The sequence below is a fragment of the Acinetobacter sp. HA genome (assembly GCF_000264725.1).
GTDB classification, from domain to species: domain Bacteria; phylum Pseudomonadota; class Gammaproteobacteria; order Pseudomonadales; family Moraxellaceae; genus Acinetobacter; species Acinetobacter schindleri.
On sequence record NZ_AJXD01000098.1, the window covers coordinates 115,343 to 173,013 of the forward strand.

The following is a 57,671-nucleotide window of genomic DNA, read 5'->3' on the forward strand; positions in this document are numbered from 1 at the left end:
GAAACTCCATGATAAAAAGCAATAAAAAAGCCCACCGAAGTGAGCTTTTTCAATAAGATCGAAAACCGAGACTTACTGCTGATTTGCCTGTTTACGTTCAGCTGTAGATGGCGGGTATTGAATCGTATCTGAGGTATTGGTTTTTAAACCACCACCCAGAGATTTGTACAACTCTACCTGGTTGTTCAGGTTCGCCTGTTCCAGCAATAACAAGCCTTGTTCGGCTGCATACGAAGTACGCTGTGCATCTAAGACAGTTAAATAGCTGTCAATCCCAGCACGGAAGCGGGCATTGGACAGACGATACGTCGTATTGGTCGCATCAACCAAGCGTTTTTGTGCCGCTAAACGATCACCAATATTTTGACGAACTGCCAAAGCATCATTTACTTCGCGGAACGCAGACTGAATTGATTTTTCATAATCAGCCAACGCAATTTCCTGATCCGTTTCTGAAATTTTGATGTTGGCTTGACGTGTGCCCCAGTCAAAGATTGGAATATCCAAGCTTGGGCCAAGTGACCATACAAAGGCACCTGATTTAAATAAATCGCTTAAATCTGTCGATGCATAACCTGCCGTACCCGTTAAGCTGATAGTTGGGTACAACTGTGCTTTTGCCGCACCAATGTTGGCACCCGCAGCAGACAATTGATATTCCGCAGCACGGACATCAGGACGGTTATTTAACAAGTCGCTTGGCAAGCCCGCTGTCAACGCCGTACTTTGGGTAATGCGTTTCACAGGTTGAGGAGACAATAAGTTTGCAGGAACAGGCTGACCCACCAACAGGTTGAGTAAGTTCTGTGCTTGTGCAAGTTGAGTCTTGTAGTTCGCAACGTCATTACGTGCGGTTTCAACCGAAATTTGCGCTTGACGTACAGGGACTTCGCTGTCGATGCCCACATCAAAACGTTTTTTGTTCAGATTGTATGATTCAAGCTGTGCTTTTAAGGTTTGGTCTGCCAGTTTTAAGTTAGCATTGGCAAACGAATAGCTCAGCCATGCTTGCGCAACCTGACCAATCAACGAAATTTGTGTTGCATCACGTGCACTTTGAGTCGCCAAATAGCTGTCTAAAGCATTGTCTTTTAAGCTACGAACACGACCCCAAAAGTCTAACTCATACGCAGTTACGCCAAGGCCAACATTATAGGTTGTCATAGGTTTGCTGCTGCTGAGAGTATCTTGGCGAAGCACACTACCACTTGCACCAATGGTTGGCAGTTGGTTGTTTTCGCTAATTTGATACGCTTGCTGAGCACGTTGAATATTCAAAGTCGCCGTACGGAGGTCACGGTTATTGGCTAGCGCTAACTCGATGACTTGGACTAAACGCTGATCAGCAAAAAAGTCTTTATAGCCTTGTTCTGCAACAGATGGACCTGTCGTTGAACCAATATATCCTGTTGGGATATCCGCTTGAGCGATGGGTTCTGGACCACGCATGCTTTGACATGCAGTCAAAGCAAGCGCAAGTGCAGATACCGCAATGCTACGACCTGAAATAGACCATACTTTTTGCATCACGATGTTTGCTCCTGATTATTTTGTTTCTTAGGTTTGTATTTGAAAATACTACGAATCCAAACAAAGAATACTGGAATGAAGAAAATACCCAACAGTGTAGAACTAATTACACCACCAAGGACACCAAAGCCTACCGAGTGTTGGCTACCTGCACCAGCACCTGTTGAAAGGGCAAGCGGAAGTACACCAAAACCGAATGCAAGGGTGGTCATGATAATTGGGCGTAAACGCATTTTTGCAGCATGAAGGGTTGCATCAAACAAGTCTTCGCCTTGTTCTTGCAACTCTTTTGCAAACTCTACGATCAAGATCGCATTTTTCGCAGAAAGACCAATCACGGCAACAATCGCAACTTGGAAGTAGATGTTAAACGATAAGTTTGGATCGCCCTTAATGATCATACCTAACCATGTCAATGCAAATGCACCAAGAATACCGAGTGGTACAACCAGCAAGACTGAAACAGGGATAGACCAGCTTTCATACAATGCGGCAAGACATAAGAAGACGATGAGCATCGAAAGAACAAGGAGCGGACCTGTTTGATTGCCCGAATCACGTTCTTCTAAAGATAAACCTGTCCATTCATAGTCGAAACCTTGTAAGCCCATAGACGGTAACTTGCCAATAATTTCTTCCATCGCGAGCATCGCATCACCCGAACTTACGCCTGGTGCTGGAGTACCTTGGATGTTTACAGAAGATACACCGTTATAACGCTCTAGACGTGGTGAACCATACGTCCATTCGCCTGTTGCAAACGCTGAGAAAGGAACCATCGTGCCAGCGCTATTACGCACATACCACTTGTTCAAGTCTTCAGGCATCATACGCGTATTCGCTTCACCTTGGACATATACCTTTTTCACACGACCACGGTCAACGAAGTCATTGATATAAGTACCACCCCAAGCCATGCTCATGGTTGTATTGATATCCGCAATACTCACACCCATTGCACCCGCTTGCGCTTGATCAATGTTGATTTGGTATTGAGGCGTATCTTCTTGACCATTAGGACGGACGCCTGCAAGACGTTTGTCTTGTGCTGCCATACCTAAAATCGCATTACGTGCAGCAATCAGTTTTTCATGACCTTGACCACTCGCATCTTTTAATTGGATGTCAAAACCAGCAGATACACCTAATTCAGGCATTGCAGGTAACTGTAATGGCATGATGTAAGATGCGTCTTTCACAATCATATTCAATGCCATACCACGTTGGATGATGGCACCAATTTGTGATTCTGGTGTCGTACGCTCACTCCAGTCTTTTAATTTAATAAAGGCAAGACCCGCGTTTTGACCCACCCCTGTGAATGAGAAACCAGCAACTGTAAAGATTGACTCTACATTTTCTTTTTCCTTATTCAAGAAATAGCCTGTCATGGTATCGATGACTTTGTCGGTTCGTTCCAAGCTCGCGCTCGGTGGTAACTGAACCAGTGTCATCACCACACCTTGGTCTTCTTCTGGTAAGAATGAAGATGGCAAAACTTTATAAATGCCAACCAAAGCGGCAATCACAACAATATAAAGTACCCCAGAGAATAACTTGTGGTGGGTCATACGATTGACACCGCCTTGGTATTTCTCCGAAAGTCTTTCAAAGCTACGGTTAAACCAACGGAAGAAACGCGCGAAAATATTGTTGCTTTCCTGCTTGTTTGGATCGTGCTGTTTTAACAAGGTTGCACATAGGGCAGGGGTAAAGGTAAGTGCTACGATCAATGACAAGATCATTGCGGTAACAAGCGTAATCGAGAACTGACGGTAAATAACACCTGTTGTCCCCGCAAAGAATGCCATCGGTACGAATACTGCGGTTAACACGCTCGTAATACCGACCAAGGCACCAGAAATCTGTTTCATGGACTTTTCAGTTGCCGCTACAGGGTCAAGATGTTCTTCGACCATGACACGTTCTACGTTTTCCACCACGACAATTGCGTCATCGACCAATAAACCAATCGCTAAGACCATCGCAAACATGGTGAGCGTGTTGATTGAGAAACCGAAGATGTTAATGACAGCAAATGTGCCCAATACAACCACTGGAACAGCCAATGTTGGAATAATTGTGGCACGCCAATTCTGTAAGAACAGGAACATCACAATAAAGACCAAAATGATCGCTTCAATTAAGGTTTTAACAACACTCTTAATCGAAAGTTCAATAAACGGTGTGGTGTCATAAGCCAGTTGATCTTTTAAACCATTTGGGTAGTTTTTACGAAGTTCACTGAGGCGCTTTTCTACAGCCGCTGCTGTATCTAGTGCATTTGCACCAGTTGCCAGTTTAATCGCAACACCGCCAGCAGCCTTACCATTAAATTTAGAGTCGAACTGATAGTTATCTGACCCGAGTTCAACACGCGCAACATCACTCAAACGGACTTGAGCACCAGAAGATGTATTTTTTAGAAATATATTCTTAAATTGTTCAGGTGTTTGCAACATACTTTGCGCATTGACAGTCGCATTCAGCACTTGACCTTGTACAGAAGGTGCACCGCCTAACTGACCTACAGCCACTTGAGCGTTTTGAGCACGAATTGCAGCAGCAATGTCACTTGGTGTCACTTGCAAACTGTTCATTTTCGCTGGATCTAGCCAAATACGCATCGCATATTGACCACCAAAGACTTGAAGTTCACCAACACCTGCAACACGGCTAAGTGGTTCAGAGATGTTTGAGTTTACATAGTCATTAATGTCTGACGCCGATAGGCTTCCATCTGGAGAGTAAAATGCAAGAACCTGCATAAAGCTCGCACCAGACTTGGTGACTTTTACACCTTGACGTTGTACATCTTCAGGTAAAAGCGCCGTTGCCGATTGCAGTTTGTTCTGTACTTGAACTTGAGCAATATCAGGATCGATGCCTTGTTCAAAGTTCAAGTTAATAGACGCTTGACCATTACCCGCACTGTTTGAAGAGATATAACGTAGACCATCCAGACCATTCATTTGTTGTTCAATGATTTGTGTTACCGTGTTTTCCACAGTTTCAGCAGATGCACCCGGATAGGTTGCAGCAATGGTGACCGTTGGCGGTGCAATGGTCGGATATTGGGCAATTGGCATGTTGGTGAGGGTAATAACCCCCGCCAGCATGATCACCAATGAAATCACCCACGCAAAGATAGGACGATGAATAAAAAATTGAGCCATAAACCTTACTCCTTATGCTTTGGCAGCAGGTTTTTGTTCAGATTGTTCTTTTGCATCATCCGCTTTTTGCGCTGCACCAGGTTGTTGGGCAGCAGGTTGTGCAGCACCCTGTGGTGTAGCAGCTTGAGGCTGGTAAGGTTTAGCCACGACCTGTTGTTCCGGTTTTACTTTCGCAATACCATCTACAATCACTTTATCACCCGGCTTCAAACCTTCAGTCACGATCCAGTTGCTGCCTTGAGTACCGACTGTCGTTACTGGACGTGGAGTCACTTTATTATCAGCACCCACCAGCATCGCCATAGCTTGACCGGTAGGCGTACGTGTTAATGCTGCCTGAGGAATCAGGTAAGCATTTGGTACTTCACCCTGAACGATTTGCGCAGTAGCAAACATACCTGGTAGCAACAGGTGATTCTTGTTCGGGAATACTGCACGCAGTGTCACTGTACCAGTTTCTGGATTCACGCTGGCATCAGAGAATGCTAAACGGCCTTCAACCGGATAGATGCTGCCATCTTCCAGTTTTAACTTCACACGTGTGTTATTAGAGCTGTTCAGGTCACCTTTACTCAACTGCTGACGCAGACGCAGCAATTCCGCGCTTGACTGATTAATATCTACATAGATTGGATCCAGACGCTGAATGGTTACCAGCGGCTCTGGCTGGTTTGCAGTTACCAGCGCACCTGCAGTGATTGAAGAACGGTTAGTCTGACCAGAAATTGGCGCACGTACAGTTGAATAGCCTAAGTTAATTTGAGCATTACGCAATGTTGCACGGTTCGCATTCAAATCAGCTTCAGCCAGTTTAACCTGCGCTACAATGTCATCATATTCCTGCTTGGAAATCGCGTTAGTACCAACCAGTTGACGGTAACGACCTTCTTTAACACGTAACACGCCCAGATTTGCCTCAGCACGTGCAATTGCTGCACGAGCATTGTCCACTGTGGCACGGTTAGTACTAGAGTCGATTTCATACAGCGCCTGACCTTCACGGACATAGCTGCCTTCGCTGAATAAGCGTTTTAGCACGACACCAGTCGCCTGTGGACGTACTTCTGAAATCTCAAATGCTGTTGTGCGACCTGAGAGTTCAACAGACTGCTCAACGCTTTGTGGCTGTGCAACCAGCACACCAACTTCAGTCGGTGGCATTTGCTGTTGAGCACCAGCTTGCTGGCCCTCTTTAGGATCTTTGCTACAGCCAACAAGCGCGATACTTGTTGCTAATGCGCAAGCAGTCAGGGCAGGTGCCCAAAGCTTTGCAGACATCATTGTTCCACCTCGATTAGATTTTTATCTAAATTTTTTATTTGTAACTTATTGTATTTAAAAAATTAAATACAATGACAAGATCCAAATAAAACTTATACTCCGGTCGGCGATTACTTCTGGAGGAAACTATATTCACCAAAGGTTTTTTAAAATTCTTATGCCCATCACACCATCAGTTTATGAGGAAGATATTGCTGGCTGATGTAAATCACCAAGCGACATAACTGGAATGGGCAATCTGTATTGTTCAATTTATGAAATATCCAGAAGGCCATACTGAGGCAATGAGAATTTTAAGTCGCCATTTGAGAATAAATCCTCCAAGAATTCCGATACATATAAAATTAAGTTTGCATACTTTTTATACCAAACTGGGGCAATACACCAGCAGATGGTTAAAAGTAATACAAATGGCATGCCATACAGACACCTTATGGCTGCGGTTATTTAATACAGACAGATCTCTGTGTAGTACTTTATTTATTCAGCAATCAGCAAATCAAACTTGCTATAAACTGAATCAAGAAGAACGAACACACTGAAAATTAAATAAAAAAACCGACAAAAAGCAACAAGTAGGGCATGCCAGATATCCTTGTTCTTTCTAACCGACATGATAGCGGTTAACCGTCTGTCCTGAAGTGTACTTGTCAGTACACTTTTTTTCAAGTGTGCGTAATTTATACAAAATCCATATTTTTATTAGGTAATTCTGTTGATAAATCAACAAGAATTGTCTCAGTTTCAACCTTTGCTGATTGTATGATTTTCGTCAATATCAACATCTTGCTTTGGTGGCCAGAAGAAATCGCTCGGTCGAGTCAGGAAGTGGGTCATGACCAGTTTCGCCAGTGGTTTCCATTGTTCGAAACGCACCCGACGTGCACGTAATGCCACAATAATGGTCAGACTAAAACTGACAAACAGGTTAGTCAGACCAATCAGTAGAACACCTAGAAACGACACCACCACCAGGCCAATATCAGGCCCATTAATATTTATCAGTCCTTGAATAAAGTTGGCCGAAGCAAAGGCAATATGACGAATATCCAGCGGCATACCGAGAATAAAACCAATAGTGCCCATACTGCCGAGCATGATCCCGAAAATAAAGTTACCCCCCAAGGCTCCCAAATTACGTTCCATATATTCGGAAAATTTGTTTAAACGCTCTTGTCCCATCAGGTTAGCCAGACGGGCATGGGCTTTCAGACGTGGTCCGACCTTACGATATACCGCCATATTGTCAAAATAACCTGCGAGCAGGCCAGACAGGAAAAGACAAACCCCGGCAATCGCAGCATGTGGAATCGCAAGTGAAGTAAACGGGTTCAGGTCATGTAAGGTCTTGGCCGCTTTGGCATGATTCATTAAAGGTTCATGAAGGGCTGCATCCCACATAAAGGTCAGCAAGGCAGCAACGGGTATGGCAATCGAAATATTCCCGAGGATTGCTACAAACTGGGTCCGGATAATATTTACGATCAACGCGGCCAGTTCAGCAATTTGCGCGGTTTTAGAGCCTTTACGCTGTTGTACGGTAGAAGCCAGTGCAGCTGCGGTCATCGCGGGCTGTTTGGTTGCTACAGTAAAATGCAGCACATGGATGAGCATAAAGCCCAGTGAGTAATTCATGCTGTAGCTAAAAGCTTGCATGAGCGGTGCCATGGTGACACGTGCCATAAGTATCTTCAGGGTAGCCATAGTGGCAATAATGACCCCGGCACCCGCTGCGGCCTTATACATGGCCAGGAAGCCCTGCTTGTCGGTACTTACATAATGTTCACCGGTTTTACTGGCATTTTCAGTCACCTGTAAAGCCAGGAGTTCACTATTGGTAGTCAGTAAGGCACGCACACTGCGTTCACTATAAATTGCTTCGGTAATATCGGCGATAAACAGGCCAATGGATTGATAACGCAGGTTATCATCATCCAGCACCATATTCAGCAGGATTTCAATCCGTTCCAGACACTGTTCCAGTAAGGCCAGCATGTAGGTCAGGCTGACACTGACCCCAATCCGTTTGGTAGAGCGGCGAATTTTGGCGACAACATCGTGACACTGCTCCAGCATGACCAGAGCTTGGGAAGCATCTGGCGGCGTAATCGCATCCACCAGTTCTACCGTGTTATAGCGTTTTTTATATTCCTGGATAAATTCAATGATCTCACGGTTTTGCACCAGAAAAGGTGATTCATATTCCATGAGCTCAGGCTGAGCATTAATAAATTCAGGATGCAGGGCAATACCACTGACGCGATATGACAGGATAGTCAGTGCCTTGATCAGTTCATCTTTAATCCGGGTTTTTTCAGGCTGATTAGAATGACCCTGATTCATCACACTAAACAGTCGCAGCCAGTCTTCATCGGCCAGATAGTCGAGCCAGTAGCGGTCACTGCGCTCATGAAATACCCGACGCATCAGTTCCTGCAGGCTTTTATCATCCGGAATCATGGGCAGAATATGTGCACCAATACGCTGATTGAGCTGATTCCAGAAACCGTCCAGGGATAAGATACCTGTATCAGAAAACAGGCTGGTCTGTTTGTAGCGGTTAATCACGCGCAGCACAAAGGTCTGCAGGGTAGAAACCGCATTAGGAGTGATCAGTAAGGACTGTAAAAATGCCTGAAATTTTTCTTCGATTTCTTCGGTATTCTTGCTGTCTATTGGTCGTATACGATTCACGAGTTCAATTAACAGGTTTTCATCCAGCTTTGCCTGAGGCTGCTCAAGCTGTTGCTGCATGCCGTGGAAAATATCGAGAAACTTAATATGCATAGGCGAGGTGGGTATCTATTGGATGCGATGAAGCGCAAGTTTAGCCAGGTTAATCAGCGCCTGACGGTATTCAGAATCCGGCAATAGATCCAGTGCAGCGATCGCAGCTTCGGTTTCTTCAGTCGCACGCTGACGGCAGTAATCCAGAGCACCGGATGCATTGACAATATGAATCACCTGTTCAAGGTGGTCAGTACCGCCCGTTGCAATGCTCTTACGCACAATCTCGAAGTCATCCCCAGAGGTATTCTTCAGTGCCGCAATCAATGGCAAGGTCGGTTTACCTTCCATCAGGTCATCCCCGATATTCTTGCCCAGTGTTTCTGCATCTGAAGTGTAATCCAGAATATCGTCAATGATCTGAAATGCATTTCCAAAGTGACCGGCAAAAGTTCGTAGCGGTGCTCGGAACTCTTCTTTACCAGTCAGGATGGCAGCACCTTCAGTGGCCAGTTCAAACAGGCGAGAAGTTTTACCATGAATAATATTTAAATACGTTTCTTCAGTTGTTTCAGGCTGATGTTGCGATTGCAACTGCAATACTTCACCCTCGGCAATTTCACAGGTACCAGTTGAGAAGTCCTTGAGTAAGACCATATTGTTCAGATCAACCAGCAGGTCAAAGGCACGTGAGATCAGGAAGTCACCGACCAATACGGCAGTCTGGTTATTCCAGGTCGCATTCGCAGTTGGACGGCCACGGCGCAGGCCAGACTCATCTACGACGTCATCATGTACCAGTGTTGCAGTATGTAGCATTTCAATGATCGCCGCGAGTTTACGATGCTGATCCAGATCATCTGCGCCACAGGCTTTGGCTGCCAGTAAACACATAATCGGGCGCATACGCTTGCCACCTGCTTCAACCACATGTTTGCTCACTGCCATGACTAAGGCAACTTTTGAAGTAATCCCCTCATTAATAAATGTGTCCATCGCAGCAAAGTCATGTGCCACAGGAGCGAGAATATCTTGCTTAAAGTCGATGGTCATGTGAAAGGAAACCTCTAGTTTGGTAAATCTCAAGTCGGTAGTTTAACAATTTATAACATCCATGAAACATAAGAAACGTACAAACTCCACTAAAAATCAGTTTTTTATGATGAATATAATCCATCTAGCCTGATTCTGGTGGCTGACTGTACTCTATCGATTTACCTTTACGGATCATGTACTCTGAAATTTGTGGCTCAGTATACTACTCAAAAATAACCGTCCGGCTCTGTTGATTTTTGTAGCAAAAAATTGCATGAGTGTCTGATTTTACTAAAATTAGTATAATCTCAAAGAGATGGATAAATGCGTTCATCAATATTTCTATAAAATGGCTTGTTGTTTATACGAATATCCCTTAAAATCTTTGCCCTTGTATAACCCCCAGTGGCGTACGTTTTAAGACCGGTATATCCCTTTATCGGCACGACGACACGGGCATATTTGGAGTACATTATGTACGCAGTAATCCAAAGCGGTGGTAAACAGCACCGTGTAGTTGAGGGCGAAACCCTTAAAGTTGAATTATTGAAAGCTGAAACTGGCGCAACTGTTACTTTTGATGACGTGTTGATGCTTGTAAACGGTGAAAGCATTCAAATCGGTGCTCCAGTGGTAGCTGGCGCTAAAGTAACTGCAGAAGTAGTTAGCCATGGTCGTCACGACAAAATCCGCATCATCAAAATGCGTCGTCGTAAGCACTACCGTAAACAACAAGGTCACCGTCAATGGTTTACCGAGTTGAAAATTACTAGCATTTCAGGCTAATTACTAGGAGTAATGAGACATGGCAACTAAAAAAGCCGGTGGTTCGACTAAGAACGGTCGTGATTCGAATCCTAAGATGTTAGGTGTTAAAGTTTACGGTGGTCAAACTGTAACTGCAGGTAACATCATCGTTCGTCAACGTGGTACTGAATTCCACGCTGGTGTTAACGTAGGTATGGGCCGTGACCATACTTTATTTGCTACTGCTGATGGCGTAGTAAAATTCGAAGTGAAAGGCCAGTTCGGTCGTCGCTACGTATCTGTTGAAGCATAATCTGCGACAATAGAAAAAACCCACAGATTCTGTGGGTTTTTTTATGCTTGAAGATTGACGAGTCAGTCTGAAACATATGGCTGAAGAATAAACGGTGATCTTCATCATGATGAACAAAAGCAGGGATTTTGCATTAATAACAATACAAAACTTCTTATTTTCTATCATCTTAGTTTTTGAAATTCGTTTAAGATGAGCCATTAGATAAATAGCGATATGCAAATACAAAAAGGTGAGATTATGAATATGCTTCGTAAAACTGTATGTGCCATAACAATCGGTGCGGCAACACTGGCTCCTGTCATGAGCACGACTGTATTTGCCGCAACTGCAGCGACGGAGCAGCAAGCCACTGCCAATCTGGTGAAGCAGCTCAGTAATATACGTAGCTTAACGGCAAACTTTGAGCAAACCACCAAGATTACCAATCCGAAAGCAACTCAGAAAAAAGGTTTGAGCGCCCAGCACATGAACCAGACCTTTCGTGGTGTAATGAAAGTGCAGCGTCCGGGTAAATTCTATTGGGAAACCACGGCACCTTCGAAACAGACAATTGCTACCACAGGAAAAACTGTCTGGATCTATGACCCAGACTTGCAGCAAGCCGTTCGTCAGAGCCTGGATGAACAAGTCTCCAATACACCAGCATTATTGCTCTCTGGAAATACCAACCAGATCATGCAGTCTTATCGTGTGACGCAGCCAAATAAAGGCAAGACCTATTACAAGCTATATCCAAAGGCAAGTGATGGTGTGTTTGAAAGCCTGACGATTAGCTTTGGCGCTAACAAGGCACCGAGTCTGATGATTCTGGAAGATTCATTGGGTCAAACTACCTATATCAACTTTAGCAATGTGAAAGTGAATGCCAGCATTCCGGCATCTACCTTTAATTTCACACCGCCTAAAGGAACGGACATTATTGATCAATAAGCATCAATATCAGCAAAATAAAAAAGCAACCTTCGGGTTGCTTTTTATTTGCCAATAATAGAAATGGATTTGGAGACATTACAAGGTTTGCCTATATCTGGAGATTCAGGCGTTTTAGAATAAACAAAATTCAAGTCAATTAAATTATTAAATTTCAGGTGCTTAGGATGAAAATGACTTCATTTAAAACCGGCTGGATCAGCTGTATTTTATGTTTAAATGTGGGGTTGTTTGCCTGTCAGCCTCAAACGTCTTCAGTCAATGCATCTGCGCAAACAGAAGAAGCAGGGCAAATACAATCCAAAACCATTCCAGTGAAAGGTGTTAATCAGGTCGTGTGCGAAGTAGAGAGTTGTGTGCGCTTTGATCTGCAAACTGTAGATACCAATATAGCTTGGATTGACCAGTATTTTATAGAGCGTATCCAGCGTACCGAGCCAGTTGCCTTTAACAAAGTAAGCAGTGATAAAATCAAAGCAAAGGATCAGTCAAAATCTTTTGAGCAGCGTTCCATTCAGATCAGTTACCTGAATCAGCATGGTCATCTGGTGACTTTTATATTCAAAACTGCTCATCAGCCTAGACGTGCAGCACAGCCACAATCTCATACTGAATACGTCAATCTGGACCTTAAGCAAAAGAAACGTCTGGCTCTTTATCAAATTATGCTGGGCAATACTGAAGAAAAGTTAAAACAAAGCTTGTATCAAGAAAACAAAGACTGGTTGGATCGTGCCCAAGTAACATCAAAGCAATTGGAATTAAGTGATAATTATTATTTTGACAGTCAAGGCTTGGTACTGATTTATCCAGCAGGTGAGTTGAGCAAGTCCACAAGTGTGATGGTAGAATTAAAAGTACCTTATACGGCATTAAACGGGATCATCCGACCTGAATATTTATCCATTTTGCCAAAAACAACCCCTTAAATATTGTGCTAATAAGGCGCAGCCATTCACCAGGTCACTGTATTTTTTGCCGTTAAGAGCTTACACTATAGCCAGTTTTTTTCTTATCTAAAGATTGGCTATGATCGACCCGAAATTACTCAGAAATAATATTGAGGCTGTAAATTTAGCCTTGGCAAAACGTGGTGTTCAACTGAATGTCGAGGAGTGGGCATCACTTGAAGCTCGCCGTAAAGAAATTCAGTCCAAAACTGAATCGCTACAAGCTGAGCGTAATGCGGGTGCGAAACAAGTTGGCCAAATCAAAAAAGCCGGTGGCGATGCGTCTGAAATCATGGCACGCATGTCTGCAATTGGCGATGAAATTAAAGCAGCAGAAGCAGCACTGGCTGAATTGCAAGCTGAACTGGAAGAAAAATCCCTGTCTATTCCAAACTTGCCAGATGAATCTGTTCCTGAAGGTAAAGATGAAAATGACAATGTGGAAGTCCTGAAATGGGGTACACCACGCGAATTTGATTTTGAAATCAAAGACCATACTGACCTGGGCGAAATGATGGGCGGTCTGGAATTTGAAACTGCGACCAAACTGACTGGTTCACGGTTTAGCGTTCTGAAAGGTCCTTTAGCGCGTCTGCAACGTGCGATTACCCAGTTCATGCTGGATACCCATACTCTGAAAAATGGCTATACCGAAGCCTATGTTCCTTATTTGGTGAATGCAGACTCTTTACGTGGGACTGGTCAATTACCAAAATTTGAAGAAGATCTGTTTAAGCTGCAAGGCGAGAAAGAATTCTACTTGATTCCAACAGCTGAAGTACCTGTAACCAACTTCGTGCGTGATGAAATCATCGATGCTGACCGTCTACCACTGAAATATGCAGCACATACCCCATGTTTTCGTAGTGAAGCTGGCTCTTATGGCCGTGATACCCGTGGTTTGATCCGTCAGCACCAGTTCGATAAAGTTGAGATGGTTCAGATTGTAAAACCTGAAGACTCTATGCAGGCACTGGAAGAGTTAACTGGTCATGCAGAAGGTATTTTGCAGGCATTAGGTCTGCCATACCGTAAAATCATTCTGTGTGGCGGTGATATGGGCTTTGGTGCATGCAAAACTTATGACCTTGAAGTCTGGGTGCCAAGTCAAAATACGTATCGTGAGATTTCATCTTGCTCAAATATGTGGGATTTCCAGGCACGCCGTATGAAAGCGCGTTACCGTGCTGACCAGAAAAAAACTGAATTCGTACATACGCTGAATGGTTCAGGTCTGGCTGTAGGTCGTACTTTACTGGCAGTCATGGAAAACTATCAACGTGCTGATGGTTCAATTGAGATCCCTGAAGTACTGCGTCCGTATATGGGTGGTACAACTTACATCGACTAAATGTCGGTGTATGCACCAAAATGTGCATGAAAATTGCTTAGACAGTCAGATTTAAAACTTTTTGAGGCATTTTGTGGATATCTTTCCAATCTCGTTAAAGTTGCAACAGCAACCTTGTCTGATTGTCGGTGGTGGACATATTGCATACCGTAAAGCGGTATTGCTACAGAAAGCAGGGGCAGTCATTTCGGTGATTGCACCTGAGATCGAAGCGAGTCTGCTTGAGATTGTTCAAGCGACCGCCGGTCAATATGTTCAGGCACCTTTCAATTCTGAAATTCCTCTACGTTCCTACCGTCTGGTGATTGCAGCGACCAATGATGCTGGAGTCAACCGTCAGGTGTTTGAAGACTGTGAAGCTGAAAATGTGCTGGTCAACAGTGTTGATGATCCGCCGCATTGCCGTTTTATGGTACCGGCGATTATCGACCGCTCACCACTGATTATTTCAGTAGCCAGCAACGGTACTTCACCAGTATTGTCTCGTCAGATCCGCACCCAGCTTGAAGCTACCATTCCGCATGGTATGGGTAAACTGGCTGAGTTCTCTGGTAAGTGGCGTAGTGCAGTTAAAGCCAAGATCACTAATCCCGATGAACGCCGTATCTTCTGGGAAGACTTGTACGCTAGTCCTTTGAAAGAACAGGTGTTTAATGACAATCTGGCTGAAGCTGACCGTCTGATTGAACAAGCCTTGAATGAATGGCAAAAGCCAAAAGGTGAAGTTTATCTGGTCGGTGCCGGACCGGGTGATCCAGAGTTATTGACGCTAAAAGCCTTACGCTTGATGCAACAAGCCGATGTGGTGATCTATGACCGTCTGGTTTCTGCACCGATTATGGATCTCTGTCGCCGTGATGCAGAGAAGATCTATGTCGGTAAGGCGAGGTCTAATCATGCGGTGCCACAAGAAGGAATTAATGCCTTACTGGTAAAATATGCCAGTGAAGGTAAGCGTGTCTGTCGTCTGAAAGGCGGTGATCCGTTTATCTTTGGTCGTGGCGGTGAAGAGATTGAAGAGCTGTTTGCTGCGGGCGTAGCTTTCCAGGTTGTTCCAGGTATTACTGCTGCGTCTGGCTGCTCAGCCTATGCTGGTATTCCATTAACTCACCGTGATTATGCGCAAAGCGTGCGTTTCCTGACAGGCCATTTAAAAGAGGGTTCACCAGAGCTGCCTTGGAATGAACTGGTCTATGAAAACCAGACACTGGTACTGTATATGGGACTGGTTGGACTGGAAAAAATCTGTGCACAATTGATTGAGCATGGTCAGCGTCCAGATATGCCAGTAGCCCTAGTCTCAAAAGGCACCACACCAGAGCAAAAAGTCGTGGTGGGAACGCTCCAAGATATTGCATCGAAAGTGAATGAGCACCATATTCAGGCACCAACTTTGACTATTATTGGTGAAGTGGTGCGTTTACGTGAAAAATTGAAGTGGTCCTAAATGGCCACTGAACTCCCAAAAGTAGAGAAAAGCTGTGATCCATGTTGTTTTATATGAACCTGAAATTCCTGCCAATACAGGTAATATTATTCGCCTATGCGCAAATACGGGAGCACAGTTGCATTTAGTCAAGCCGCTGGGCTTTGAACTGGATGACAAAAAGCTAAAACGTGCTGGTCTGGATTATCACGAATATGCCAATATGCAAATCTGGGAAAATATTGAAGAATGTTTGGCAGACTTAGCTTCTCAAGGCATTGGTGCAGATGCGGTCTATCCATTGACGACTAAAGGTTCTGAAACCCCACATACTTCAGACTTAAATCGTCCTGTGGCTTTGTTGATGGGGCCGGAAACACGTGGTCTGCCAGAAAATGTGCGTATGATGTTCCCGAAAGAACACTGGATCCGTCTGCCAATGGCTGAAAATTCGCGTAGTCTGAACCTGTCTAATGCGACAGCAGTGATTGTGTACGAAGCCTGGCGTCAGCAGGGGTTTAAAACGCTTTAATTAGTATTCTTTCTTTTAAGAAGCTGCCAATTGGCGGCTTTTTTTGATTTGTGTAACAAGGCTTGTGCAGTGGTTGGTCATTGGGCTTATCTTCGGTATAAATAATTTGAGAACACAAAAAAGGAAAAAAACTTGAATAAGGGGTGGATCACAGCGAGTTGTGCGGTTTTATTAATGTTTAGTGGAGCAAGCCAGGCACAGCCAGAACCACAACAGCCAGTAGAAGAGGTAAAACCGCTTACTCAGGAGGAAATCAGGCAGGGTATGGCAGAGATGCAGCAGCAACTGAATGAGCGTATTGAAGCTTGGGGTAAAACCCTTAGCAAAGATGATTTTGAATGGAGTTGGCGCGGACGGATTCTGAATCAACTAAAACGTCAGGAAGTGTGTAATATCTTCCAGGGTGTGGTGAATGAAACCTATCATCTGGCTGTACAGAACAAGGCGCGTTTGAGTCCTGAAAGTCAGGAGGTTTTAAAAAATCGTAATCTATTTATCGAACGGCTTGGTTATAAAGACAATATTGTTGATACCCGCATGGGCTTTAACTGTCGTCTAAAATGATTTTGAACTGAACTAAAAAATAAACACGTCAGAACTAAAAAAGGCGCATCAAGCGCCTTTTTTATTTGAATAAGAAGGATATTATTTATCATCAAATTCATTGTGCTGAGGAGCAGGGTGCTTGAAGCCTTTGGTCTTATAACCCAGGTACAAGATACCGCCAAATGCCCAGATCAGACCGTATTTAAGCGAAGCTTCGTCGACTTCTAGCCATAATGCAAACACTGAAATGAAGCCAAGTAAGGGAACGACGACAAAATTCATGATCTCTTTGGCACTCTTCGTGCGGCCATCACGCAGTGCATAACGTGAAATCACCGACAAGTTGACGAAACTGAATGCAGTTAACGCACCAAAGCTGATCAGTGACACGACAAAGTCAAGATCCATGAAACCAGCAGTTAAAGCAACTGCACCAGCGATCAGGATATTGTATGACGGTGTGTAGTTTTTCGGACTAATGTGACCAAAGATTTTTTTGTTAATTACGCCATCACGACCCATTACGTACATCAGACGAGACACACCCGCATGCGCTGAAATACCGGAAGCCATAACTGTCACAATCGCAAAGTAAAGTACCACTGTCTTAAATGCCACACCACCTACTGCTTGTAAAATATCAGGCTGTGTTGCAGCGATATCTTCAAAGTAGGTTTTTGGATCATTCGGGAAGAAGATCTGCATGAAGTAAGTACTGATGATGAAAATGATACCCGCTATTAATGCAGTCAAGAAAATCGCTTTAGGCAAAGTTTTTCAGTATCTTTGGTTTCTTCAGCCAGTGAACTTAAAGAGTCAAAACCTGTAAAAGAAAAGCACAGTAAGGTTGCACCGGTAATCAAGGCAGCAACAGAGGTAAACTCATTCCAGAATGGCTCTAAACTCCACAGTTGATACTTTGCATCGACTAATGTGCCGTCTGCATTTACGCCACCTTCCAGAAGTTGGTAAACCATCCAGGTGAAGTATGCAATGACGCCCAATTGTACGAATACAATCATACTGTTGAAGTTGGCAACAAATCTCGCACCGCGAAGGTTAATCGCAGTCATAAACGCGGTTAAACCAATGACCCAAACCCAATGGTTCATGTCTGGAAAAAGTGCTTCCAGATAAATCACCGCCAGAATGATATTGACCATTGGCGATAACAGGTAATCCAGCAAGGATGACCAACCCACCATGAAACCTACGTTCGGGTGGATGGATTTTTGCGCATAGGTATAGGCCGAACCCGAAGAAGGGTAGCGACGAATCATATGACCATAGCTCAAGGAGGTTAACAAAATTGCAATCAGTGCAAAAATGTAAGAGGTAGGAACGTGGAAGTTACTTTCTTCAGATACCAGACCAAATGTATCAAACAAGGTCATGGGTTGAATATAAGCTAAACCAATAATAATGATGTGCCAGAGTCCTAGCGTTTTTTGCAGTTTAGCTGCCGATTGAGTCCCAGAGATATTAGTCAACGGCGTTATCCTCTTAATCGTTGATCAAGGATCAGTCATATTGAATAAGGATCGTTTGAGACGAACGATCCCCCCTACAGTTTTCTATAAAAGTCCGCCAATCTACTTGAAAAGAACGGCTTTTGCTAGCTATTTTTTTGACTTTTGTCCTGCATAAAATGTGCCATTCAAAAAAAGAAATCGAATTTTTTCTTATGCAAGATAAAAGCCTGATGCTTAAAAAAACATCAGGCTAGAATTTCGGCTATATTGGCTTATTTTTCAGTAATTACCAAGCCTTTTTTAAGATGGTTTTCAAATCTTCCAGGGTGGCTTCTTTCGGGTTATAAATGATGGAACCATCATTCAGGGCTTTCTCTGCCACTTCATCGAGCTGGGCTTCAGAAACCTTACCTGTTTCACTTAATGTACGTGGTAATTTAGTCAGAGCATAAATACGGTCACGCATCGCTAGAATGGTTGCAATCGCTTTATCGGCACGCAGATGCCCCGGGGTCTGTGCATAAATATCAGGGCCAGCCAGTGGCAGAAGCAGCTCTGCAATCTTGCCACCACTCACTTCCTTGTTGTATTCCAGTACATAAGGCAGGAACAGATTCATACATAGTCCATGCGGCAAGTGAGCTACCGCACCGAGCGCATGACCGAGTGAGTGCACCAGACCAACCATTGAGTTCGAAAAAGCGATCCCAGCCATGGTAGAAGCTTGTGCCAATTCCAGACGACCTTGAGCATCAGACGGATTATCCAGCACCTTAAACAGATTCTCACTGACTTTCTTCACTGCTGCTGTAGCATAAGCATCTGAAATCGGATTGGATGCCATACAGGTATAGGCTTCAACCGCATGTGTCATCGCGTCCATTGCAGTCATTGCGGTTAAATGTGGTGGCAAAGTCTGGGTCATACGTGGATCAAGAATCGCAGCATGCGGCATCAGATAATAAGATGCGAACGGCATTTTCAGGTTCTTTTCAGTATCCGATACCACTGCAACCATGGTTACTTCAGAACCTGTTCCAGACGTGGTTGGAATTACGAAAAATGGTTTTAAGGGCTTTGGCAGGTTATGTGCGCCAGAATATTTAAGCAAGTCATCACCACCTTCAGAGACCAGAATGTTGGTCGCTTTTGAGGTATCGATAACTGAACCGCCCCCAATGGCAATAATCGCATCACAGTTATTGTCACGATATAGCTGTGCAGCACGACGTACTGTACCTAAGCTCGAATCGGGTGGGACATCATCAAAAATTGCTGCAATCTCTGCATCCGTCGATTCAAAAGCAGCTTCAATCGGTGCAAGCAGATTATTGGCACGTACGCCTTTATCGGTAATGATGAGTGGACGTTTGGCACCTAAAGTCGAGAGTTCAAACGGAATATGTTCGAGCGCAGCATGACCGGCAATCACCTTGACTGGACAGAAAAATTCATAATAAGGCTTGGTCATATCAGGCACTCCGTTTCAAATAAGATTGAGCAATTTTTAAATAGATGCTGCTTGCTTCAGTTAATTTTTCTTTCAGGCTGAGATTACTTGGATATTCTTTGACAGCCAGTTGTGCCACCATTTTCGGCAAAATCAAGGCTTCCATTTTATTCAGACAACGCACCAGACGAATAGCATAAGAGATATCACCATCGGCAATCATGCGGTCATGGGCAAAGGCCTGTGAGGTACTTTCCTGGAATGAAAAGACCAAAAAGGCATGATGCAAATGCTTAAAGGTGATCGTAAGGTCAGGCACAGTGTCCATAGATTTCACGAGTTCAAGTTGCTTCTCTTCAGTAACCCGGGCAATAAATGCCGGGCCGTGGGGGAAGACTTTCATGGAAAGACTGAAATTCGCCGGAAACTGGGCAACTTCCTTTTTGATTTCTTCATCGACCTGGCTTGCCATGACTAAGCCTCTGCCAATCACATCCATCATGAGTTTGACATAGGCCTGTTGCAAAGCAGGTTTAACGGATTTAGTTGCAATCACGTGATGATCCCTACCTGGAATATTATTTGTTTAGAGTAATTACTCTAATTTATTTATTGTTGAAATGCAAAGGCTTTATCTTTGCTCGACGCTAACGTCCTTAAAGTAACCGCTGCTGGTTAAAGTTTCAATAATTTCGACACACAAGTCAGCAAATTTTGGCGGGTTGTTGACCAAGTCGTTAATGCGGACCATTTCCAGTCCTGCATAGCCACATGGATTGATGGTATGGAAACCTGTCAGGTCACAGTCAATATTCAAGGAAAGACCATGATAGCTGCGACCTTTACGGATTTTAAAGCCGAGAGAACCAATCTTCCGTTCATTGACATAGACACCGGGTGCATCCGGTTTGGCATAGGCTTCAATATCATACTTTTTGAGTAGCTCAATCATCAGGTTTTCGACATAGGAGACCAGCGTACGGACGTTCCAGCCAAGACGGTTCAGATCAAACATAAAATACGCCACCAGCTGGCCCGGACCATGCCAGGTCACTTGACCACCACGATCGGTCTGAATTACCGGAATATTGGATGACATCAGAATATGTTCCGGCTTACCCGCTTGCCCTTGAGTCAGGACATCATAGTGCTGCAAAATCCACAACTCATCCGGGGTGTTTTCATCACGGTTTTCAGTCAGGGCTTTCATTTCCAGAAAGCGGTCTTCGTAGGGAGTCAGGTCATTATATTGACGAATAATCAGGCAGGGTTTTTGAACCGCATCAGTCACAGTGTGCGTCCTTGGAAAGATAAAAAATACTGCCAATAATTATAATGATTTCAAGCCGTGATAGGGGAGTGATTCACAGTAATTCTCAATTACCAATTTACAGATATAAAAAAACACGCCCTGAAGCGTGTTTCTTATCATGGCCTGAGCTGTCTTAAAGCGCAGTTTTGATCAAGGGGCAAGCAGCCAGATCAGCATAAACAGCATGAACCTGTTCCAGTTCTAGAAAACGGAGCTGTGCAGTGATCGAATGATATTTACCTGTACGTGAGGGCGTAACGGTCATTTTACTGCCATCAAATTCAGGAAAATGCTTTACAAAGATCTCATTTACGGCCTGATGCAACTCAATACCAGCAAGGCCAATCAGTTTGATCGGATAGTTCATCGGGAACACCCAGAGATGTTCCTGTAATTCGCGAGAAGGTGTACGGTCTAACATGGTAGTCCCCTTATTTGAAACGCCTGCAATCATGCAGGCGTTTGGGTCTGTCTTGGCTAGTTAAAATGGAGACCCTGAAGCAAATTTCAAGTCTCCAGAACAAGCATCAAATCTTAATCATTCTCAAGGAATGAACGCAGGTGTTCAGAACGGGAAGGATGACGCAGCTTACGTAAGGCTTTCGCTTCAATCTGACGGATACGTTCACGGGTTACGTCGAACTGCTTACCTACTTCTTCCAAAGTATGGTCAGTTGGCATGTCGATACCAAAACGCATTTTCAGGACTTTCGCTTCACGTTCAGTCAAGTTTTCCAGTACTTCACGTGTCGCTTCTTTCAGACCTTCTGACGTTGCAGCATCCACAGGAGAGGTGATGTTGCTGTCTTCAATGAAGTCACCCAAATGCGAATCTTCATCATCACCGATCGGTGTTTCCATCGAAATCGGTTCTTTGGCGATTTTAAGTACTTTGCGAACCTTCACTTCATCCATTTCCAGACGTTCGCCCAGTTCTTCCGGAGTCGGTTCACGGCCCATTTCCTGAAGCAATTGACGAGATACACGGTTGATCTTGTTAATGGTTTCGATCATGTGAACTGGAATACGGATAGTACGTGCCTGATCCGCGATTGAACGGGTAATCGCCTGACGAATCCACCAAGTTGCATAAGTCGAGAACTTGTAACCGCGACGGTATTCAAACTTGTCCACGGCTTTCATTAGACCGATGTTACCTTCCTGAATCAGATCCAGGAACTGCAAGCCACGGTTGGTGTATTTCTTCGCAATCGAAATGACCAGACGTAAGTTCGCTTCAACCATTTCTTTCTTGGCACGGCGCGCTTTCGCTTCACCCACCGCCATACGCTTGGCGATGTCTTTGATGTCACGAACTTTCAGGTCAAGTTCTTTTTCAATGTCCGCAATCTTTTGCTGGAATGCTAGCACGTCAGGACGTACTTTTTCCAGATAAGCTTTTTGATCAGCAGGCGCTTTTGCAATTTGCTCATCTAACCAGGCTGGATTAGATTCCTGACCCGGAAAAGAAGTACGGAACTGGGTACGGTCCATGCGGCCACGACGGACTGCATAACGCATTACTTCACGTTCTGCACTACGGATCTGGTCGTGGGTACCACGAATCATTTCTGAAATGATATCGAACAGGCGCGGTGTGAACTTGAACATCATGAACACAGTAGCTAAAGCTTGCAGTGCGTCTTCTGCTTCTTTGCTGTTGCGGCCATGCTTTTCAATAACAGCCTTGGTATTTTTCCAGGCATCTGAAAGTTCAGCAAAACGAACTTTAGCGATTTCTGGATCTGGACCTGAGTCACCTTCAGAATCGTCATCACTGTCAGACTCTTCTTCATCTTCCTCATCATCCAGTTTTACATCTTTGGTTGACTTGGTAGTTGCTTCTTCATCTTCTTCGATGTCAGCGACTTCTTCCAGCACTTCTGGAATATCATCATCAGTTTCAGGGTCTAAATAACCTGAAAGCAGGTCGGCCAGGCGGCGTTCGCCAGCTTCATAATCTTTGTATTCTTGTAGTACAACTTCTACGGCATTTGGCCAGTAAGCAATGGAGTGAAGAACGTCACGGATCCCTTCTTCAATACGTTTTGCAATGCTGATTTCGCCTTCACGCGTTAAAAGTTCAACAGTACCCATTTCACGCATATACATACGTACTGGGTCAGTTGTACGACCTGGCTCATTTTCTACAGATGCAAGTACTGCTGCAGCTTCTTCTTCTGCAACTTCATCGGCAGCTTCTGCAGTATCCTCAAACATCGCATCATCAGATTCAGGCGCGCGATCATGTACCGGAATGCCGACGTCATTCAACATCTGAATGATATCTTCAATCTGTTCACTTTCTGTGATTGAGTCCGGGAGATGATCGTTAACCTCAGCGAAGGTTAAATAACCTTGTTCTTTGCCTCGGCTAATCAGAGCCGCTACTTGCGAAGTAGGGGAAGTCATATCGCTCATCTTTGCTTACTCTTCGTTGAATCTGTGACAGTAAAAAATCGTACAACTCTGCACGACTTAAGCTCATTAAATTTAGTGAATAGCCTACATATTTCATCAGATTATTCAGCATCGAGGCTGTCTGACAAAATATTTAAAATGAAATTCAGTAATTTAAGATGGGGATGAATTTGTTATTTTCAAGTCCAGCCCCGGCGTATCTGTATCTGACCAAAAATATAATAGTCAAAAAATATAAGGACGCAGGGTGGATTATATCATGCCATACAATTTACTTGGAAAAAAAGCCCTAATTACAATTTTAAGATACTAAAATTTAAATAAAACTTGACAAGTATTTTTAGGCAAGATAAATAGCGCCTAGGACCCTTTACATTTTTCACAATGAGGTAGTTTTAGTGTCTTCTACAGATTTTGAACTAGATGATAACTACGGTGATGATGATGTTAGCTTCGATGAGGCTTCCAGCAAGCTCAGCGCAAAAGAGTCGTTGGAAAAACGTCGTTTGATTGATGACCTGTTGACTCAACGCCGCCTCGAGCGCGAACTCAAAGATTTTGACTATGACTTCGACGATGACGATGACTTCGACGACGAAGATTAAGCAATTCGGATTTAGCATGGCCTGAATAAATGCTATGCTAGGCCTTTCGGAATTTCTAAGTTTGGATATTAGATGAGTGCTTTAGATTTAGACCTGTTGAGTGACTATCTGGATGGCGACCAAAATGAGTATGGTCTGGATTTCGCGGCAACTCACGGTTTCCTGTGTGCAATTGCAGTAGGTCCGCAGTTTGACAGATGGCTGGATGAGCTTTTTGATAACAATCAGAAAAAAGTTCCAGCAGCAATCATCGAACAGGTTAAAGTATGGCTGGAATCTATCCGTCAAAGCTTGGCCAATGAAGAAGGCATCACTTTCCCGTTTGAAATCGAGGAAGCAGATACCGAATCAAGTCTTGGTGACTGGAGTGTAGGCTTTGTTGATGCCATGTTCCTGAACGAAGAAGCATGGTTTGCAGAAGAATTTGAAGAACAACTGGTGGATTTAACTCTGCCAATCATGGTCTTCAGTGGAATTGACGAAGAAGATCCACAAATGGAAACTTTCCGTCGTAATGGCCAATTAATGGACGAGCTTGCGGAAGAAATTCCAGAAAACCTGAATGAATTGTACCTGATGTATCATACACCAGATTAATTCTCCCAAATGAAAAAAGCACCTTCGGGTGCTTTTTTCATATTTGCTTTTTTTATATCTGTAATTTTAAGCTAAGCAGTTATTCCTTGGCCTGTTTTTTTGCTTCCAAACCCTTAAGAGCGCTTTTACTCATCCAGCCGAAACATAAGGCAAGGACAACATATTGAATCGCCAAGCCTAGCAGCAATACGCTTATCCAGATGCCAAAAGATAAAGATTCCAGCATACCGAGGATAATTTCCCGTTGTTCTGCAATACCCAATATTGACAAGGATAAGATCAAGCCAATGAGTACGCTAATGCCTAGACACCCCCAAATTAACTGTTTTTTCTCTATAGCACTTGGTAGACGCTGTTGATCCTGAACAAATTTGATCGCTGCCGCTGCCCCTGCACCGAATAATGCCGGGATGGCAGTGCTGCTGCCAGGCAAATCGATAAACATATTTAAACCAGCGACAATCAGAATCGCGACCAGATAAACTATAGTGAAATAGCCAAAATATTTTTTAATCATCATTTTTATCTCGAATATTGTGTTTTTATTGTTGTTGCTTGTGTGGTTGAAAATGGGAAAAGCTATACCAACAAGTTTGTTTATTTTAATAATTTGCTCGAATATTCGGCAAGATAAATTAAAAGAATACGACGAATGTCACGTGAAGCATAGAAGGATCACGTGACATGATTTGAACTCGATTGAAATTAAGCATGTTTCTTTGGCTGTTTAGCCAAGCTATAGTGGGTATAGCCATGATAGGCGACATGAAACAGGGCAGCATGCAAGGCAATCAAGGCAGCGACAATAAATGAATTTGGGCCTCGGCCTGTATAATTCATTCGGCGCAGAATTTCCTCGGTATAAGGGTGCAGCCAGATCATCACCAAGATAAAAATAAAGCCAAGGCTCATGGCAATAATGGTAGAGCCCCAGACCAAGGTATTTTTTTCCTTGGCGTCAGGGACACGCAGTTCCTTATGCACAAAATGCCGGGCACTCAAGAATGCTGCTGCAATTAATGCAGGAATGAAAATAATGGCACCCAAGTTTAACCAATACACAATCATGCCAACCAAAACCAGTAAGGCAAGATAAACGGCTGCAAAATATTTAAGATAATGCGACATCGTTCTGGCCTCCTTAACAGGACTTACTATTCAGGATGGACGATTTTTGCGTTGATGTCTACGGTACAGAACCCAGCCGATAATAATCGCTACAATTGCAATAATGATATAACTGACCTTGCTAAAAATCTGATGCATCAAGTTCTGATTTTCGCCGAAATAAAATCCAATACAGGCCAGAAAAGTCGTCCAGATGATTGTTCCCAAGCTGCTATAAAACATGAATTTCCAGAAGGGCATACGACTCATTCCAGCAGGAATACTGATCAGGGAGCGCACTGCGGGAATCATACGTCCAACAAAAACAATGCGATGACCATACTGCTCGAACCATGCTAAAGATTTTTTTACATCATCAGATTTAATAAACAGATATTTACCATAGCGGTCGACAAATCTGAAAATCGATTCATGACTGAATTTATAACCAATCCAGTAAAGTAAGGCAGCAGCCAGCAGGGAGCCGAGGCAACCCGCAATGATCACGCCGACCAGTACTAATTGACCTTGGGACGCGGAATAGCCCGCAGATGGCATAATGATTTCAGAGGGAATAGGCGGGAAGACATTGTCGAGGAACATGAGCAGGGCAATACCCCAATAGCCCAGCTGTTCCATAATAGAAATAATCCAGTCAGTTAGATTCATAAGCAGCAGTTAATTGAAAATACTGCTTTTATCCTACGGAGTATTCCAGAATGGGTAAAGTAGATAAATTGTAGATCGCACAAATCAGCTATGCGTGAGGGTATAGATATAAACTCGACGCAGCAGATAGGCACTGAATACTGGCAATATACTTAATAGCAAAAATTGCACGATGCCAGTGTTGATGTGATAGCCAATAAATAGCGCTAAGATCGCACCAATAACAGTTCCTAGCACAACAATAAAAAGATGTGATTCATGTTCCAGCTGGTCCATGACTTCAACAGTCCGCTGTACTTTTACTTGATCCTTGCGTTGAAACTGAACAATATTATCTTCATATTTTGCGTAGGATTTTGCCATTTTGTGTTCCTTTTCATATAAAAAATATATTTAGTAATTAAACACTTAGGTGGAAAATGATTACTGTATATAGATTATCAAGACTTTTTCTTTTTAAAGGGGAATCTTGGTAAAAGCGTGTTGAGATTTTTATTTAGATTGTGAAGTTTGTGTAAAAAAAAAAAGCCCTCAAATGAGGGCTTGTATACATCTAGTTACATTCTACACATTATAAACGTTTACGTTTTGCAGCGAGGATTTGTGACTGGCGCATACGGAAGCCTTCTTTTTGCTTCTCAGTTGTTTTGTCAATACAGTACACACAAGATACACCGTGTTCATAGCTTGGTAAGGCTGCTTCCTCGGGAGTGAGTGGCCAGCCACATGCATGACATTTAGTATTTTGACCTTCTTCCATACCGTGAGTCACGGCAGTACGGCCATCAAATACGAAACATTCACCTTCCCATAGACTCTCTTCTGGTGGGGTTTCTTCCAGATATTTCAAAATACCACCTTTCAGGTGATAAACCTCAGTAAAGCCTTCTTGAAGAAGTAAAGAGGTTGATTTTTCACAGCGGATCCCGCCTGTACAGAACATGGCAATTTTCTTGTCTTTGTGCTGTTCCAGATTCTGTTTTACGTATTCCGGGAATTCGCGGAAAGTTTCAGTTTTCGGGTCAATCGCACCCTTAAATGTACCGGCCTTGTATTCGTAGTCATTACGGGTATCGACCAGAATCACGTCATCACGCGCAATCAGCTCGTTCCATTCTTTAGGATCAAGGTAATGACCGACAAGATCACGTGGCTTAACAGGTACCCCTAACGTCACGATTTCTTTCTTCAGTTTGATCTTCATTTTACGGAATGGCTTGTCAGAGCTATGAGACTCCTTGTATTCCATTTCGTTGAAGCCTTCGTTTAGAAGGAACTGATGTACTTTGTCGATGGCTTCACGGTTACCTGCAACGGTACCGTTAATGCCTTCGCCTGCCACAATTAGAGTACCGCAAAGGTCGATGGTTTTTACCAGGTCAAGGAGGCGTTGCTGAAGACCTGCGGGGTCTTGAACTTCCTTAAATTGATAAAGTGCGGCAACAACCCAACCAGTCGTCGCTTGCTGTTCTACAGGTGCAAGCTGTTCTACAGTAGCGTTCATGGAATACTCCAACGTAGCATGATATTTGAAAGGCGCACATTTTAACGTGATTTGCATGATTATGCGAGTAAAACCCATAGCATTTATAGGGACTTCAATTCATGCAGGAGAGCGTGTATAGTCTTGCCCGACCCGGTATTATTACAGACCTGCCTGTGCTGAAATGATCAGCAATGTTGGAGTAAGTTTTGAGTTCAGATCGTCGTATTGCATCTTTAACCCCATGTGCAGGGCGTTGCTCGACCGTATTTGGTGATGCGGTATGTCGCGGTTGTCGCCGTTTTAATCATGAAGTGATTCAGTGGAATACCTATACGGCTGAACAGCATAACGCAGTATGGCAACGTCTGGATGCTCAACTTGATCAGATTCTAGTCCCGATGCTGCCTCTGGCAGATATGGCCCATGTCGAGAAATTTGTATTGTCCAAGCGGGTGCGGTTGCGTGATGATGCCAGTAAAGGGCGTAAGCTCTATCATGCATTAAAATTGTGTGAAAAAAACCGGCATTTGACTGATGAGAGTGGCCTAGGCATTCATTACAAACAGGTACGTCCGATTTGGGATGAATTTGAACGTCGAGTATTGGCATTGGCAAAAGCCAGTTATGATCTGGCATTCTTGCGTGCTGATGGGATGAGTCAGCATCTGATCCAGATGGAAGAAGAGGACGAGTAGGTCCTCTTTTTTTATACTGACTATATTAGACAAGGAGGAATGGGGTGAATATTACCGAATATCTGCTGTATTGTCTGGCCGTAGTAATCATGATCGCGACACCCGGGCCAGTAATGTTACTGGTCGCTAGTGCCGGGCTCAAAGGCGGCTATAAGCATGCCTTGCAGACTATTTTCGGGACTAACTTTGCCTCACTGGTTCTGATTGGTTTATCCATTCTCAGTCTAAAAGGTCTTCTGGTTGTTAACGAAAATTGGCTGAATGGCATTAAGCTACTTGGCTGTTTGTATATTGCCTGGCTGGGAATTCAGATTTTCAGGGAAGTCTGGCAAGGGCAGGGATCAACTGGACCACAAAGCCTGCAGCCTGTACAGGGCGGCTTTCGTACCGGTTTTCTGGTAGGTATTTCTAATCCCAAGGATATTATTTTCTTTGCCGCCTTTTTTCCGCAATTTATAGGCATTAGCCCAAACCTCGATTTAAGCTTGGTGATTCTGACAATCAGCTGGATTGTTCTGGATTTCCTCACCCTGTCACTGGTGTATCTGGGGTTTCAGCGATTATCTCGGTCTCAGCTTTATCCGCATTTACTGGGGCTATGCGGCTTGATCTTGTTAATGGTTGCACTGTATGGAATTTATTCCATCTTCAGTTAATTCAATCAATATACATGACACAAAAAATCCCGAACCAAATGCCGGGATTTTCTTTTTAAATAGACTTATATATTGTGTTGCTGGCGATACTTTACCAGTTCGTCAATAGTAATTACGATTAGTTGATGCGTCTGTGCATATGACAGAACCTGAATACCAGAAGCCATGCTGCCATCCGGATTAGTCAGTTCACACAACACGCCGGCAGGTTTTAAACCAGCCAGACGCGCAAGGTCAATAGTACCTTCAGTATGACCACGCCGGGTTAAGACACCACCTTCACGGGCGCGTAATGGGAATACATGACCAGGACGATTCAGATCACTGGCAACTGCCCCGTCTTTAATCGCTGTTTTAATTGTAGTCGTGCGGTCTTTGGCAGAAACACCGGTTGTTACACCCTCTGCTGCTTCGATACTTACAGTAAAGGCAGTTTTAAACTGACTAGAGTTATCTTGTACCATTGGTGGCAACTCTAAATGATTTGCCAGCTCATCAGTCAGACATAAGCAAACGATGCCTGAACCATCACGAATCATACGCGCCATGGTTTCTACAGTTAAAGTTTCAGCTGCCACAATCAGATCGGCTTCATTTTCACGGTCAAAATCATCCATGACCAGGACAGGTTTGCCTTGGCGGAGATCTTCGAGTGCCTGAAGGATACGTTGTTCAGCAGGGGCTAAAGCAGAAAAGAAAATTTCGGGTTGAATCAAACTTGACATTGAAATGCTCACCTAAACTAAAAATATGATTGAACATTTCAGGACTGAGTGAAAATAGGCTTATAGCAAAAACAGGTGTATGCACGGCATACAGCCTTGGTGCTGCTTTCGTCTTCTTTCATCCGGACTATACCGTCGGCTCTGGATTTGCACCAGATCTGCAGATCAATCGAAATTGACCGCTCGTGGGCTGATTCAAGCCTGATTATAACAAGCTGAAATTACCACCGGTGGGGAATCACACCCCGCCCTGAAGCGATGTAGGATCATTATAGTCCTGATTTTAAAAAAATGGGATGGTTGAAATGGAAAGTAATTTGCAGAATTTTAGATAAACAAAACAGATAATCTGAATTACCCAAGTTTTTAGCAAAATACTGGAAACATGCTATGGTGTGAGGAAGATTAGAAATCCTTCAATCATTCTAACAATGCATAAAACTGAGCTGATTCGAAATAATCAATTTTCGCCCTTGCTGTTCTGCAATGTAGAAGTACTACGTTATTTAAAAATCTTGGGCTTGGCACTCATCACGGTCAGTTTGCTGTATTTAATGGCAGCGAACTGGTGGATGCTACCGGATCCGGTTCAGCTGGCAATCCCGATGCTGATTTTATTCTGTAGTGCAGCAGCAAGTATTTACTTCGACCAGCAGGAATGGGTGAGACAGAGTCTGGATACGGTATCTGGTCTCATGCTGGGTTTAAGTCTGGCAGTGATTGGGCAGATTTATCAAACTGGCGCAGATAGTTATCTGTTATTTCTGCTCTGGTCAGCCTTGCTCCTACCATGGCTCTATCGCTTCAATATTGGCATTTTTGTCATGCTTTGCGTAGTGAGCCAGCTGATGTTGTATCTGTATTTTAAACAGAGCTTCTGGATGGGAAGAGCAGAAGGGTTGTATTTGCTTGGTCTAAATTTGCTGACAGCACTTAGCTTTGCGTATGCCATGCGCTATTACTCGCTGCTACGTTTTCTGTTTATCACATTTGTGATCGTGATTTCGATCAGCAGCATGATGCAGTTTACCCATCACTTTAAGCTGATCTATTTAGCTTCTTCAGTTGTTTTACCGACAGGTGCCGCATTTTATTTTTATAGGAAACATCAGGCGCTAGAAGCCATTCTTCTCATTGCAGGTTTGGCTGCCAGTGTGAGCTTATGGGTATTTGAACTGGTTGAAAATCAACTGACCAATTCAGCTGCTGGGCTATTTATGCTGGCTGTGCTGATTTTTGGCTGGTTTGCCTTAATCAGTTTTGCTTTAAATAGAATTTTTCCACAAACCAAATTCTCCGTGATTCCTCTGGCACTCGGTGCCTGGATTTCCGGGATTATTCTTGCAGTCCTGTTACTGACTTACTGGGAAGCATTTTCAATCTTAATGGGGATCATCTTTATAGGCATCGCCTGGAAACTGCAGGGTCAGCAGCTTTCAGTTTTTATGCGCCAGTTTGCCTATTGCTTATGGATCTGTGGTCAGGCAGCAGTTTTAATTCATACAGAACTGCTCACCGACAGTATGGTTGTAGTCTTGCTGCTGCAATTATTAATACTGGGGCTTACTATCATCAAACGGATGCACTGGTCTATTTTGACCCTGCAGCTGCTGATTACCCATGCATTAGCAATCGTGGTTCTGATCTTAGAAAATTCTTTTAAACATGATGATATCGTGATCAGTATCATACCCAGCTTGAACTATGTCATTTTCATCGGACTATTCCTAACAGCTCATTATTGGCAATCTTCGCATTATCAGAAAAGTATCTTTCTCTGGATGATTGCCATGCTGACAGGTTCAGCGGTGGTTCAGGCGGTAACCGGATTAGAGCACTGGCAGAGCATCGGACAGATCAGCTTTGACCAAATTCTGCTGTTTTATATTCTTCCGAGCTTATTGTTGTTCAGTTTTATTTGGCAAAACTGGCAACAATTTTCTGAAAAATGGCTGTGGTTAATTCCGGTTCTGGGTTTATTACTGATCCTGTTGGGCTATTTTGAAATTTTTATCATTATGCTGCTCATGGCTTGGGCTGTAGTCTATCAGCAACGAATGATTCAAGCCCTATCGATTTTATTGCTGATCTTTTGGTTATGGATGCTGTATTACAATCTGGGGCTGAGTTTCCTGGTAAAGAGCCTCACGATTTTCATCTCAGGTCTCATGGTTTGGTGCATGGTCTATGGCTTAAAGCAGGTAAGGATTAGATCTGGTCAGGAGGAAACTGCATGAAAAAGTTTCTTCCTCTGATTCTGGCCGGATTCAGTATTCTGATCTTTGTGGGGCTGATCCTCAAACATGAACATCATTTAGCGAACAGCCAGTCCATCTTTGTTGAGCTTGCTCCGGTCGATCCGCGCTCAATCTTGCAAGGCGATTATATGGCACTGAATTATGAGCTGCATTTCGAGGGTGATGCTGAAGCTGACCGTGGAGAAGAGGGTGGTTTAGCGGATAAGAAAATTGCAGCCTTAGAAAAGCGTATTCAGGATCAGACACATCTTTTAAGCTATGTGCAGCTAGATGATCAGCATCGTGTGATTCAAACCAGCTTGGATGAAAATCTTTTAAAAACTCATCAGGGAACTTCCGCGCGTTTGCTTCTAAAAAATCCTTCCAACCGATTGGCCAATTTATATCCGGCAGCGAATAGCTTTCTGTTTGCAGAAGGATTGGAGCCATGCTATCACAACGCAAAATATGCCGAGATTAAAGTTAAAGATAATGGACAGGCTTTATTGGCGAATCTGGTAGATCAGAATCTGCGAGCTTTAAATTGCGAAAGCCAAAAAGACTGGGTACAGGGCAGTTAATTAAGGTTTATTTTTAGAAGTATTTTTCAATAAAAAAGCCCGCATATTGCGGGCTTTTTAAAATCTTGGACTTAAGCTACTTGCACAGGAATACAGTTCGCTGTGTGGTTCACCGTGTTGTCTGGATTTGCATAGACAAGGCGTGGTTTGTGGGCATTTGCTTCAGCTTCAGTGAAATCACCGAATGTAGCAATAATTACGATATCACCAACATCAGCCTGATGCGCAGCACCACCATTCACTGAAATGATGCCTGAATTGTCTTCGCCACGAATTGCATAAGTTGCAAAACGTTTACCATTGGTCACGTTCCACACATGAATTTCTTCGTATTCACGAATGCCAGCCAAATCCATCAAAACGCCATCAATTGCACATGAACCTTCATAGTGTAGTTCTGCATGTGTAACGTGAGCACGGTGAATTTTGCATTTTAATAAACGAGATAGCATGGCTAGCGTCCCCTGAGTTGACCTAAGAGTTTGATCATTTGGTTAAATCAATCTTGCTTGCTGTATGGTGAACAATCGAGCAAACGCATTTTGCTCTGAAATGCGTAAGATGGCAAGAAAGATTATTCAACAATTTATAGAATGATCAGTTTGGTTTATAGGCATTGATTTGGTTCATGGCCTGTTGTACTTCACCATTGACCAGCATCTTGATGCGATTCATGGCATGTGCAATCGCGTCATCCATTAAAGTCTGCTCACTGCTCGGTGCCTTACTCAGTACATGACTGGACACGCGTTCCTTAGAACCTGGGTGACCAATACCGATACGTAAGCGATGGAAGTTCGGACCGATGTGCGGCACGATATCGCGCAAACCATTGTGACCACCATGACCACCGCCAGTTTTCAGGCGAATGATTCCTGGATTCATATCCAGCTCATCATGTGCGATCAGGATTGACTCAGGAGCGATATTATAGAATTTGGCAAAGGGAACAACACTTTTACCGACAAGATTCATGAATGTTGTTGGAAGAAGTAGACGAACGTCTTGGCCTTCGATATTACCACGACCGCTAAATCCATTGAATTTTGGGTCTTTTTTGAGGGAAATGCCATATTGTTTGGCAAGGCGTTCTACGAACCAGAAGCCTGCATTATGGCGGGTCTGGGCATACTCAGAACCTGGGTTGCCCAAACCTACAATCAGTGAAATATTTGACACTAATTTACACCATCAACACTTATGCGCGTTTGAAGTCAGCGTGCATAGGTGTGTTTTTAGCTGGGTGACGTTGAAGCGCTTGGATTTTAACGCTTTCAGTTTTGCCGTCGATGTTGATTTCAACAACTTCTTCGAAGAAAGCATTGCTTTCTAAAGCTTTAACAAGCTCACGAAGTTCAAGAGTAACAGCTACAGGAGCAGCTTCGCCACCGTAGATGATCGCTGGAACTTTAGCAGCATGACGAAGGCGGCGGCTCGAACCTTTCCCTTGTTGTGCTACTTCACGTGCTTCTGCGTTTAATACGAAGTTTGCCATGATAGACATCCTATTTAAGTTTTAAATGAACCGGACCTGCGACCGATCCGGTGATAGAAAGCCCCGCCAAATGGCAGGGCTTTGGAAATTCAGCGCTATATTATAGATAAGAATCGAACATTGCGCTAATAGATTCTTCGTTGTTAATACGACGAATTGTTTCAGCAACCATGCTTGCTACTGAAACCTGGCGAATCTTACCAAGAGCTAAAGCTTCTTCTGAAAGCGGAATGGTATCAGTTACAACCAATTCGTCGATTACAGAATTTTTAAGATTTTCAATCGCTTTACCAGACAGTACCGGGTGAGTTGCATAAGCCACCACTTTACGAGCACCAAAAGTTTTCAATGCATCAGCTGCTTTGCAAAGCGTACCCGCTGTATCCACCATGTCATCAACAATGACACAGTCACGATCTTTTACATCACCAATCAAATGCATCACTTGTGATTCATTCGCTTTTTGACGACGTTTATCGATGATTGCCAGGTCGATATCACCCATCTGTTTCGCAACAGCACGAGCACGTACTACACCCCCCACGTCAGGAGAAACAACCATCAGGTTATGATGCTGTTGTTGACGTAAGTCAGCAAGCAATGCTGGAGTACCGTAGATGTTGTCTACAGGGATATCGAAGAAGCCTTGGATTTGGTCAGCATGAAGGTCGATCATCACTACACGGTCAATACCCACAGTCGTCAGCATATCTGCAACAACTTTTGCGGTAATTGGTACACGGCTAGAACGAGGACGACGGTCTTGACGGGCATAACCGAAGTAAGGAATAACGGCGGTAATACGACCAGCACTTGCACGACGCAGCGCGTCAGCCATCACGAGGACTTCCATTAGGTTGTCGTTCGTTGGGGCACAAGTAGGTTGTACGATAAATACGTCTTTACCACGTACATTCTCAGTGATTTCTACAGCAATTTCACCATCAGAAAAGGTAGAAACAGATGCAGCACCTAGAGGAATATGTAAGTGACTTACGACTTTTTGAGCGAATTGTGGATGCGCGGTTCCACTAAAAACGACAAGATTGGGCATGAAGCACCCTTGGCGGTTGGTATGTATGGAAGTAGATGGCAGGGGTAGCTGGATTCGAACCAACGAATGCCGGGATCAAAACCCGGTGCCTTACCACTTGGCGATACCCCTAATGCGGCAGAACTTTAATATTTTTGCGCTATTGTGTCAAGGTAAATTAACACTCTTACTGCAAAACCATGTCCTGTCTTTTTTGAGAAAATGGCAGGGGCGGCTGGATTCGAACCAACGGATGGCGAGATCAAAACCCGCTGCCTTACCACTTGGCGACGCCCCTAATTTGATGACTGTAAGATGGCAGGGGCGGCTGGATTCGAACCAACGGATGGCGAGATCAAAACCCGCTGCCTTACCACTTGGCGACGCCCCTACTACAGTACATCTACAGGTGAAAAATGGCAGGGGTAGCTGGATTCGAACCAACGGATGGCGAGATCAAAACCCGCTGCCTTACCACTTGGCGATACCCCTAACAAACCTTAAAATGACGTAATGGTGATTCTTGTAAACTATTCACCAGGTAAGCTTTACATGGTGCATTTTCAAGAATGTTGGTTACATTCATCTTTTCAGTTACTTCGATAAACACGCAGGCACCTGTACCTGTAAGCTTTGCAACACCGAACTGGTCGAGATACTGCATTGCTTCATCGACTTCAGGATATAAGCTTCTTGCCAGTGGCTCAAAGTTATTTCCGAAATCAGATGGCGTTATCTGATAGGCGCAAAATTTAGAGCTCTTCGTGTCTCTTGTCAACGTTTTTTGTGAAAAAAGCAGTTGAGTGCTGATAAAACAGTCAGGTTTGAGCACAATGAACTGTTTTTGATCTAAGTCAATGAATGTTAAGTGTTCACCGATGCCTTCTGCCCATGCATTTCGGCCATAAACAAAAATCGGCACGTCGGCACCAAGCTTGACACCCAGTTCAGCTAACTGCTCAATTGTTAGCCCACAATCCCAAAGCTGGTTCACGACAATTAAAGTGGTGGCAGCATTCGATGAACCACCACCCAGTCCAGCACCCATCGGAATATTTTTTTCCAGACGGATTTTTAGACCCGAATAAGCTTTTGCATAAGGTTTAAGCACCTGAATCGCACGATAGATCAGGTTTTGTTCCAGATCGACAGATGCCAGCCCTTCAATCTGAATCTGTTTATCTGCAGTTTGCTCAAACTCCAGCCAGTCGCACAAATCAATCAGCTGAAAAATACTTTGCAGCTCATGATAACCATCTGGTCGGCAACCCGTAATGTGGAGAAACAAATTCAGTTTAGAAGGCGAGGGAACACGAATCATGGTTAAGTTTCAATCAAATGCATTAACGATTTTGAATCACCATTGTAATACGGTTTTCACCGCCATTCCCAAGTGTCTGTTTTAAAATCAGGCGGTTTGGCAGACGTGCCTGTGCTGCATAACTGAGATCCACGGTCCAGCCATCTTCAATAATTTGGCTGATGCGTTGAGTATCATCTTTTTGCAATTGGGCATTGCTGGTCGCAGGACGAGCCTGTACCCAATCGACCAGATGGGTAATCGGTGCCTGCCAGCCAGTTGCACGTTGCAGTAGCTCTTCTGGTGTAGCAGCTTTAATCAGACCTGTTTTGGCGCTATTCAACGAAACTTGACCAGGTTGGCCAGTGATCTGGGTTTTGCCTACGCCCAGAATACCCGTCAGTTCAATATCAAATTGTTCCTGCTGCTGTGCCCAGGTGAAGAAGGCACTGCCACTTTGTTGTGGGGTACGCACACCAATCTTGCCTTGGAGCTGGAATTCATTTTCAGCAGTTGGAATTGATGCAGTAGCAGGTTGTTTAGGTTGCGCAATCTGCTGACAACCGGTCAGAATCAAAGTGCCTGATGCAAGGAAGCAACAGGCCAGCTGGCTAAGCTTAGGCATAATAGAATTAACTCGTTTTTATCGGTGGTGATAACAATAACGAATGAAGCTGCTTTAATTCAGGATCATCCGGATAATTTTGTTGTAATTGTTTAAAGACTTGTTGGAATTGTTCAATATCACCGTTCATGTACAGTGAGCGAGCCAGTCGTACGCCAATTTTTGCGCTCGGATTCAGGTTGTAGGCTTTTTCCCAAGCTAGAGCAGCATTAGCAAAGTCATTCTGCTGATAGCAGATAAAGCCGAAGGTGTCTAAAATTGAGGCTTGTTCAGGAGCATATTCCAGGGCCTGCTCGACATAACGACGGGCTTCTTCCAGACGACGGTTCTGCATTGCCAGTGTATAGGCATAGGCATTCAAATAAGCTGGATTATTCGGTTCAATGTCCAGTAAGCGTTTCAGCAACTGATCGAGCAGAAGACAATCCTGATGTGGATCTAACAATAGTACTTGAGCATAGACCAGTTCTGGATCATCTGGCAGGTTGTTACTGGCTTCCTCCAGTAGACGCAGGGCAGCTTTCTTGTTGTCCATCTTCTTTAAGATGTCCGCCTGAGCCAGATACAGGAAACTGGCATGTTGTGGATAATTAACCCGTTCCTGGGTCAGGAAACGCAGGGCATCTGTCAGTTTTTCCTGCTTGCTGAAGATAGAGATCATGTTACGCCTGGAAACGGTATACAGGCTGCCATCCACCAGACGGTAATAGGCCTTGGCAGTTTCATAATGCTGCTTACGCTCGGCATTGATCGCCAAATAATAATAAGCTTCATTCTGATACTGATCTGAGTAGCGCAGTTCGACCAGATATTTTTCTGCTTTGTCGTACTCTTCAAGGTCAATACTGGTCAGGCCTGCAATAAATAAGGCCTCTTCATGCGTAGGCCATTTTTTTAGAATAGTTTCCAGTTTTTGCAGGGCTAATCTAGTTTCATTGAGCTTGATCAGGTATTTGACTTCAGCCAGGCGCACTTCGATATTGTTGCGGTTTTTGTTGCTGGCTTTTTCATACCATTTTAAGGTCTGTTCCTGGTCATCTAAGGCCTGTAACAGATTGGCCTTCAGCAGAATATAGCCCGTAGATCTGGGACGCTTCTTTAGAGCACGATTAATGGTCAGCAGTGCCTGTTCAAACTGACCATTCTGGGCTTCCAGTCCTGCGACCAGGACAAGAATAGAGGGGTTATTTTTGGCTTTGCTGGAACTGAGTGCCTGTATCAGATAATTTCGATCTTCAGTATCTGTTGGGACGATTCCTGCAAGAATTTCTTCCAGATCGGCACTGTCATCAATCTGTAGAATTTTATCTAAGGTTTCTGCTGCCAGTTCATATTCGTGGGCTTTTAAGGCGATATGCGCCAGATAGAACATTGCTGGGACATCTTGTGGTTCCTGAACTACCCAATGTGTCGAAATATCAAGGGCTGCACGCAGATCATCATGTTCCAAAGCAACATTCAAGGCACGCTGTTTTACTGTGGTGGAATTGCTCTTGATGGCCAGTACAGTATAGTTATGTAGTGCAGTTGGAATGTCATTGGAAGCTAAAGCAAACTCGGCGATCATACTCTGTTTTATTGCTTCATAATTTGGGTTGGCATGGTAAACTGTTCCTGCTGCCTGAAGCTGGGCAGTGGAAGCCATGCTACCCACAAGTAAGAATGTGGTAGAATATTGCTTAATTGTATGGCCGTGACCACGGCTGTTGATATATCGCAATTTTTTCTTGATCCAAGTAATGCTTTTTATGACACCGATGTTGCACAATAGCATAAATTTAGTGAAATGATGACCTGATATGTCTTTCTTTGCATTGGGTGTCAACCATCAAACTGCCTCTGTAGAACTTCGTGAACAAGTCGCTTTTAATCCTGAAAAATTAAGTGTCTTGCTTGCTGAACAAAGCCAGCACCCTGAGCTGAATGACATGGTGGTGGTGTCTACATGTAATCGAACTGAAATCTACGCGATGTCTGACAATGTCGACATGGTGCTGAACTGGCTCGCCCAAAAAAATGGGGTCGATGTCAAGCAGCTGCAAAACCATGTGTATCGCTATGAAAATGCTCAGGCAGTTACACATCTGATGCGTGTCGCCAGTGGTCTGGATTCACTGATGTTAGGTGAACCGCAGATTCTGGGACAAGTAAAAACCGCTTTATCCTTGGCTAAAGAAGCTCATACCGTTTCGCCAAACCTCAACCGTATATTTGAATATGCCTTCTATGCAGCCAAACGTGTGCGTTCGGAAACTGCAGTGGGGAGTCATGCCGTATCGATGGGGTATGCGGTGGCACAGCTGGCGATCCAGGTTTTTTCCAAGCCAGAAAAACTGACCGTCATGATTGTTGCCGCAGGTGAAATGAATAGCCTGGTGGCCAAGCATCTGGCGGAAATGGGTGTCGGTAAGGTCATTATCTGCAACCGTACCCGCGCACGTGCTGAAAGTCTGGCACAGGAAATCGCGCATCGTGTCGATGTTGAAATTATTGAATTTGATCAGCTGGCAGCGAACCTGCATCGTGCTGATGTCATTTCCAGTTGTACCGGTAGTCTGCATCAGGTGATCCATTTTGCTGATGTCAAAGCGGCATTAAAGAAACGCCGTTACCAGCAAATGCTACTGGTTGATCTGGCTGTACCGCGGGATATCGATGCCAAGGTTGAAAAGCTGGATGGAGTCTATCTCTATGGTGTCGATGACCTGCAAAGCGTGATTGAGGAAAACCTGGCACAGCGTCGTCAGGCGGCGGTTGAAGCGGAAGTAATGGTCAATCAGCTGGCAACTGAACTGGTTACCCAACAGAAAGTAAATCTGGCAGGTGACACTATTCATGCCTATCGTGACTATGGTGAACAGTTACGTGAAGAAGAACTGGCCCATGCCATGCAACGTATTGCCAAAGGTGATCTGGCTGTAGAGGTACTGGTAGATTTATCACATCGTCTGACTCAAAAGCTGCTGCATCCCACTTCGATCGTACTGCGTGAAGCCGCCAAGGCTGAAGACCCGAGCTGTTTTGAGATGGTACAGCATACCTTGCATGAGGTCATGCTAAAACGCCGTAAACCAAAGCACTAGATGTTTTCGATCCAATAAAAAATGGAGATCTACAGATCTCCATTACTCAACTTAAAATAAGAAAATTATTCTTCAAGCAGTGTCATCGTACGCTTCCGGTCAATCTCAAAAATCTGCAACTTCAGATTCTTCATTTCTTCAATACTGCTAAATTTCTTCGACTTAATCTTGTTTTTTAAACATTGATATTGCAGCTTGGTCGAGAAATCAGCTGCCAGCTTGTCTGCCTGTTCAGGAGAAGAGGTATAGTCGCTGACATTGGCATGTTGCAGGATGTGCTGTAATTCATGGTGATGTGCGGCACAGGCACCGAGTACATAATAAGTCGACAATTCTGGATCATCTGGTAGATCATCAAAAATCACATTCAGAATATTCAAGATCTTATAGAGCAATTGGTCCGGTGAAACCAAGGCACGCAATGGTTCAAAATGAATGTACAAATAGGGATGATTCAGCAAGATTGCAATTACATATTCTTCAGCATCAATCTTAGTACTAAAGCTTAAGCTTGCGTCATTATTAACCTTGGGTTGCCATTTGCGGTTAAAGCCCAGTTTTTCCCGGAAAAACTGTTGCAACAGATAGCGATAAGAACCTTGCTTTGGTAATAGCTCGGTTAGCTGACGCAACTCTGCCATGACCTGGCTTTTACCCTCAGGTGTGGTCACATCATGGTTTTGGGCCAGATGAGCAAATACAAAATCGGATAACAGCGGAGCCTGATCTAATAGACGGCGAAAGTTTTCAATGCCTTCTCGACGGATCAATGAATCTGGATCATGGTCATTTGGCAGTACAAAGAACTTCAGCTCACGACCATCATTGAGTAACGGCAGGGCAATCTCAAGTGTACGTCGTGCCGCTTTCTGACCGGCAGCATCACCGTCAAAGGCAATAGTAATACGATGATTCTGCTTGAACAGGATATTCAGATGTTCGGTATTACTGGCAGTCCCCAGTGTCGCCACAGCACCATGAATGCCATATTGTTGCAAGGCAATGACATCCATGTAGCCTTCGACCATCAGCCACTCTTGGGCTTTCTGCTTACGGCCCTCATACAGGCCATACAGCAACTGGTTCTTATGGAAAACTTCCGAATCCGGCGAGTTGATATATTTAGGCTTGATTTCATCATTGAGCGCACGGCCACCAAAGCCGACCACGCGACCTTTCGCATCTCGAATCGGGAAAATCACCCGGTCACGAAGCAGGTCGAAATCACGACCATTGTCGCTGGTACGAATCAAACCTAAGAGCTTGAGACCTTCAATATCCTGCGGGAAAGCTTTTTCCAGGTGCTGCCAGTCTTCCGGTGCATAACCGAGTCGCCAGTAAGCAATCGTTTCTGCGGTTAGACCACGCTGTTTAAAATATTGCTGGGCACTTGGACTGTTGGGTAATTGGCGCTCATAAAACTGCGCGATATTTTCCAGCAGGTCGTATAAGTTGCCATCCGCTTGTGCTTCTGCTGCAGGCATCTGCTCAAAAGCGGCAAAAGGATCATCCGTATAAAATTCGGCTTCAGGTACCTGAATTTCAGCAAATGGATCAAAATAAGCAGGTTGTTCGGATACTGGATTTGTAGATGTATCTGCAGTTTTTGCTGGTGGCGTAGCAACCGGTTTTGGTTTGGCTTCACGCTTATATTTAAGCTTGCTGGATTCCTGATTATCTTTAGGTAATTCAATGCCGGTCTGACTGGACAGGTCTTTCATCACTTCAATGAAATTACGGTTGCCAATGTCCATTAAAAAACGGATGGCATTCCCATTGGCCTGACAGCCGAAACAGTGAAAATACTGCTTGTCACGGTAAACGTGGAAAGAAGGCGATTTTTCCTGATGGAAAGGGCAACAGCCCGAATAGGTACGGCCAGTTTTTTTTAATTTCACGAATTGACCAATCACATCGACAATGTCGGTGCGATCGAGAATCTGATCAATCGTATGTTGAGGAATGGCCATAGTCTGCTGAGCTTCTCGTGCTGCGTTTATAAGGTGTAAATCATTGAAAAATTAAGAGTAGGAATTAAGCCGGCTCTATATAAATTCCTTTGTATACCTTTTGCACGATTTGTTCAAGCGCTGCTCAGAAATGGCAAAAGGGCAAGTATGATACCTTGCCCTTTGCAAAATTGCACCTGTAACAGTCGGCTTATTCAGCAGTCGGCTCAGGCTGTTCAGTTTCAGTGTTTTTAGGGCGATCTAACAAACCAAATGACATGCGATTGGTCAGGCTGCGTTCCTGTTTTGGTTCCGGAATATTGTCAGAACCTGAGTAGGTACGCGCTTCTTTACCGAAGATCCCTAAGGTTGCACGGTTAAAGAAACTGCCTTCACTGCGTGCTGAACTTAAGTCCACTGTACCATCGGCATTCACCAGATTTGGATAGTTCAGTTTCAGCACTTCGATATATTGCTGTGAAGTGGCTTTATCACCGAGCTTGTCATAGCCGTAGGCAATGGTCGCCAGAGCTTCTGGAGTTTGTGGCACTTGTGGGTAGTGTTCAATCACCCATTGCGCACGTTCAACAGCCGCAAGGTAAGCTTTACGCTTGATATTAAAACGCGCCGCATTCATTTCGTGCTCAGCCAGTTCCTGACCAATAAACTTCATACGTTGAGCAGCATCAACTGCATATTCGCTTGAAGGATAGCGACGAATGAAATCGACGAAGTTCTGATAAGCCACTTTCAGATAGCTGACATCGCGGTGTGACTGTTTCAGTTTGGTATAGCGCAGCAGACCGTTATAGTTCTGCTCCATGTTGGCTACACCACGCACATAGTAGGCATAGTCCACATTTGGATGTTGTGGATTCAGGCGGATGAAGCGTTCAGCCAATGCTACTGCACCTTCAAAATCCTTTTGCTGGAATTTGACATAGATCAGATCCAGTTGCGCCTGAGCTGCATACTGACTGGTAGGGAAATAGGTTTCCAGACCTTCAAGCTGACGTGCAGCATCACTATATTGCTGACGATCAAGCGCTTTTTGTGCTTTTTGAATATAAACCTGTTCGCTGGCTTCAGGGCCTTTATCCACGACGTCTTTTTTTGTTGGATTACTGCTACAGCCTACCATTGCCGATGCAACGCCTAACGTAATTGCAAGCATTGTCATTTTATAATGTGGTAGCGACATAAAAATTCCTCTGTTAATACGGGCAATGAGCTACAATTGCACTATTAAACCACTTTTGTCTGAATGAGCAAATGAGTCAAGCACAATCTTCCAATTCTAATTTCCCTGAAACTGATTTTAATTTACTTGAAGATTCTGAGGATGCAGATAACCATACTTCAGACACAACTGCAACACGTTTAGCGTTGCAATTTCAAGTGGATGAAACCTATCTGGGCCAGCGTATCGATCAGGTTGCCGCGCTCGTATGGAGCGATTTTTCCCGCGAAAAGCTGAAACAGTGGATCAAAGACGGTAATTTATTGGTCAATGGCCAGCCTGTAAAGCCTAAATATAAATGTGATGGCTTTGAAACGCTTACATTAAATGTTGAACTTGAAGCACAGACCCGCAGCCTTCCTGAAGATATTCCACTGGATATCATCTATGAAGATGATGACATTATTGTGGTCAACAAACCAGTTGGCATGGTCGTACATCCGGGTGCAGGCAATAGTTCTGGTACTTTGGTGAATGCCTTATTGCATCATTATCCAAAATCAGCAGAACTGGCGCGTGCCGGTCTGGTGCACCGTATCGATAAAGATACCTCGGGTTTACTGGTCGTTGCGAAAAACCTTGAAGCGCAATTCTCTTTAAGCCGTCAGCTTGAGAAAAAATCGGTGTACCGCGTTTATGATCTGGTTGTGTATGGCAACATCATTGCCGGCGGTACCATTGATGAGCCAATCAAACGTCATCCGGTAGATCGTGTCAAAATGACCGTACTTCCAGGTGGCAAAGATGCAGTCACGCATTACAATGTGAAAGAACGCTTCCAGCACTTTACCCGTGTTCAAGCGCGTCTGGAAACTGGTCGTACTCACCAGATCCGTGTGCACTTTAGCTATATCGGTTATGGTCTGGTGGGTGATCAGGTGTATATGCCGCGTGTCCGTATGCCAGCCGGTGCTTCACAGTTGCTTGAAGATACCTTGCGTGGCTTTAAACGTCAGGCACTGCATGCTGCGACTTTAGGTCTGAAACATCCACGGACCAAAGAAGAAATGACCTTTAATGCGCCGTGGCCAGAAGATTTCACCAATCTGGTTGAAGTACTGCGCAGCGAAAACAAGGCTTATTAATTTCTTCATTTCCAGCATTGGTCATTAAAAGGAAAGAGACATGCAATTTGTACAAGGTTTGCCTCAAGGCGTTTATGTAGGGCAGACCCGTGTTCATCATGAACAGGTACAGCCATCGGAGCAGCCAGAATTGGCGGGCTTTAATCTGGCATTGCATGTCAATGACAATCCGGCGCGTGTGCAAAAACATCGCATCCAGTTGCTAAAAGACTTCCAGCCTTTTGGCGTGGATAAAATCACCTGGATGACCCAAACCCATAGCACGATTTGTCATACCATCAATGAGAAGATGCCATTTGAGGCGCTGATCGGTGATGGTCTGGTGACGCAGCGCAAAGCGCACGCCTTGATGATGATGACCGCAGACTGTTTACCTGTGGTACTGGGAAATGCAGATGGCACAGAAGTTGCCAATTTACATGCAGGCTGGCGCGGGCTGGCAGGTGGGATTGTGGAAAATACAGTTACTGCCATGCAAACTCCGCCGACCTGGGCCTGGCTCGGGGCGGCCATTAGTCAGCCATGTTTTGAAATTGGCGCTGAAGTAAAAGCTGCTTTTTGTAGTAAATATCCTGAACTGGACAGTGCATTTCAGGCCGGTGAACAGGCAGGTAAATATTATGCCGACCTGTATGCGATTGCGCGTTATATCTTGCAGCAACACGGCATAAATACCGTATTGGGCGGGGATCAGTGTTCTTATCGCCAGCCAGAGGAATATTTTTCTTATCGCCGTGAAGCCAAAACCGGACGCATGGCAACATTCGTGTTTATGGCATGAAAATGTTAAACTTGATTGAAATTCTTGGTTTTTGATTGTTATGTCCCTATCTTCCCAATCTGTTGCGATTGTTTATCACAGTCCTTATGGACACACGGCTAAAGTGGCAAACTTCATTGCCAAAGGCGCACAAAAAACTGGTGTCCAAGTGCATATGATGAATGTGGAACAGGTGGATTGGGAGGTGCTAGACGCTGCCGATGCAATTGTATTTGGCTGTCCGACCTATATGGGTAGTCTGACTTCTGCCATGAAGTTATTTATGGAGCAGTCGTCCAAGCGCTGGCTGGCACGTAGCTGGCAAGGCAAGCTGGCAGCAGCTTTTACCAATGGTGGTGGCTTAAGTGGGGACAAGCTGGCTGTCTTGCAGCAGATTAATCTGTTTGCGATGCAACATGGCATGTTGTGGTCAGGTCTACCGTTAATGCCGACAGGTCGATCCACTACCGATTTGAATCGCATGTCGAGCTTTCTGGGCCTCATGACCCAATCTGACAATGCACCTGTTGAAGTAACCCCACCTGAAGGGGATTTAAAAACTGCGCTGTGGTTCGGTGAATATATTGCCTTGACGCTGGCCCGTATGAATCTGAAGGCTTAGTTGGATTCATAAAAAAACCTCCATTTTATCTAATTAAGATGACTGTGCAAAAAACCTCATGAAAATCATATAAAAGGCATCAAATGTATCAAAAGTTTACATAAACTCAGCAAAACTTGAATAAAGAGTGAGCAGATTGTGAATTAAGATGCAGGCATAACGAAGAGTAAAAACGTTAAAAATAATTTTTTTGAGGAGACATAGATGAAAACTTTTGCTAAATATTTTGCGCTGTCTGTACTTACGGCAGCAACTACTTCCGTCATGGCAGCTGATGAAGTCATTGTAACCGATGAAGGCGTTGCGGAATTCTCTTTCTTTAAACCTGCTGCCGTTCGTGCTGAAGTCGGTACTACCGGTTATGGTGGTGCAATTTCCTGGAGTGCTAACCCATATGTAGGTGTAACTTTAGGTTATAACGGCGGTGATATTTCCTGGTCAGACGATGTTGAAGTAGACGATGTGAACTATGATGTAGACATGGACAATAATTTGACTTATTTAAATGCAGAAATTCGTCCTTGGGCTAACTGGTTCTATATGGCATTTGGGGTAGGGTATCTTGATCAACAATATGGTTTATTAGCACGTAATGATGGCGGTACTATTGAAGTAAATGGTGAAGATACAGGTCTAGAGCGATTAGGTTATGATCTAGATTACAGTAATAAAATTGCCCCTTATGTAGGTATCGGTTTCTCTCCAGCAATTACTAATCGTTGGGGCTTGTTTGGAGAATTAGGAGCGTATTATGCCGGTAATCCAACCGTTACCAATGTAAATTATTATGGTGGAACTCCAACTGATGTTGCTCTAGTAGAAGAGCACATTAATGAAGTACGTAATGATGATAAATACGAATGGCTTCCAGTAGCTAAACTGGGTGTAAGCTTCCGTTTCTAATGACTAGATTCAAGAAAAACGAGCTTCGGCTCGTTTTTTTATATCTATCAATTATTAAATTAATTTATGTATTTAATCTTACTTCAATAAATCAAGCTAAAAGTCCAGAAGGTTCTTAATTTTTAAATATTCTTCTGAAGCTCAATTATACCTGTATTTCAAACATACTTAGTTGAAACAAGCATAAAAATGAGGCTAAAAAGCCTCATTTCATCTATTTAAATTTTTAAATTAGTCATCCGGATAAGCTACTTTTTTTAGTGCTCGAATGTCTGCATCTGGAGAGCAAAGCGAGATAAATTCGTAGCCATAACCACGTAATAAATGGCCTTTACGTACAGCAATCCATGTTGTATTTACACCAAAAATATCAGTTTTAATCTGTTTTAAGCGATAATCACGTTCTGGGTCGTATGCCACATCATTGACAATACCGACACCCATATTCAGCTCTACATAAGTTTTGATTACGTCGGCATCTAGGGCGGACATTACGATATCCACATCAAAACCTGCTTCTTCAAAAGCGGTATCGATTTTAGAACGGCCTGTAAAACCACCGTGATAAGTGATGATCGGATAATTCGCCAGATCTTCAATACGTATATTATCTTTCTTGGTTAATGGGTGGTTTTGAGGCGTGATAATGCTGTGTTGCCAGTTATAGTACGGCACACTGGCCAGGTTATCTTCAGTCGTTAAGGCTTCAGTCGCAATCCCGATGTCTGCTTCACCTTGTAGCAGCATTTCGGTAATTTCAACCGGACTGGCCTGTTGCAGAATCAGATGAACTTTTGGAAATTCTTTTTTGAATTGATTTACGATCGGCGGTAATACATAACGTGCCTGGGTATGCGTTGTCGCAATGGTCAATGTCCCTTCATCAACCTTGTTAAAGTCATCTGCCAGACGTTTGATATTGTCAGCATCGACCAGCATGCGTTCCACAATTCCGAGCAGTGCCTGACCTGGTTCAGTCAGACCGAGTAGACGCTTACCTTTACGGATGAACAACTGTACACCAAGTTCATCTTCCAGGTCTTTAATATGCTTACTCACACCCGATTGTGAGGTATACAGTGCTGCAGAAGCTTCAGTTAAATTAAAGTTTTGACGAACAGTTTCTCGAATAATTCTTAATTGTTGGAAATTCATTTTCTATATACCCTATAAGCGGATGGGGCTGAAATGGCCCCATCTGAATGTGTCTTAAGCAACCTGATTCGCAAATAAATGCAGGTTAAGTGGACTTAACCATACAGTCTGATTTGGTCGGAATTGATGCGCTCGCGCTTCTTCCGGTGTTAGTGAAATTTCAATCAGGTTACCCTGACGGTCATTCAGTTCTGCAACGACTTTACCGGCAATCCATAATTCACGAATAAAGGTCGCCTGAATTGCATTGTCCTGTGGCTGAGCGGAGATACGCAGTTCATCAGGGCGGGCGAATACAATGACATCACCTTGTGGATGTTGTTGTGCCGCAGCAAACTGGATGCGATCTTCACCCAACTGAATGATGCCGCCATTATTTTGACCTTCGAAACGGTTGGCTTGACCCAAGAAGTCGAACACGAATGGCGTTTTCGGGGTTTCATATACTTCACGTGGTGAACCAATCTGTTCGACATTACCTTTGTTCATCACCACGATTTGATCTGCAACTTCCAGTGCTTCTTCCTGGTCGTGCGTCACGAAGATAGAAGTGATATGCAGCTCATCATGCAGGGTACGTAACCAGCGACGCAGTTCTTTACGCACTTTCGCATCTAGCGCACCAAAAGGTTCATCTAGTAATAGTACGCGTGGTTCAACCGCTAGGGCACGCGCAAGCGCAATACGCTGACGCTGACCACCAGATAATTGAGCAGGGTAGCGATCTGCCAGAAAGCCCAGTTGAACCAGATCCAGTAAACGGGTAACACGTTTCTTGATTTCAGTCTCTGATGGACGGGTTGAACGTGGGCGAACACGTAAACCAAATGCCACGTTGTCATACACTGTCATATGACGGAACAACGCATAGTGCTGGAAGACAAAACCGACTTCACGTTCACGCACATGGACGTTGGTTGCATCCTGACCTTCCAGAATGACCTGACCACCATCTGCAGATTCAAGACCAGCGATAATACGCAGCAGGGTGGTTTTACCACAGCCTGAAGGACCCAAAAGAGCTACTAACTGGCCATCCGGGAAATCCAAAGAAATATTATTCAGTGCATGGAATGCACCAAAGTGTTTTTCAATATTTTTAACTTGAATACTCATGTAGGCATTCCTTAAGAAACTGTTAAATCGTCATTACGTTTGTTTTGTTTTTCCTGACGCATTTCTACCCAGGTTTTAAGCACCAGGGTTACAATTGCGAGGAGAGCCAGGAGCGAAGACACAGCAAACGCAGCACTAAAGGTATATTCGTTATAGAGAATTTCGACATGTAGCGGCAAAGTATTGGTTTCACCGCGGATATGACCGGATACTACCGATACCGCGCCGAACTCACCCATGGCACGTGCATTACACAGAATTACGCCATAGATTAGACCCCATTTAATATTTGGCAGGGTCACTTTCCAGAAGGTTTTCCAGCCTGATGCACCGAGTACAATAGCAGCTTCTTCCTCTTCGGTGCCTTGAGCTTCCATTAAAGGAATCAATTCACGCGCTACGAAAGGTACCGTAATAAAGATGGTGGCCAAAACAATTGCGGGTACGGCATACAGGATCTTAATGTCATTATCCATTAACCAGCTGCCCATCCAGCCTTGGGTACCGAAAATCAGCACTAGCATCATACCGGCGATGACCGGTGATACCGAGAAGGGTATATCGATAATCGTGGTCAGAATGGACTTGCCCGGGAAGTTAAACTTCGCCACTGACCAGGCAGCAGCCACACCAAATACCACGTTTAACGGTACTGCAATTGCAGCAGTTAATAGTGTTAGTTTTACCGCAGATAATGTGTCTGGATGAACCAGTGCCTGAGTATATACCCCCACGCCTTGCTTGAATGCTTCAACAAAGACCAATACCAGCGGCAGAATCAGGCAGCTTAAAAAGAAGATTAGCGCAATTGTGAGCAGGGTATAACGTACCCATTTTGGCTCGCGAGTTGCATCACGGGATTGCAGCTTTTCAGCAAGTGCATTGCTGTTGGTATTTAAACTCATCGTGCAGTTCTCCCTGTGCGACGGCTAGCCCAAGCTTGTAACAAGTTAATCAGGAACAGCATCACAAATGAAATCAATAGCATCACGACAGCAATCGTGGTTGCACCCGCATAGTCATATTCTTCCAGACGCGAGATAATCATGAGTGGAGCAATTTCCGTTTTAAACGGCTGGTTACCGGCAATAAAGATGACCGAACCGTATTCACCCACGCCACGTGCAAATGCCAGGGCAAAGCCTGTAATCAATGCGGGTAGCAGAATCGGGAAAATAATTTTGGTCACGATTTGGAAGCGGTTTGCCCCGAGCGCAGAAGCAGCTTCCTCAAGTTCAGTTTCCAGATCAGACAGCACCGGCTGAACCGTACGCACCACAAAAGGAATGCCAATAAAGATCAGCGCCAGCGTAATACCTATTGGGGTATAAGCCACTTGAATACCTATTGGTTCCAGATACTGACCGATCCAGCCTGTAGGTGCATACAGTGAAGTTAATGCAATACCGGCTACGGCAGTTGGCAGGGCAAATGGTAAATCCACTAGAGCATCAATAATACGTTTACCTGGGAAGCTATAACGTACCAGACACCAAGCCAGTAACAGACCAAAAACAACATTGATCAGGGCTGCGATAATGGCGGCACTAAAACTCAGCTGAAGTGACTTGAGAATACGTTCAGAGCTCAGGATTTCCCATAAGCCATCCCAGCCGATGCCAAGCGATTTAATAAATACGGCAGACAGCGGAATAAGAACGATTAATGACAAATACGCTAGGGTAAAGCCTAGAGATAGACCAAATCCTGGCAGCACTCGGGATCGCTGCGACATGATTACTCCTCAAAAGAGAGAATGCTGATTGAATACAACCAGCGAATATTAAAAATGAAATTTGCGACAAGCATAATTTGCAACATCTAAAATGCAAATTTAAAAAAATACTTGCCTTCATCAGTATTACTGATATGTTGCATCGGCATCTCTGAATTTAGGTATTGTTTAATTTCAGGGAAGGGGCCAAAGCCCGAAGCAACATTGACATGACCGACGGCGCCCAGATTAACCGGCTGAATTTTCCAGGATCGGGCAAAAGCATGTGCATCTTCAAAACTCAGCCAAGGATCATTTTCACTGATCAGCATGATGGTCGGAACCTGAAGCTTGAGCTGATGGAAATAAGCGCTGTAATCTGTTTGGCTATCACGTACAAAGCCATTTTCACCAAAACGGGCCGGATTGGCCGGAGCCACCAGAACCAGCTTTTTAATTTTTCGACAAAGTTCTGGATGCTGGTCAAGTGCTGCAAGACTGGTCAGGCAGCCAAAGCTGTGCGCTACGATTTCAATATCATCTTCAATTTGCTGTACAGATTTGACAAACTGCGCTACCCAGCTACTCAGTGCCGGATGGTTCCAGTCTTGCTGTTGAACACGGGAGCATTGCATCAGACCACGTTGCAACCAGGATTGCCAGTGATCATGTTCACTGCCACCTACACCTGGAACAATGAGGGTATGTATCATGCGAATGCTCCTTATCTGTTCAATGCAAAACTTATTTTGCTGTATTGGCTTTCACGATTTGATCGAAAATGCCGCCATTTTCAAAGTGAGCCTTTTGCACTTTGTCCCAACCACCAAATTCCTGATCAATAGTCACCAGTTTTAGTGGCTTGAAGACCTGACTGTACTTTGCCAGTACTTTTTCATTGCGTGGGCGGTAGAAGTTACGTGCTGAAATTTCTTGACCTAGTGGTGAGTAGAGGAAGTTCAGGTAACCCTGTGCCAGGTATTTGTTGCCTTTTTTCGCTACTGTTTTTTCTACGATCGCAACTGGTGGCTCAGCCAGAATAGACAAAGAAGGTGTGATGATTTCAAACTTGCCGGGTTGTTCACGAAGTGCTAGATGCGCTTCATTTTCCCAAGCCAGTAATACGTCACCGATACCGCGTTCAGCAAATGTCGTTGTTGAACCACGTGCACCTGAATCTAGGACTTTGGTCTGCTTATAGATTTTGCGAACAAATTCTTGTGCTTTGGCATCATTACCGCCTGGGAGGTGTTTTGCATAAGCCCACGCTGCCAGATAATTCCAACGCGCCCCACCAGAGGTTTTTGGATTTGGTGTAATGATTGCGACATTAGGTTTAACCAGATCGCCCCAGTCTTTAATATTCTTTGGATTGCCTTTACGCACCAGGAATACGATGGTTGATGTATACGGTGTAGAGTTGTGAGGCAATTTTTTTTGCCAATCCGCAGGGAGTAATTTGGCTTTTTCTGCAATAACGTCGATATCAGCAGCCAGTGCTAATGTCACTACATCAGCTTCCAGACCATCAATTACGGCACGTGCCTGTTTACCAGAACCACCATGTGACTGTTTAAAGTTAATAGTTTGGCCCGTACGGCTTTTCCAGTATTTGCCAAATTCTTTGTTGACGTCTTCATAGAGTTCACGCGTCGGATCATAAGAGACATTCAGAAAATCCCGCGCTGCTGCACCAAAAGAAGTTGCTGAAACAACAGCAGCCAAAACCCCAATTTTTAATTTTGTTGTAATGCTCATGTGAACCTCAAACTCTTACACGTTTTGTAACATGAGTGAAGAATAAACTTATTCTTTATGCATAAAAAATAATTAAAAATGAATTTTATATGAAAATAAAAGATAAGTGGGTAAGTACGTATCTGAAACAAAAATAGCCTCATTAAATAAGGCCATTAACGCTGCATTTATAAGACTTTATTTTGCACTGTTTGCTTTTACGATCTGGTCAAAGATACCGCCATTGTCAAAGTGTTGCTTCTGAACCTTAGTCCAGCCTCCAAATTCTTTATCAATCGTAACCAGTTTTAGTGATTTAAATACATGACTGTATTGCTTTAACACGGCTGCATTACGAGGACGGTAGAAGTTCTTTGCTGCAACGGCTTGGCCAGCAGGTGAGTACAGATAGTTGAGGTAGGCTTTAGCCAGATTTTCATTACCATCTTTCTTGGCATTCTTTTCTACAATTGCCACAGGTGGTTCAGCCAGAATAGACAGAGAAGGCGTGATGATTTCAAACTTGCCGGGTTGTTCACGAAGTGCCAGATGTGCTTCATTTTCCCAAGCCAGCAATACATCACCAATGCCGCGTTCAGCAAATGTCGTTGTTGCACCACGTGCGCCAGAATCCAGTACTTTTGTCTGTTTATAAATCTGGCGAACAAATTCTTGTGCCTTGGCATCATTACCCCCTGGCTGGTGTTTTGCCCATGCCCAAGCTGCCAGGTAGTTCCAGCGCGCGCCACCAGAAGTCTTCGGGTTTGGCGTAATAATATCTACACCCGGTTTAACCAGGTCGCCCCAGTCCTTAATGCCTTTCGGATTGCCTTTTTTGACTAAGAAAACAATTGTTGAGGTATATGGTGTCGAGTTTTGCGGGAATTTCTTCTGCCAGTCTGTCGGTAACAGGCCACGTTTAGCAATTTCATCAATATCTGCTGCCAGAGCCAGTGTAACGACATCTGCATCCAGACCATCAATCACGGCACGTGCCTGTTTGCCTGAACCGCCATGTGATTGTTTAAAATTAATATCTTGGCCAGTAGATTTTTTCCAGTAAGCACTGAATTCTTTGTTAAAGTTGTCGTACAATTCGCGAGTTGGGTCATAGGATACATTTAAGAAATCCTTTGCAGACACACTAAATGCAGTCGCTGAAATCAGTGCTGCAAGTACCCCAATTTTTAATTTACGGACGTTCATATTTGCCTCAAGTGTTCTTGGTTTTTGTTGGATGGGGCAAGAATAGCTGGAGTTTTTTTACATAAAAAATAATTAAAAAAGAATTTTATGTGAGTAAAACAGATATGTGGATGCAGTATAGCTTTGTATGCTGTGACATCGACCTGAGAGGTGGGAAATCATGCTGTGTTTTAAAAATGCACAACAAGTCAATCAGATAGATTTGCTTGATCGCGCCTTTCATTATGGCGATGGCTGCTTTACTACAGCCCGGATTCGCAATAACCGTATTGAACTGCAGGAACGGCATTTATCACGCCTGCATATAAGCAGTCAGAAAATGCAGCTACAAGCGGACTTAAACCTGATTGATGCAACCTTAGAACAATTACGTGAATTAACTTCTAGCTTAAACGGCACCTTGAAAATTATTCTGAGTCGGGGCATTGGCCAGCGCGGCTATAGCTTGCCAGACCATCCAGCAGATGTTTGGCTGTATTACTATCCGCAAATGCTTCATGAGCATCACTTTGAGCAGATTGAAAGTGGTGTCTTAAATACTGCCCTTGGTCTGTGTATGCCGCAATTAGTTGGGTTAAAAACACTGAATCGTTTAGAGCAGGTCATGCTCAAACAGGAAGCAGATCAGCAGGGTTGGAGTGAAGCACTGGTTTGTGATGTGCAGGGTGAAATTGTTGAAGGGGTGAGCAGTAATTGTTTTTTAAGGATAAACAACACGTGGATTACTCCGGAACTTCGCTATAATGGCGTTACCGGGGTAATGCGTGCCGAGATTCTGGAACGTATGTTGCAGCAAGGCATTATTTGTGAACAGCGCAGTCTGGATTTGAATGAAATTTCTTCTATTCAGAGTCTATTCTTCTGCAATGCACTGAGCCCTATGAAAATTGTTACTCAATTTGAACAAAAAACACTGGATACAGAAGTCTGTATTGAGTTATTTCATCGTCTTCATTTACATCAGATCATTTAAAATATGTCCGCCAGCAAATCCACACGAAAAAAGAAAAATAAAGCGAAATCAGCTTTTCCACTTAAAGGTGTATTGGTCGTTGTCTTGGGTCTTGTATTGATCTTGGCCGTGATTCTCAAAAGCAGCCTGTTTAGAGATTATCCGGTTGAAGGTAAAAAACAGATGCTGGCGATCAGTGCTGGGGATACCTATTCTGGCTTTATTGACCGTCTGGCGAAAGAAGGTCATGTCAGCTTTCCGATCCTTTTGAAAGTTTATCAGCGCTTCATCATTCATGACACGATGAAAGCAGGTGTTTATGAAGTACGCGATGGCATGAGTATCCGTCAGGTGCTGGAAATGATTTCCAATTCGGAAAATGCCCAGATGAACCGTATTCTGGTAATTGAAGGTACCACTTTCAAACAGCTGATCGATACTTTAAAGAAAGATGATTTAGTCACGAAAGAAGTAGTAAATCTGCCAACTGATCAATTGTTGAAAGAGTTAAATATTCCGTTTGATCATCCTGAGGGTTTATTTGCACCGAATACCTATTTCTTTGCCAAAGGTGAAACCGATCGTAAGATTCTGACAGATTTGTATCGTCATCAGATGCAGTCTTTAGATGAGGCTTGGAAAAACCGTGCCAGTGATTTGCCTTATCAGAATAAATACGAAGCACTGATTATGGCCTCGATTATTGAAAAAGAAACCAGTCTGGATAGCGAACTGGAGCAGGTGTCTGGTGTATTTGTACGCCGTCTGAAAATGGGAATGCGCTTGCAAACTGACCCAACCGTGATTTATGGCATGGGAGATAAATATCAAGGCAATATTACCCGTCAGGATCTGCGCACACCGACAGCATATAACACCTATACCATTTCAGGCTTGCCGCCAACACCAATTGCCCTGCCGAGCAAAAAAGCGATTGAAGCAGCGATGCATCCAGATAATTCACAAAATATTTACTTTGTTGCAACGGGTAATGGTGGGCATAAGTTCAGCACGAATCTGCAAGATCACAATAGAGCAGTGCAGGAATATCTCACTGTTTTACGTTCAAAAAATTAAGGAGTGAGCATGTTTATCAGCTTTGAAGGCACTGAAGGTGTAGGGAAAACCACGCTCATTCGTCGTATCTATGATGATTTTGTTGCACAGGGCAAAGAAGTGGTGTTGACCCGTGAACCGGGTGGCACGCCGATGGCCGAACAGATCCGTTCACTATTGCTGGCGGTGAATCATGAAGAAGCCATGTGTAATGACACTGAGCTGTTATTGATGTATGCCGCACGAGCACAGCATTTAGCACAGGTTATTCTGCCTGCGCTTAAGGCAGGTAAGATAGTCTTGTGTGACCGTTTTACTGATGCCAGTTTTGCCTATCAATGTGCAGGGCGTGGACTCAGTGAAGCCAAGCTGAATTTACTGAATGATAATTTCGTGGCACGTATGCCAGATGTCACTTTCTGGCTGGATGCGCCAATTGAACTAGGCATGAACCGTGCCCGTGAACGTGGTGCGCTGGATCGTTTTGAACAGGAGAAAGTCTCTTTCTTTGAGAAAGTAAGAAGCGGTTATGAAACTTTGTGGCAGCGTCATTCGCAACGTATGAAGCGTCTCGATGCGACTCAAGCTCCAGAGCAGGTTTTTGCTCAAGCCATGGCAGAATTACAGGTGGTCTGAGCAGTCAGATTAAAACCAGTTCAATTCTTTAAAAATCTTCTATATTGTTTTTAATACGGAAGATTTTTTATGAAAAGTACACTTGAACAGATCCAGCAGTTTTTAGAAGTAGAATTTCCGCAAAGCCTTGAGTATTGTGAGGTCATTAATGTACAGCTTCAAAACTCAACTGTCCGTTACCGTGTGAGTGATAGTCAGTTGCGTCCAGGTGGTACGATTTCTGGGCCAACCATAATGACGATTGCGGACTTTGGTTTGTATATCGCAATTTTAGGAGAGATTGGTCTGATAGGGTTGGCTGTCACCACCAATATCAATATTAATTTTTTGCGTAAGCCGGATGGACAGCGTGATCTGATTGGAAAATGTCGCCTGATAAAAGTTGGAAAAGCGCTTATTGTCGGGGAAGTTTGGGTCTATTCAGAAGGTATGGAAGAACCTGTTGCACATGTCACCGGAACTTATTCGATTCCGCCTAAATCAGTATCTTAATCACATAAAATAAAAGAACTATATTTTTCATAATGATAAAAATAAATAAATTCAATTAGGTGGGTTTTAATTTTTTATTTATACAGCTAATTTTGGAACGGCGATACAAAAGCTGGCCCTGCGCAAATAATGAGGCACAATTGACCGGAAGATTGGGAAGGTCAATGGCAACCGCAGATCATAAAATGGACAGCTATTTCAGCAGAAACTGCATCCATTTGCGGAAAAACTGCTAGAGAGACTTAATGAGCTCACATCAGACTGCACGCCGTCGTTATGTTTATACTCAAGTGATGGGTTTAGATTTATCTCAAAATCTTGAAAGCCGCAATCAAGATATATAGCAAATAAAAACCGGATCATGAGATCCGGTTTTTTACACTTAAGTGTTTAAACTTCTGCTGTATTCACCAATGGCTGTTCCACTTTAAAACTTGGGGCAATCAGTACGGTTTTGCGTAACTCAGGTAACTGTTCCGGATAGTCCAAGGTATAGTGCAGACCACGGGATTCTTTACGCTGCATGGCACAGCGCACAATCATCTCCGATACCAGCACCAGATTACGCAGTTCTATCAGGTTTTTGCTGACCTGATAATCCTGATAATATTCGGTAATTTCTTTTTTCAGCATTTCAATCCGGTGCAAGGCACGTTCCAGACGCTTGGTGGTACGGACAATGCCTACATAGTTCCACATGGTCTGACGCAGCTCATCCCAGTTTTGCAGAATCACTACATCTTCATCCGGATTAGTTACCTGTGAATCATCCCAGGCTGGGACTTCAGGTATGGATTGGTCCGCTTTAAAATTTTCCTGAATATGCTTGGCTGCACTCATGCCATAAACAAAGCATTCAAGCAGTGAATTACTGGCCATACGATTCGCGCCATGCAGGCCGGTATATGAAGTCTCTCCAATAGCATATAGGCCAGCAATATCAGTCTGACTA

The 57,671-nt window shown here is 43.9% G+C and carries 56 protein-coding genes, 4 tRNA genes, 1 pseudogene and 1 riboswitch (1 of these 62 cut by a window edge); of the genes and pseudogenes, 23 read left to right on the top strand and 38 right to left on the bottom strand.

Going from position 1 to position 57,671, the window contains the following annotated elements:
- Window positions 1-72: 72 nt before the first annotated feature.
- From adeK to sdsA, 5 genes are all read right to left on the bottom strand, one after another.
- Window positions 73-1,527: a multidrug efflux RND transporter AdeIJK outer membrane channel subunit AdeK gene (gene adeK, locus HADU_RS14695; protein ID WP_008307567.1), complete on the bottom strand. Its 1,455-nt coding sequence runs from the start codon at window positions 1,525-1,527 to the stop codon at window positions 73-75.
- Entirely contained in the window at window positions 1,527-4,706 is a 3,180-nt protein-coding gene (gene adeJ, locus HADU_RS14700) for a multidrug efflux RND transporter permease subunit AdeJ (protein WP_008307568.1), read from the bottom strand. The genes adeK and adeJ overlap by 1 nt, the downstream gene beginning before the upstream one ends.
- Before the next feature lie 12 nt (window positions 4,707-4,718).
- Complete coding sequence (locus HADU_RS14705; RefSeq protein ID WP_034593108.1) at window positions 4,719-5,987, bottom strand: efflux RND transporter periplasmic adaptor subunit; 1,269 nt, start codon at window positions 5,985-5,987, stop codon at window positions 4,719-4,721.
- Between the two features lie 744 nt (window positions 5,988-6,731).
- Window positions 6,732-8,774, bottom strand: coding sequence for a site-specific recombinase (locus tag HADU_RS14710; RefSeq protein ID WP_008307572.1), 2,043 nt, complete (start codon window positions 8,772-8,774; stop codon window positions 6,732-6,734).
- 15 nt (window positions 8,775-8,789) lie between these two features.
- Window positions 8,790-9,767 carry an All-trans-nonaprenyl-diphosphate synthase gene (gene sdsA / locus HADU_RS14715; protein WP_004814857.1) on the bottom strand — a complete coding sequence of 326 codons (978 nt, stop codon included), beginning with the start codon at window positions 9,765-9,767 and terminating at the stop codon, window positions 8,790-8,792.
- 456 nt (window positions 9,768-10,223) lie between these two features.
- Here sdsA and rplU point away from each other — a divergent pair, with 456 nt between their 5' ends.
- The 8 genes from rplU (at window position 10,224) to HADU_RS14755 (ending at window position 16,565) form a co-directional block, all read left to right on the top strand.
- Window positions 10,224-10,535, top strand: coding sequence for a 50S ribosomal protein L21 (gene rplU, locus HADU_RS14720; RefSeq protein WP_004814860.1), 312 nt, complete (start codon window positions 10,224-10,226; stop codon window positions 10,533-10,535).
- A 19-nt stretch (window positions 10,536-10,554) separates the two neighbouring features.
- Window positions 10,555-10,809, top strand: coding sequence for a 50S ribosomal protein L27 (gene rpmA, locus HADU_RS14725; RefSeq protein WP_004814861.1), 255 nt, complete (start codon window positions 10,555-10,557; stop codon window positions 10,807-10,809).
- A gap of 240 nt (window positions 10,810-11,049) precedes the next feature.
- The gene (gene lolA, locus HADU_RS14730; protein ID WP_005222953.1) at window positions 11,050-11,742 is read left to right on the top strand and encodes an outer membrane lipoprotein chaperone LolA; all 693 of its coding nucleotides are present in this window, start codon (window positions 11,050-11,052) and stop codon (window positions 11,740-11,742) included.
- 167 nt (window positions 11,743-11,909) lie between these two features.
- Window positions 11,910-12,671 (top strand): DUF3298 domain-containing protein, encoded by a 762-nt coding sequence (locus HADU_RS14735; protein WP_034593111.1) that lies wholly within the window; start codon window positions 11,910-11,912, stop codon window positions 12,669-12,671.
- A gap of 100 nt (window positions 12,672-12,771) precedes the next feature.
- Window positions 12,772-14,043 (top strand): serine--tRNA ligase, encoded by a 1,272-nt coding sequence (gene serS, locus HADU_RS14740; protein WP_008307578.1) that lies wholly within the window; start codon window positions 12,772-12,774, stop codon window positions 14,041-14,043.
- Between the two features lie 73 nt (window positions 14,044-14,116).
- The gene (cysG, locus tag HADU_RS14745; protein WP_008307579.1) at window positions 14,117-15,490 is read left to right on the top strand and encodes a siroheme synthase CysG; all 1,374 of its coding nucleotides are present in this window, start codon (window positions 14,117-14,119) and stop codon (window positions 15,488-15,490) included.
- Window positions 15,491-15,524: 34 nt separating this feature from the next.
- The gene (locus HADU_RS14750; protein WP_004814872.1) at window positions 15,525-16,001 is read left to right on the top strand and encodes a tRNA (cytidine(34)-2'-O)-methyltransferase; all 477 of its coding nucleotides are present in this window, start codon (window positions 15,525-15,527) and stop codon (window positions 15,999-16,001) included.
- Between the two features lie 174 nt (window positions 16,002-16,175).
- Complete coding sequence (locus HADU_RS14755; protein WP_008307582.1) at window positions 16,176-16,565, top strand: hypothetical protein; 390 nt, start codon at window positions 16,176-16,178, stop codon at window positions 16,563-16,565.
- An 81-nt stretch (window positions 16,566-16,646) separates the two neighbouring features.
- Here the strand turns inward: HADU_RS14755 and HADU_RS14760 are convergent.
- The 6 genes and pseudogenes from HADU_RS14760 to rpoD form a co-directional block, all read right to left on the bottom strand.
- Window positions 16,647-18,037: pseudogene (locus HADU_RS14760) on the bottom strand (APC family permease).
- 268 nt (window positions 18,038-18,305) lie between these two features.
- On the bottom strand, window positions 18,306-19,490 hold the full coding sequence (locus tag HADU_RS14765; RefSeq protein WP_004891916.1) for an iron-containing alcohol dehydrogenase: 1,185 nt from the start codon (window positions 19,488-19,490) through the stop codon (window positions 18,306-18,308).
- Between the two features lies 1 nt (window position 19,491).
- Window positions 19,492-20,025, bottom strand: coding sequence for a hypothetical protein (locus HADU_RS14770; RefSeq protein WP_004891919.1), 534 nt, complete (start codon window positions 20,023-20,025; stop codon window positions 19,492-19,494).
- A gap of 75 nt (window positions 20,026-20,100) precedes the next feature.
- Window positions 20,101-20,760, bottom strand: coding sequence for a lipoyl(octanoyl) transferase LipB (gene lipB / locus HADU_RS14775; RefSeq protein WP_008307585.1), 660 nt, complete (start codon window positions 20,758-20,760; stop codon window positions 20,101-20,103).
- Between the two features lie 154 nt (window positions 20,761-20,914).
- Window positions 20,915-21,202 (bottom strand): YbeD family protein, encoded by a 288-nt coding sequence (locus tag HADU_RS14780; RefSeq protein ID WP_008307587.1) that lies wholly within the window; start codon window positions 21,200-21,202, stop codon window positions 20,915-20,917.
- Window positions 21,203-21,315: 113 nt separating this feature from the next.
- Window positions 21,316-23,202 carry an RNA polymerase sigma factor RpoD gene (rpoD, locus tag HADU_RS14785; RefSeq protein ID WP_008307589.1) on the bottom strand — a complete coding sequence of 629 codons (1,887 nt, stop codon included), beginning with the start codon at window positions 23,200-23,202 and terminating at the stop codon, window positions 21,316-21,318.
- Between the two features lie 398 nt (window positions 23,203-23,600).
- Here rpoD and HADU_RS14790 point away from each other — a divergent pair, with 398 nt between their 5' ends.
- Together HADU_RS14790 and HADU_RS14795 are read left to right on the top strand one after the other, a co-directional pair.
- On the top strand, window positions 23,601-23,807 hold the full coding sequence (locus HADU_RS14790; RefSeq protein WP_004814888.1) for a PA3496 family putative envelope integrity protein: 207 nt from the start codon (window positions 23,601-23,603) through the stop codon (window positions 23,805-23,807).
- Window positions 23,808-23,879: 72 nt separating this feature from the next.
- The gene (locus tag HADU_RS14795; protein WP_004814890.1) at window positions 23,880-24,404 is read left to right on the top strand and encodes a YecA family protein; all 525 of its coding nucleotides are present in this window, start codon (window positions 23,880-23,882) and stop codon (window positions 24,402-24,404) included.
- 79 nt (window positions 24,405-24,483) lie between these two features.
- On the opposite strand, the gene HADU_RS14800 is transcribed toward HADU_RS14795, so the two are convergent.
- The 5 genes from HADU_RS14800 to HADU_RS14820 form a co-directional block, all read right to left on the bottom strand.
- Window positions 24,484-24,924, bottom strand: a complete 441-nt coding sequence (locus tag HADU_RS14800) for an ABZJ_00895 family protein (RefSeq protein WP_034593118.1) — start codon at window positions 24,922-24,924, stop codon at window positions 24,484-24,486.
- Window positions 24,925-25,109: 185 nt separating this feature from the next.
- Window positions 25,110-25,532, bottom strand: a complete 423-nt coding sequence (locus HADU_RS14805; RefSeq protein ID WP_008307594.1) for an ABZJ_00895 family protein — start codon at window positions 25,530-25,532, stop codon at window positions 25,110-25,112.
- 30 nt (window positions 25,533-25,562) lie between these two features.
- A complete protein-coding gene (locus tag HADU_RS14810) occupies window positions 25,563-26,180 on the bottom strand; it encodes a DedA family protein (RefSeq protein WP_005222928.1) in 618 nt (205 codons plus the stop codon).
- 84 nt (window positions 26,181-26,264) lie between these two features.
- Window positions 26,265-26,543 carry a hypothetical protein gene (locus HADU_RS14815; protein WP_004814898.1) on the bottom strand — a complete coding sequence of 93 codons (279 nt, stop codon included), beginning with the start codon at window positions 26,541-26,543 and terminating at the stop codon, window positions 26,265-26,267.
- A gap of 208 nt (window positions 26,544-26,751) precedes the next feature.
- A complete protein-coding gene (locus tag HADU_RS14820; RefSeq protein WP_004814900.1) occupies window positions 26,752-27,684 on the bottom strand; it encodes a rhodanese-related sulfurtransferase in 933 nt (310 codons plus the stop codon).
- A gap of 188 nt (window positions 27,685-27,872) precedes the next feature.
- Here HADU_RS14820 and HADU_RS14825 point away from each other — a divergent pair, with 188 nt between their 5' ends.
- Entirely contained in the window at window positions 27,873-28,361 is a 489-nt protein-coding gene (locus tag HADU_RS14825; protein ID WP_005222926.1) for a DUF1289 domain-containing protein, read from the top strand.
- Between the two features lie 44 nt (window positions 28,362-28,405).
- Window positions 28,406-29,017 carry a LysE family translocator gene (locus HADU_RS14830; RefSeq protein ID WP_005222924.1) on the top strand — a complete coding sequence of 204 codons (612 nt, stop codon included), beginning with the start codon at window positions 28,406-28,408 and terminating at the stop codon, window positions 29,015-29,017.
- A 65-nt stretch (window positions 29,018-29,082) separates the two neighbouring features.
- Here the strand turns inward: HADU_RS14830 and ribB are convergent, their stop codons facing one another.
- Complete coding sequence (gene ribB / locus HADU_RS14835; RefSeq protein ID WP_004814903.1) at window positions 29,083-29,742, bottom strand: 3,4-dihydroxy-2-butanone-4-phosphate synthase; 660 nt, start codon at window positions 29,740-29,742, stop codon at window positions 29,083-29,085.
- Between the two features lie 106 nt (window positions 29,743-29,848).
- Window positions 29,849-30,003: riboswitch (FMN riboswitch) on the bottom strand.
- Window positions 30,004-30,173: 170 nt separating this feature from the next.
- Between ribB and HADU_RS14840 the strand changes: the two genes are divergently transcribed.
- Together HADU_RS14840 and HADU_RS14845 are read left to right on the top strand one after the other, a co-directional pair.
- Window positions 30,174-31,979: a DUF2157 domain-containing protein gene (locus HADU_RS14840; protein WP_005222921.1), complete on the top strand. Its 1,806-nt coding sequence runs from the start codon at window positions 30,174-30,176 to the stop codon at window positions 31,977-31,979.
- Window positions 31,976-32,560: a GDYXXLXY domain-containing protein gene (locus HADU_RS14845; RefSeq protein ID WP_008307601.1), complete on the top strand. Its 585-nt coding sequence runs from the start codon at window positions 31,976-31,978 to the stop codon at window positions 32,558-32,560. Before HADU_RS14840 ends, HADU_RS14845 begins: the two co-directional genes overlap by 4 nt.
- A gap of 71 nt (window positions 32,561-32,631) precedes the next feature.
- Here HADU_RS14845 and panD read toward each other — a convergent pair whose 3' ends face one another.
- The 11 genes from panD to HADU_RS14900 form a co-directional block, all read right to left on the bottom strand.
- Window positions 32,632-33,012 (bottom strand): aspartate 1-decarboxylase, encoded by a 381-nt coding sequence (gene panD / locus HADU_RS14850; protein ID WP_008307603.1) that lies wholly within the window; start codon window positions 33,010-33,012, stop codon window positions 32,632-32,634.
- 145 nt (window positions 33,013-33,157) lie between these two features.
- The gene (gene pth / locus HADU_RS14855) at window positions 33,158-33,739 is read right to left on the bottom strand and encodes an aminoacyl-tRNA hydrolase (protein ID WP_008307605.1); all 582 of its coding nucleotides are present in this window, start codon (window positions 33,737-33,739) and stop codon (window positions 33,158-33,160) included.
- Between the two features lie 19 nt (window positions 33,740-33,758).
- Complete coding sequence (rplY, locus tag HADU_RS14860; protein ID WP_004814908.1) at window positions 33,759-34,055, bottom strand: 50S ribosomal protein L25; 297 nt, start codon at window positions 34,053-34,055, stop codon at window positions 33,759-33,761.
- A gap of 100 nt (window positions 34,056-34,155) precedes the next feature.
- Window positions 34,156-35,109: a ribose-phosphate pyrophosphokinase gene (locus tag HADU_RS14865; RefSeq protein ID WP_008307606.1), complete on the bottom strand. Its 954-nt coding sequence runs from the start codon at window positions 35,107-35,109 to the stop codon at window positions 34,156-34,158.
- Between the two features lie 36 nt (window positions 35,110-35,145).
- Window positions 35,146-35,220: transfer RNA gene (locus HADU_RS14870), tRNA-Gln, on the bottom strand.
- A gap of 91 nt (window positions 35,221-35,311) precedes the next feature.
- Window positions 35,312-35,386, bottom strand: a tRNA-Gln gene (locus HADU_RS14875).
- Between the two features lie 18 nt (window positions 35,387-35,404).
- Window positions 35,405-35,479: transfer RNA gene (locus tag HADU_RS14880), tRNA-Gln, on the bottom strand.
- 26 nt (window positions 35,480-35,505) lie between these two features.
- Window positions 35,506-35,580: transfer RNA gene (locus HADU_RS14885), tRNA-Gln, on the bottom strand.
- Window positions 35,579-36,409 carry a 4-(cytidine 5'-diphospho)-2-C-methyl-D-erythritol kinase gene (gene ispE, locus HADU_RS14890; RefSeq protein WP_008307607.1) on the bottom strand — a complete coding sequence of 277 codons (831 nt, stop codon included), beginning with the start codon at window positions 36,407-36,409 and terminating at the stop codon, window positions 35,579-35,581. Before ispE ends, HADU_RS14885 begins: the two co-directional genes overlap by 2 nt.
- 22 nt (window positions 36,410-36,431) lie before the next feature.
- On the bottom strand, window positions 36,432-37,013 hold the full coding sequence (gene lolB / locus HADU_RS14895; RefSeq protein WP_008307608.1) for a lipoprotein insertase outer membrane protein LolB: 582 nt from the start codon (window positions 37,011-37,013) through the stop codon (window positions 36,432-36,434).
- Between the two features lie 7 nt (window positions 37,014-37,020).
- Entirely contained in the window at window positions 37,021-38,733 is a 1,713-nt protein-coding gene (locus tag HADU_RS14900) for a tetratricopeptide repeat protein (RefSeq protein ID WP_005222911.1), read from the bottom strand.
- 79 nt (window positions 38,734-38,812) lie between these two features.
- Between HADU_RS14900 and hemA the strand changes: the two genes are divergently transcribed.
- Window positions 38,813-40,096 carry a glutamyl-tRNA reductase gene (gene hemA / locus HADU_RS14905; RefSeq protein ID WP_008307612.1) on the top strand — a complete coding sequence of 428 codons (1,284 nt, stop codon included), beginning with the start codon at window positions 38,813-38,815 and terminating at the stop codon, window positions 40,094-40,096.
- Window positions 40,097-40,161: 65 nt separating this feature from the next.
- Here the strand turns inward: hemA and HADU_RS14910 are convergent, their stop codons facing one another.
- A complete protein-coding gene (locus HADU_RS14910) occupies window positions 40,162-42,066 on the bottom strand; it encodes a DNA primase (RefSeq protein WP_008307613.1) in 1,905 nt (634 codons plus the stop codon).
- 190 nt (window positions 42,067-42,256) lie between these two features.
- Window positions 42,257-43,246: an outer membrane protein assembly factor BamD gene (locus HADU_RS14915; RefSeq protein WP_004814916.1), complete on the bottom strand. Its 990-nt coding sequence runs from the start codon at window positions 43,244-43,246 to the stop codon at window positions 42,257-42,259.
- 71 nt (window positions 43,247-43,317) lie between these two features.
- Between HADU_RS14915 and rluD the strand changes: the two genes are divergently transcribed.
- The 4 genes from rluD (at window position 43,318) to carO (ending at window position 46,655) form a co-directional block, all read left to right on the top strand.
- Entirely contained in the window at window positions 43,318-44,370 is a 1,053-nt protein-coding gene (gene rluD, locus HADU_RS14920) for a 23S rRNA pseudouridine(1911/1915/1917) synthase RluD (protein WP_008307615.1), read from the top strand.
- Window positions 44,371-44,410: 40 nt separating this feature from the next.
- The gene (gene pgeF, locus HADU_RS14925; RefSeq protein ID WP_008307617.1) at window positions 44,411-45,151 is read left to right on the top strand and encodes a peptidoglycan editing factor PgeF; all 741 of its coding nucleotides are present in this window, start codon (window positions 44,411-44,413) and stop codon (window positions 45,149-45,151) included.
- A gap of 40 nt (window positions 45,152-45,191) precedes the next feature.
- Window positions 45,192-45,752 carry a flavodoxin family protein gene (locus tag HADU_RS14930; protein WP_008307619.1) on the top strand — a complete coding sequence of 187 codons (561 nt, stop codon included), beginning with the start codon at window positions 45,192-45,194 and terminating at the stop codon, window positions 45,750-45,752.
- 204 nt (window positions 45,753-45,956) lie between these two features.
- Window positions 45,957-46,655, top strand: coding sequence for an ornithine uptake porin CarO (carO, locus tag HADU_RS14935; RefSeq protein ID WP_008307621.1), 699 nt, complete (start codon window positions 45,957-45,959; stop codon window positions 46,653-46,655).
- 231 nt (window positions 46,656-46,886) lie between these two features.
- Here carO and HADU_RS14940 read toward each other — a convergent pair whose 3' ends face one another.
- From HADU_RS14940 to HADU_RS14970, 7 genes are all read right to left on the bottom strand, one after another.
- Complete coding sequence (locus HADU_RS14940) at window positions 46,887-47,810, bottom strand: CysB family HTH-type transcriptional regulator (RefSeq protein WP_004815164.1); 924 nt, start codon at window positions 47,808-47,810, stop codon at window positions 46,887-46,889.
- A 54-nt stretch (window positions 47,811-47,864) separates the two neighbouring features.
- Window positions 47,865-48,926 carry a sulfate/molybdate ABC transporter ATP-binding protein gene (locus HADU_RS14945; protein ID WP_004815165.1) on the bottom strand — a complete coding sequence of 354 codons (1,062 nt, stop codon included), beginning with the start codon at window positions 48,924-48,926 and terminating at the stop codon, window positions 47,865-47,867.
- Window positions 48,927-48,937: 11 nt separating this feature from the next.
- Window positions 48,938-49,831, bottom strand: coding sequence for a sulfate ABC transporter permease subunit CysW (cysW, locus tag HADU_RS14950; protein WP_004892240.1), 894 nt, complete (start codon window positions 49,829-49,831; stop codon window positions 48,938-48,940).
- Entirely contained in the window at window positions 49,828-50,661 is an 834-nt protein-coding gene (gene cysT / locus HADU_RS14955; protein WP_004815168.1) for a sulfate ABC transporter permease subunit CysT, read from the bottom strand. The genes cysW and cysT overlap by 4 nt, the downstream gene beginning before the upstream one ends.
- An 86-nt stretch (window positions 50,662-50,747) precedes the next feature.
- The gene (locus HADU_RS14960; protein ID WP_008307625.1) at window positions 50,748-51,353 is read right to left on the bottom strand and encodes an RBBP9/YdeN family alpha/beta hydrolase; all 606 of its coding nucleotides are present in this window, start codon (window positions 51,351-51,353) and stop codon (window positions 50,748-50,750) included.
- 31 nt (window positions 51,354-51,384) lie between these two features.
- Window positions 51,385-52,398 carry a sulfate ABC transporter substrate-binding protein gene (locus HADU_RS14965; RefSeq protein WP_004815172.1) on the bottom strand — a complete coding sequence of 338 codons (1,014 nt, stop codon included), beginning with the start codon at window positions 52,396-52,398 and terminating at the stop codon, window positions 51,385-51,387.
- A 177-nt stretch (window positions 52,399-52,575) separates the two neighbouring features.
- On the bottom strand, window positions 52,576-53,583 hold the full coding sequence (locus tag HADU_RS14970) for a sulfate ABC transporter substrate-binding protein (RefSeq protein ID WP_004815174.1): 1,008 nt from the start codon (window positions 53,581-53,583) through the stop codon (window positions 52,576-52,578).
- Window positions 53,584-53,743: 160 nt separating this feature from the next.
- On the opposite strand from HADU_RS14970, the gene pabC reads away from it, so the two are divergent.
- The 4 genes from pabC (at window position 53,744) to HADU_RS14990 (ending at window position 56,719) form a co-directional block, all read left to right on the top strand.
- Window positions 53,744-54,556 carry an aminodeoxychorismate lyase gene (gene pabC / locus HADU_RS14975; protein WP_004815176.1) on the top strand — a complete coding sequence of 271 codons (813 nt, stop codon included), beginning with the start codon at window positions 53,744-53,746 and terminating at the stop codon, window positions 54,554-54,556.
- Window positions 54,557-54,559: 3 nt separating this feature from the next.
- Window positions 54,560-55,612, top strand: a complete 1,053-nt coding sequence (gene mltG / locus HADU_RS14980) for an endolytic transglycosylase MltG (RefSeq protein WP_008307628.1) — start codon at window positions 54,560-54,562, stop codon at window positions 55,610-55,612.
- A 9-nt stretch (window positions 55,613-55,621) separates the two neighbouring features.
- Window positions 55,622-56,227 (top strand): dTMP kinase, encoded by a 606-nt coding sequence (gene tmk / locus HADU_RS14985; RefSeq protein WP_008307630.1) that lies wholly within the window; start codon window positions 55,622-55,624, stop codon window positions 56,225-56,227.
- A 69-nt stretch (window positions 56,228-56,296) separates the two neighbouring features.
- On the top strand, window positions 56,297-56,719 hold the full coding sequence (locus HADU_RS14990) for a PaaI family thioesterase (RefSeq protein ID WP_008307632.1): 423 nt from the start codon (window positions 56,297-56,299) through the stop codon (window positions 56,717-56,719).
- Between the two features lie 390 nt (window positions 56,720-57,109).
- On the opposite strand, the gene nadB is transcribed toward HADU_RS14990, so the two are convergent.
- Window positions 57,110-57,671, bottom strand: the 3' end of a protein-coding gene (gene nadB / locus HADU_RS14995) for an L-aspartate oxidase (RefSeq protein ID WP_171056686.1). Its footprint extends 1,082 nt past the window's final position; only the last 562 of its 1,644 coding nucleotides appear in the window; the start codon falls outside the window, past its right edge; it ends in the stop codon at window positions 57,110-57,112.

Bases quoted from the DNA above. Each gene is read 5' to 3' on its own strand.
- adeK (WP_008307567.1), bottom strand. From the start codon at position 1,527: ATGCAAAAAGTATGGTCTATTTCAGGTCGTAGCATTGCGGTATCTGCA.
- adeJ (WP_008307568.1), bottom strand. From the start codon at position 4,706: ATGGCTCAATTTTTTATTCATCGTCCTATCTTTGCGTGGGTGATTTCA.
- HADU_RS14705 (WP_034593108.1), bottom strand. From the start codon at position 5,987: ATGATGTCTGCAAAGCTTTGGGCACCTGCCCTGACTGCTTGCGCATTA.
- HADU_RS14710 (WP_008307572.1), bottom strand. From the start codon at position 8,774: ATGCATATTAAGTTTCTCGATATTTTCCACGGCATGCAGCAACAGCTT.
- sdsA (WP_004814857.1), bottom strand. From the start codon at position 9,767: ATGACCATCGACTTTAAGCAAGATATTCTCGCTCCTGTGGCACATGAC.
- rplU (WP_004814860.1), top strand. From the start codon at position 10,224: ATGTACGCAGTAATCCAAAGCGGTGGTAAACAGCACCGTGTAGTTGAG.
- rpmA (WP_004814861.1), top strand. From the start codon at position 10,555: ATGGCAACTAAAAAAGCCGGTGGTTCGACTAAGAACGGTCGTGATTCG.
- lolA (WP_005222953.1), top strand. From the start codon at position 11,050: ATGAATATGCTTCGTAAAACTGTATGTGCCATAACAATCGGTGCGGCA.
- HADU_RS14735 (WP_034593111.1), top strand. From the start codon at position 11,910: ATGAAAATGACTTCATTTAAAACCGGCTGGATCAGCTGTATTTTATGT.
- serS (WP_008307578.1), top strand. From the start codon at position 12,772: ATGATCGACCCGAAATTACTCAGAAATAATATTGAGGCTGTAAATTTA.
- HADU_RS14755 (WP_008307582.1), top strand. From the start codon at position 16,176: ATGTTTAGTGGAGCAAGCCAGGCACAGCCAGAACCACAACAGCCAGTA.
- HADU_RS14765 (WP_004891916.1), bottom strand. From the start codon at position 19,490: ATGACCAAGCCTTATTATGAATTTTTCTGTCCAGTCAAGGTGATTGCC.
- HADU_RS14780 (WP_008307587.1), bottom strand. From the start codon at position 21,202: ATGTTAGACCGTACACCTTCTCGCGAATTACAGGAACATCTCTGGGTG.
- rpoD (WP_008307589.1), bottom strand. From the start codon at position 23,202: ATGAGCGATATGACTTCCCCTACTTCGCAAGTAGCGGCTCTGATTAGC.
- HADU_RS14795 (WP_004814890.1), top strand. From the start codon at position 23,880: ATGAGTGCTTTAGATTTAGACCTGTTGAGTGACTATCTGGATGGCGAC.
- HADU_RS14800 (WP_034593118.1), bottom strand. From the start codon at position 24,924: ATGATGATTAAAAAATATTTTGGCTATTTCACTATAGTTTATCTGGTC.
- HADU_RS14805 (WP_008307594.1), bottom strand. From the start codon at position 25,532: ATGTCGCATTATCTTAAATATTTTGCAGCCGTTTATCTTGCCTTACTG.
- HADU_RS14810 (WP_005222928.1), bottom strand. From the start codon at position 26,180: ATGAATCTAACTGACTGGATTATTTCTATTATGGAACAGCTGGGCTAT.
- HADU_RS14815 (WP_004814898.1), bottom strand. From the start codon at position 26,543: ATGGCAAAATCCTACGCAAAATATGAAGATAATATTGTTCAGTTTCAA.
- HADU_RS14820 (WP_004814900.1), bottom strand. From the start codon at position 27,684: ATGAACGCTACTGTAGAACAGCTTGCACCTGTAGAACAGCAAGCGACG.
- ribB (WP_004814903.1), bottom strand. From the start codon at position 29,742: ATGTCAAGTTTGATTCAACCCGAAATTTTCTTTTCTGCTTTAGCCCCT.
- HADU_RS14840 (WP_005222921.1), top strand. From the start codon at position 30,174: ATGCATAAAACTGAGCTGATTCGAAATAATCAATTTTCGCCCTTGCTG.
- HADU_RS14845 (WP_008307601.1), top strand. From the start codon at position 31,976: ATGAAAAAGTTTCTTCCTCTGATTCTGGCCGGATTCAGTATTCTGATC.
- panD (WP_008307603.1), bottom strand. From the start codon at position 33,012: ATGCTATCTCGTTTATTAAAATGCAAAATTCACCGTGCTCACGTTACA.
- rplY (WP_004814908.1), bottom strand. From the start codon at position 34,055: ATGGCAAACTTCGTATTAAACGCAGAAGCACGTGAAGTAGCACAACAA.
- HADU_RS14865 (WP_008307606.1), bottom strand. From the start codon at position 35,109: ATGCCCAATCTTGTCGTTTTTAGTGGAACCGCGCATCCACAATTCGCT.
- ispE (WP_008307607.1), bottom strand. From the start codon at position 36,409: ATGATTCGTGTTCCCTCGCCTTCTAAACTGAATTTGTTTCTCCACATT.
- lolB (WP_008307608.1), bottom strand. From the start codon at position 37,013: ATGCCTAAGCTTAGCCAGCTGGCCTGTTGCTTCCTTGCATCAGGCACT.
- hemA (WP_008307612.1), top strand. From the start codon at position 38,813: ATGTCTTTCTTTGCATTGGGTGTCAACCATCAAACTGCCTCTGTAGAA.
- HADU_RS14910 (WP_008307613.1), bottom strand. From the start codon at position 42,066: ATGGCCATTCCTCAACATACGATTGATCAGATTCTCGATCGCACCGAC.
- HADU_RS14915 (WP_004814916.1), bottom strand. From the start codon at position 43,246: ATGTCGCTACCACATTATAAAATGACAATGCTTGCAATTACGTTAGGC.
- rluD (WP_008307615.1), top strand. From the start codon at position 43,318: ATGAGTCAAGCACAATCTTCCAATTCTAATTTCCCTGAAACTGATTTT.
- pgeF (WP_008307617.1), top strand. From the start codon at position 44,411: ATGCAATTTGTACAAGGTTTGCCTCAAGGCGTTTATGTAGGGCAGACC.
- HADU_RS14930 (WP_008307619.1), top strand. From the start codon at position 45,192: ATGTCCCTATCTTCCCAATCTGTTGCGATTGTTTATCACAGTCCTTAT.
- carO (WP_008307621.1), top strand. From the start codon at position 45,957: ATGAAAACTTTTGCTAAATATTTTGCGCTGTCTGTACTTACGGCAGCA.
- HADU_RS14940 (WP_004815164.1), bottom strand. From the start codon at position 47,810: ATGAATTTCCAACAATTAAGAATTATTCGAGAAACTGTTCGTCAAAAC.
- HADU_RS14945 (WP_004815165.1), bottom strand. From the start codon at position 48,926: ATGAGTATTCAAGTTAAAAATATTGAAAAACACTTTGGTGCATTCCAT.
- cysW (WP_004892240.1), bottom strand. From the start codon at position 49,831: ATGAGTTTAAATACCAACAGCAATGCACTTGCTGAAAAGCTGCAATCC.
- cysT (WP_004815168.1), bottom strand. From the start codon at position 50,661: ATGTCGCAGCGATCCCGAGTGCTGCCAGGATTTGGTCTATCTCTAGGC.
- HADU_RS14960 (WP_008307625.1), bottom strand. From the start codon at position 51,353: ATGATACATACCCTCATTGTTCCAGGTGTAGGTGGCAGTGAACATGAT.
- HADU_RS14965 (WP_004815172.1), bottom strand. From the start codon at position 52,398: ATGAGCATTACAACAAAATTAAAAATTGGGGTTTTGGCTGCTGTTGTT.
- HADU_RS14970 (WP_004815174.1), bottom strand. From the start codon at position 53,583: ATGAACGTCCGTAAATTAAAAATTGGGGTACTTGCAGCACTGATTTCA.
- pabC (WP_004815176.1), top strand. From the start codon at position 53,744: ATGCTGTGTTTTAAAAATGCACAACAAGTCAATCAGATAGATTTGCTT.
- mltG (WP_008307628.1), top strand. From the start codon at position 54,560: ATGTCCGCCAGCAAATCCACACGAAAAAAGAAAAATAAAGCGAAATCA.
- tmk (WP_008307630.1), top strand. From the start codon at position 55,622: ATGTTTATCAGCTTTGAAGGCACTGAAGGTGTAGGGAAAACCACGCTC.
- HADU_RS14990 (WP_008307632.1), top strand. From the start codon at position 56,297: ATGAAAAGTACACTTGAACAGATCCAGCAGTTTTTAGAAGTAGAATTT.